Origin of the sequence: Nonomuraea polychroma (assembly GCF_004011505.1) — a bacterium.
GTDB lineage: Bacteria > Actinomycetota > Actinomycetes > Streptosporangiales > Streptosporangiaceae > Nonomuraea > Nonomuraea polychroma.
The window spans coordinates 6950456-7008126 of the sequence record NZ_SAUN01000001.1 but is presented as its reverse complement, the minus strand read 5'-3'; the positions used below and the strand labels follow the sequence as shown (position 1 = coordinate 7008126).

Annotated in this window: 52 protein-coding genes and 1 pseudogene (2 of these 53 running past the window's edge); 35 read left to right on the top strand and 18 right to left on the bottom strand. The window is 69.1% G+C overall.

Features of this window, described 5'->3' with window-relative positions; genetic code table 11:
• Window positions 1-396 carry the final stretch of a cellulase family glycosylhydrolase gene (locus EDD27_RS31940; RefSeq protein ID WP_206641749.1) on the top strand. 1665 nt of this gene lie to the left of the window's left edge, so only the last 396 of its 2061 coding nucleotides appear in the window; the start codon falls outside the window, past its left edge; the stop codon is at window positions 394-396.
• 158 nt (window positions 397-554) lie between these two features.
• Here the strand turns inward: EDD27_RS31940 and EDD27_RS31935 are convergent, their stop codons facing one another.
• The gene (locus tag EDD27_RS31935; RefSeq protein ID WP_127935684.1) at window positions 555-1511 is read right to left on the bottom strand and encodes an ankyrin repeat domain-containing protein; all 957 of its coding nucleotides are present in this window, start codon (window positions 1509-1511) and stop codon (window positions 555-557) included.
• Window positions 1512-1743: 232 nt separating this feature from the next.
• Between EDD27_RS31935 and EDD27_RS54670 the strand changes: the two genes are divergently transcribed.
• The 16 genes from EDD27_RS54670 to EDD27_RS31855 all read left to right on the top strand — a co-directional run bounded on the left by EDD27_RS54670 (window position 1744) and on the right by EDD27_RS31855 (window position 18450).
• A complete protein-coding gene (locus EDD27_RS54670; RefSeq protein ID WP_164903869.1) occupies window positions 1744-1902 on the top strand; it encodes a hypothetical protein in 159 nt (52 codons plus the stop codon).
• A 195-nt stretch (window positions 1903-2097) separates the two neighbouring features.
• Window positions 2098-2616, top strand: a complete 519-nt coding sequence (locus EDD27_RS31930) for a (2Fe-2S)-binding protein (RefSeq protein WP_127935683.1) — start codon at window positions 2098-2100, stop codon at window positions 2614-2616.
• A gap of 3 nt (window positions 2617-2619) precedes the next feature.
• The gene (locus EDD27_RS31925; protein ID WP_127935682.1) at window positions 2620-3609 is read left to right on the top strand and encodes an FAD binding domain-containing protein; all 990 of its coding nucleotides are present in this window, start codon (window positions 2620-2622) and stop codon (window positions 3607-3609) included.
• The gene (locus tag EDD27_RS31920) at window positions 3606-5813 is read left to right on the top strand and encodes a xanthine dehydrogenase family protein molybdopterin-binding subunit (RefSeq protein WP_127935681.1); all 2208 of its coding nucleotides are present in this window, start codon (window positions 3606-3608) and stop codon (window positions 5811-5813) included. Before EDD27_RS31925 ends, EDD27_RS31920 begins: the two co-directional genes overlap by 4 nt.
• 382 nt (window positions 5814-6195) lie before the next feature.
• A complete protein-coding gene (locus EDD27_RS31910) occupies window positions 6196-6975 on the top strand; it encodes an SDR family NAD(P)-dependent oxidoreductase (RefSeq protein WP_241564367.1) in 780 nt (259 codons plus the stop codon).
• A gap of 135 nt (window positions 6976-7110) precedes the next feature.
• Entirely contained in the window at window positions 7111-8100 is a 990-nt protein-coding gene (locus tag EDD27_RS31905) for a LacI family DNA-binding transcriptional regulator (RefSeq protein WP_206641748.1), read from the top strand.
• Window positions 8097-9116 carry a LacI family DNA-binding transcriptional regulator gene (locus EDD27_RS31900; RefSeq protein ID WP_127935679.1) on the top strand — a complete coding sequence of 340 codons (1020 nt, stop codon included), beginning with the start codon at window positions 8097-8099 and terminating at the stop codon, window positions 9114-9116. Before EDD27_RS31905 ends, EDD27_RS31900 begins: the two co-directional genes overlap by 4 nt.
• Before the next feature lie 141 nt (window positions 9117-9257).
• Window positions 9258-10856: a type 2 periplasmic-binding domain-containing protein gene (locus tag EDD27_RS31895; protein WP_127935678.1), complete on the top strand. Its 1599-nt coding sequence runs from the start codon at window positions 9258-9260 to the stop codon at window positions 10854-10856.
• On the top strand, window positions 10856-11833 hold the full coding sequence (locus tag EDD27_RS31890) for an ABC transporter permease (RefSeq protein WP_127935677.1): 978 nt from the start codon (window positions 10856-10858) through the stop codon (window positions 11831-11833). The genes EDD27_RS31895 and EDD27_RS31890 overlap by 1 nt, the downstream gene beginning before the upstream one ends.
• A complete protein-coding gene (locus EDD27_RS31885; RefSeq protein WP_206641747.1) occupies window positions 11830-12753 on the top strand; it encodes a carbohydrate ABC transporter permease in 924 nt (307 codons plus the stop codon). The genes EDD27_RS31890 and EDD27_RS31885 overlap by 4 nt, the downstream gene beginning before the upstream one ends.
• Window positions 12753-13361, top strand: a complete 609-nt coding sequence (locus EDD27_RS31880; protein ID WP_127935676.1) for a YesL family protein — start codon at window positions 12753-12755, stop codon at window positions 13359-13361. Before EDD27_RS31885 ends, EDD27_RS31880 begins: the two co-directional genes overlap by 1 nt.
• A 52-nt stretch (window positions 13362-13413) precedes the next feature.
• A complete protein-coding gene (locus tag EDD27_RS31875) occupies window positions 13414-15396 on the top strand; it encodes a glycoside hydrolase family 127 protein (RefSeq protein WP_127935675.1) in 1983 nt (660 codons plus the stop codon).
• Window positions 15397-15444: 48 nt separating this feature from the next.
• A complete protein-coding gene (locus EDD27_RS31870; RefSeq protein WP_338324765.1) occupies window positions 15445-15843 on the top strand; it encodes a DUF2975 domain-containing protein in 399 nt (132 codons plus the stop codon).
• A complete protein-coding gene (locus EDD27_RS31865; RefSeq protein ID WP_127935673.1) occupies window positions 15843-16067 on the top strand; it encodes a helix-turn-helix domain-containing protein in 225 nt (74 codons plus the stop codon). The genes EDD27_RS31870 and EDD27_RS31865 overlap by 1 nt, the downstream gene beginning before the upstream one ends.
• Before the next feature lie 201 nt (window positions 16068-16268).
• Window positions 16269-16952, top strand: a complete 684-nt coding sequence (locus tag EDD27_RS31860) for a DUF899 domain-containing protein (RefSeq protein ID WP_164903868.1) — start codon at window positions 16269-16271, stop codon at window positions 16950-16952.
• Window positions 16953-17076: 124 nt separating this feature from the next.
• Complete coding sequence (locus EDD27_RS31855) at window positions 17077-18450, top strand: hypothetical protein (RefSeq protein WP_127935672.1); 1374 nt, start codon at window positions 17077-17079, stop codon at window positions 18448-18450.
• Window positions 18451-18460: 10 nt separating this feature from the next.
• Here the strand turns inward: EDD27_RS31855 and EDD27_RS31850 are convergent, their stop codons facing one another.
• A complete protein-coding gene (locus tag EDD27_RS31850; protein ID WP_127935671.1) occupies window positions 18461-19468 on the bottom strand; it encodes an aldo/keto reductase in 1008 nt (335 codons plus the stop codon).
• Window positions 19469-19665: 197 nt separating this feature from the next.
• Between EDD27_RS31850 and EDD27_RS31845 the strand changes: the two genes are divergently transcribed.
• The gene (locus tag EDD27_RS31845) at window positions 19666-21906 is read left to right on the top strand and encodes a glycoside hydrolase domain-containing protein (RefSeq protein WP_127935670.1); all 2241 of its coding nucleotides are present in this window, start codon (window positions 19666-19668) and stop codon (window positions 21904-21906) included.
• Entirely contained in the window at window positions 21903-23177 is a 1275-nt protein-coding gene (locus tag EDD27_RS31840) for a glycosyltransferase (protein ID WP_127935669.1), read from the top strand. Before EDD27_RS31845 ends, EDD27_RS31840 begins: the two co-directional genes overlap by 4 nt.
• Window positions 23178-23216: 39 nt before the next feature.
• On the opposite strand, the gene EDD27_RS31835 is transcribed toward EDD27_RS31840, so the two are convergent.
• The 5 genes and pseudogenes from EDD27_RS31835 to EDD27_RS31815 form a co-directional block, all read right to left on the bottom strand.
• Window positions 23217-25436: an LLM class flavin-dependent oxidoreductase gene (locus EDD27_RS31835; RefSeq protein ID WP_127935668.1), complete on the bottom strand. Its 2220-nt coding sequence runs from the start codon at window positions 25434-25436 to the stop codon at window positions 23217-23219.
• A gap of 23 nt (window positions 25437-25459) precedes the next feature.
• Window positions 25460-26347: pseudogene (locus EDD27_RS31830) on the bottom strand (LLM class flavin-dependent oxidoreductase); the annotation flags it as partial.
• Window positions 26348-26525: 178 nt separating this feature from the next.
• Entirely contained in the window at window positions 26526-27053 is a 528-nt protein-coding gene (locus tag EDD27_RS31825) for a MarR family winged helix-turn-helix transcriptional regulator (RefSeq protein ID WP_127935666.1), read from the bottom strand.
• A 44-nt stretch (window positions 27054-27097) separates the two neighbouring features.
• Window positions 27098-28363 (bottom strand): MFS transporter, encoded by a 1266-nt coding sequence (locus EDD27_RS31820; RefSeq protein ID WP_127935665.1) that lies wholly within the window; start codon window positions 28361-28363, stop codon window positions 27098-27100.
• A 383-nt stretch (window positions 28364-28746) separates the two neighbouring features.
• Complete coding sequence (locus EDD27_RS31815; RefSeq protein WP_164903867.1) at window positions 28747-30456, bottom strand: serine/threonine-protein kinase; 1710 nt, start codon at window positions 30454-30456, stop codon at window positions 28747-28749.
• Window positions 30457-30610: 154 nt separating this feature from the next.
• On the opposite strand from EDD27_RS31815, the gene EDD27_RS31810 reads away from it, so the two are divergent.
• Both EDD27_RS31810 and EDD27_RS54665 read left to right on the top strand, forming a co-directional pair.
• The gene (locus EDD27_RS31810; protein WP_164903866.1) at window positions 30611-31111 is read left to right on the top strand and encodes a MarR family winged helix-turn-helix transcriptional regulator; all 501 of its coding nucleotides are present in this window, start codon (window positions 30611-30613) and stop codon (window positions 31109-31111) included.
• Window positions 31112-31440: 329 nt separating this feature from the next.
• On the top strand, window positions 31441-31596 hold the full coding sequence (locus EDD27_RS54665) for a hypothetical protein (protein WP_164903865.1): 156 nt from the start codon (window positions 31441-31443) through the stop codon (window positions 31594-31596).
• 95 nt (window positions 31597-31691) lie between these two features.
• Here EDD27_RS54665 and rpsR read toward each other — a convergent pair whose 3' ends face one another.
• A complete protein-coding gene (rpsR, locus tag EDD27_RS31805; RefSeq protein WP_127935663.1) occupies window positions 31692-31919 on the bottom strand; it encodes a 30S ribosomal protein S18 in 228 nt (75 codons plus the stop codon).
• A complete protein-coding gene (locus EDD27_RS31800) occupies window positions 31916-33058 on the bottom strand; it encodes a CobW family GTP-binding protein (RefSeq protein ID WP_241564366.1) in 1143 nt (380 codons plus the stop codon). The genes rpsR and EDD27_RS31800 overlap by 4 nt, the downstream gene beginning before the upstream one ends.
• 73 nt (window positions 33059-33131) lie before the next feature.
• Here EDD27_RS31800 and rpmG point away from each other — a divergent pair, with 73 nt between their 5' ends.
• The 4 genes from rpmG (at window position 33132) to rpmF (ending at window position 34087) form a co-directional block, all read left to right on the top strand.
• Window positions 33132-33296, top strand: coding sequence for a 50S ribosomal protein L33 (gene rpmG, locus EDD27_RS31795; RefSeq protein ID WP_127935661.1), 165 nt, complete (start codon window positions 33132-33134; stop codon window positions 33294-33296).
• 85 nt (window positions 33297-33381) lie between these two features.
• Window positions 33382-33618 carry a 50S ribosomal protein L28 gene (gene rpmB / locus EDD27_RS31790; RefSeq protein ID WP_127935660.1) on the top strand — a complete coding sequence of 79 codons (237 nt, stop codon included), beginning with the start codon at window positions 33382-33384 and terminating at the stop codon, window positions 33616-33618.
• The gene (gene rpsN, locus EDD27_RS31785) at window positions 33618-33917 is read left to right on the top strand and encodes a 30S ribosomal protein S14 (protein WP_127935659.1); all 300 of its coding nucleotides are present in this window, start codon (window positions 33618-33620) and stop codon (window positions 33915-33917) included. The genes rpmB and rpsN overlap by 1 nt, the downstream gene beginning before the upstream one ends.
• Window positions 33918-33919: 2 nt before the next feature.
• Window positions 33920-34087, top strand: a complete 168-nt coding sequence (rpmF, locus tag EDD27_RS31780) for a 50S ribosomal protein L32 (protein ID WP_127935658.1) — start codon at window positions 33920-33922, stop codon at window positions 34085-34087.
• A gap of 136 nt (window positions 34088-34223) precedes the next feature.
• Here rpmF and EDD27_RS57960 read toward each other — a convergent pair whose 3' ends face one another.
• Entirely contained in the window at window positions 34224-37544 is a 3321-nt protein-coding gene (locus tag EDD27_RS57960; RefSeq protein ID WP_277750765.1) for a S8 family serine peptidase, read from the bottom strand.
• 291 nt (window positions 37545-37835) lie between these two features.
• Here EDD27_RS57960 and EDD27_RS31770 point away from each other — a divergent pair, with 291 nt between their 5' ends.
• A complete protein-coding gene (locus EDD27_RS31770) occupies window positions 37836-38501 on the top strand; it encodes an ATP-binding cassette domain-containing protein (protein ID WP_127935656.1) in 666 nt (221 codons plus the stop codon).
• On the top strand, window positions 38383-39252 hold the full coding sequence (locus tag EDD27_RS31765) for an ATP-binding cassette domain-containing protein (protein WP_164903864.1): 870 nt from the start codon (window positions 38383-38385) through the stop codon (window positions 39250-39252). The genes EDD27_RS31770 and EDD27_RS31765 overlap by 119 nt, the downstream gene beginning before the upstream one ends.
• 55 nt (window positions 39253-39307) lie before the next feature.
• Here EDD27_RS31765 and EDD27_RS55880 read toward each other — a convergent pair whose 3' ends face one another.
• From EDD27_RS55880 to EDD27_RS31750, 3 genes are all read right to left on the bottom strand, one after another.
• Complete coding sequence (locus EDD27_RS55880; RefSeq protein ID WP_206641745.1) at window positions 39308-41134, bottom strand: hypothetical protein; 1827 nt, start codon at window positions 41132-41134, stop codon at window positions 39308-39310.
• Window positions 41135-41224: 90 nt separating this feature from the next.
• Window positions 41225-41509 carry a response regulator transcription factor gene (locus EDD27_RS31755; protein ID WP_206641744.1) on the bottom strand — a complete coding sequence of 95 codons (285 nt, stop codon included), beginning with the start codon at window positions 41507-41509 and terminating at the stop codon, window positions 41225-41227.
• Between the two features lie 34 nt (window positions 41510-41543).
• Window positions 41544-42014, bottom strand: a complete 471-nt coding sequence (locus EDD27_RS31750; RefSeq protein ID WP_127935654.1) for a hypothetical protein — start codon at window positions 42012-42014, stop codon at window positions 41544-41546.
• Window positions 42015-42275: 261 nt separating this feature from the next.
• On the opposite strand from EDD27_RS31750, the gene EDD27_RS31745 reads away from it, so the two are divergent.
• Window positions 42276-43667, top strand: a complete 1392-nt coding sequence (locus EDD27_RS31745) for a glycoside hydrolase family 43 protein (protein WP_241564365.1) — start codon at window positions 42276-42278, stop codon at window positions 43665-43667.
• 27 nt (window positions 43668-43694) lie between these two features.
• Window positions 43695-45149, top strand: coding sequence for an RICIN domain-containing protein (locus tag EDD27_RS31740; RefSeq protein ID WP_127935653.1), 1455 nt, complete (start codon window positions 43695-43697; stop codon window positions 45147-45149).
• A gap of 117 nt (window positions 45150-45266) precedes the next feature.
• On the opposite strand, the gene EDD27_RS31735 is transcribed toward EDD27_RS31740, so the two are convergent.
• The 4 genes from EDD27_RS31735 to EDD27_RS31720 form a co-directional block, all read right to left on the bottom strand.
• Window positions 45267-46913, bottom strand: a complete 1647-nt coding sequence (locus EDD27_RS31735) for an AMP-binding protein (RefSeq protein WP_127935652.1) — start codon at window positions 46911-46913, stop codon at window positions 45267-45269.
• Between the two features lie 51 nt (window positions 46914-46964).
• A complete protein-coding gene (locus EDD27_RS31730) occupies window positions 46965-47447 on the bottom strand; it encodes a cupin domain-containing protein (RefSeq protein WP_127935651.1) in 483 nt (160 codons plus the stop codon).
• Between the two features lie 93 nt (window positions 47448-47540).
• The gene (locus tag EDD27_RS31725) at window positions 47541-47990 is read right to left on the bottom strand and encodes an acyl-CoA thioesterase (RefSeq protein WP_206641743.1); all 450 of its coding nucleotides are present in this window, start codon (window positions 47988-47990) and stop codon (window positions 47541-47543) included.
• Entirely contained in the window at window positions 47980-48888 is a 909-nt protein-coding gene (locus EDD27_RS31720; RefSeq protein WP_127935650.1) for an acyl-CoA thioesterase, read from the bottom strand. Before EDD27_RS31720 ends, EDD27_RS31725 begins: the two co-directional genes overlap by 11 nt.
• A gap of 125 nt (window positions 48889-49013) precedes the next feature.
• Between EDD27_RS31720 and EDD27_RS31715 the strand changes: the two genes are divergently transcribed.
• The 4 genes from EDD27_RS31715 (at window position 49014) to EDD27_RS31700 (ending at window position 54470) form a co-directional block, all read left to right on the top strand.
• Window positions 49014-49433, top strand: coding sequence for a RidA family protein (locus tag EDD27_RS31715; protein WP_206641742.1), 420 nt, complete (start codon window positions 49014-49016; stop codon window positions 49431-49433).
• 118 nt (window positions 49434-49551) lie between these two features.
• Complete coding sequence (locus EDD27_RS31710; protein ID WP_127935648.1) at window positions 49552-51915, top strand: bifunctional salicylyl-CoA 5-hydroxylase/oxidoreductase; 2364 nt, start codon at window positions 49552-49554, stop codon at window positions 51913-51915.
• Between the two features lie 136 nt (window positions 51916-52051).
• A complete protein-coding gene (locus EDD27_RS31705) occupies window positions 52052-52897 on the top strand; it encodes a PaaX family transcriptional regulator (RefSeq protein WP_127935647.1) in 846 nt (281 codons plus the stop codon).
• 241 nt (window positions 52898-53138) lie between these two features.
• On the top strand, window positions 53139-54470 hold the full coding sequence (locus EDD27_RS31700; protein ID WP_127935646.1) for an MFS transporter: 1332 nt from the start codon (window positions 53139-53141) through the stop codon (window positions 54468-54470).
• Window positions 54471-54561: 91 nt separating this feature from the next.
• Here the strand turns inward: EDD27_RS31700 and EDD27_RS31695 are convergent, their stop codons facing one another.
• Entirely contained in the window at window positions 54562-55578 is a 1017-nt protein-coding gene (locus EDD27_RS31695; protein ID WP_127935645.1) for a LacI family DNA-binding transcriptional regulator, read from the bottom strand.
• 333 nt (window positions 55579-55911) lie between these two features.
• Here EDD27_RS31695 and EDD27_RS31690 point away from each other — a divergent pair, with 333 nt between their 5' ends.
• Both EDD27_RS31690 and EDD27_RS31685 read left to right on the top strand, forming a co-directional pair.
• The gene (locus tag EDD27_RS31690; protein WP_127935644.1) at window positions 55912-57138 is read left to right on the top strand and encodes a sugar ABC transporter substrate-binding protein; all 1227 of its coding nucleotides are present in this window, start codon (window positions 55912-55914) and stop codon (window positions 57136-57138) included.
• 69 nt (window positions 57139-57207) lie between these two features.
• Window positions 57208-57671, top strand: the beginning of a protein-coding gene (locus EDD27_RS31685; protein WP_127935643.1) for a carbohydrate ABC transporter permease. It continues 487 nt past the right edge of the window; 464 of the gene's 951 nt are visible here — the first part of the coding sequence; its start codon is at window positions 57208-57210; its stop codon lies off the right edge, out of view.

Below are 57671 nucleotides of genomic sequence, written 5' to 3'. Positions count from 1 at the left end.
TATGGCGTCAACGCGACGCTGTCGGCTCGGTTCTCCCAGGGCGTCCCGTGGCGGATCGACATCATCACCTACGACACGCCGACAGTGCAGAACGCGAGCGGAACGACGAGCTCCTTCGCCATCCCGACCACCTTCAAGGGTGACCAGCTCGCCACCATGGAGGCAAAGTACGCCGACGGCTCCAACGCCGGGCCCCACACCTGGACGTCCTTCAAGGAGTTCGACGTCACGTTCGCGCCCAACTACAGCGCCAACACCATCACGCTGAGACCGGCCTTCTTCGCCGAAGTCAATGACGGCTCACAGGTCACGCTCACCCTCCACTTCTGGAGCGGCGCGACCGTGACCTACTTCGTCACCAAGTCGGGAACCGCGGTCACCGGCACCACGAGCTGATCGAGCGGGCTTCCCGTCTCCGGCGGGCCACGGTTCAGGAGTCCGGATCGTGGCCCGCCCAGGCCACAGGGTGTAGCACCAGCGGCGGAGCGTCCGCGCTCGGCGACGGCCGCCTTGTCACGCCGCCATCCGGATTCCGAGAACGCGGCAGCCGCTGGTCAGTGCCGGTAGTCCCCGTCGGGCAGCCGCACGTGCGTGTCGGGATCGGTGATCGCCCGGGCGTCGGTCGGGCGCAGTCCCGCGCCGGCGAAGCAGTAGGCCTCGGCGTGGCCGACGTACAGGTATTTGAGCAGGATCTCCTCGGCCGAGTCGTCGGAGGACACGTCGCCGCCGCCCGGGTGGGTGTCCCAGGCCACGTCCTCGCCGTCGCGGTAGACGCAGCCCTGGTTGCCGCTCTTGGGGTTGGCGTACATGCCGTAGGCGACCGTGCCTGCCGACAGTGCCTTCATGACGCCGGGAGTCGAGGCCATGTAGCCCCATTGCTGGCTGACGACGCAGCCGCCGGGCACGTCGGTGAGGCCGATGAACTGCATGGCCTCATCGTCGAACGGGTCGATCTCTTCCAGCTCTTCCTCGTCGGCGGGTTCGCCGGCCAAACGCGCGGCCGCCTCGGCGGCGGTGATGCCGCGGACGCACGCCAGGCTGAAACCGTCCCCCTCGATGCCGCCCAGCGCGCCGCTCAGGCGGTCGGCCTCCGCCACGGCGGCGGTCTCGGCCTCGGTCAGGCCGGCATGACCCGGCGGGAACGGGAAGAACAGGCCGGGCGTGGGCCCCGCCAGGCTGAGCCGCCCGGGCGACCAGCCGCCCATCATGGGCCGCCACGGGTCGGCGCCGGCGGCGACGAGGGCACGGGCGTTCTCCGGCCGGTCGTTGAAGACCGCCTCCCAGAGCGCGGTGCGGCCCTCGCACTCCGCGTCGACGTCATCGACCCGGCCGGCCAGCTCGGCGACCACCTCCGCCGAGCCGTGCTCCGCCGCGGTGTGCAGCGGCCGCTCGAAGGCATATGGCCCATGGTTCGGATCGGCGCCCGCATCGAGCCTGGCGCGGACAAGAGCGAGGTCCTCCCAGGAATGCCACCCTAAATCGGACCATCCGGCGGTTTCATTGGCGGTCATGACAGCTCCTTCGAGATCACGTGCGCGGACATGAGCGGGGCCATCATGGCGGAGGGCACGGACAATTTCCGGACGTCAGTCGTTGCGCCGGCACAGACTCTTGACCGTCCATGCGACAGGACTTGACTGACTCTGGTGTTGATGCCGGGTAGCGTAAGGGCCTCTTAGTCCAGCTTCTGCATGGTTTCGCCGGAGATGACGCCTGTTTCGTCCTTGGCGGCTGGAGACTCAGATGTCCGATACCTGCCTGGCCCTGCATGTCAACGACCATCACGAAGCGCCCGTCCTTCAGCGGGACGGGGAGTTGGACCTGGCGACGGAGTGCGTCTTCATGGGTGCCTGCGCCGACCTGCCGGCACACGACGTGGTCCTGACTGGGGACTCGGACTAGGGAAACCACGGATGCCGGTGAGCGCGCGCCGCAGCAGACTCGCACTCTGACACGGTTCCGCTCACAGTCCGATCAAAACCGCCTATCGCGAGGCGACAGCCGGCCGCCGGCCACAGCGCACGACGGCGGCCGCAGTTCCATCGCACGTCAGAACGTCCAGCGGTCGAAGCGCTCTTAGTAGGGAATCGAGGCCCCATGAAGGCAGCGCAAAGCGCGACACATCCGTACGACGAGGAATCGCTCACGGTGCCACAGGCGGAGGTCACCCTCCATGTCAACGGCGCCTCTCACAGACTGCGGCTCGATGCCCGTGTCACCTTGCTGGACGCCCTGCGCGACCATCTGGGGCTGACGGGGGCGAAGAAGGGTTGCGATCAGGGTGCCTGTGGCGCTTGCACGGTGCTGGTCGATGGCAAGCGGGTGGTGTCGTGCCTGATGCTCGCGGCCCAGTGCGAGGACCGCGAGGTCACCACTGTCGAGGGACTCTCGGAGGGAGACACGCCCCATCCGATGCAGGCGGCCTTCGCCCGGCACGACGCGTTCCAGTGCGGCTACTGCACTCCGGGGCAGGTCATGTCGGCGGTGTCGCTGCTGGCCGAGGGCCGGGCCGGTTCCGAGGAGGACATCTGTGAGTTCATGAGCGGCAATCTGTGCCGCTGCGGGGCCTATCCGAATATTCGCGCGGCGATCCGTGACGTGGCGGCGGGGGGCTGAAGGATGCGTCCGTTCGAATACGTCAGGGCGGCCGACGTGGGTCAGGCCGTGACCATGGTCAGCGCCGACCCGGACACCTCCTACCTGGCGGGCGGCACCACGCAGGTCGACCTGATGAAGGACGGCGTGCTCGGTCCCGGCCGGCTGGTCGACATCACCCGGCTGCCGCTGGGCGGTATCACGCACACCGGCTCGGCCATCCGCGTCGGCGCGCTCGCCACGATGGAGGAACTGGCCGCCGATCCCGTTGTGATCGAGCGGCTGCCTTTCGTCAGGGAGGCGCTCCTGCTCGGTGCCTCCACCCAGTTGCGCAACCTGGCCACCATCGGCGGCAACCTGCTCCAGCGGGCCCGGTGCCGCTACTTCCGCGACCCTACGGTCGAGGCGTGCAACAAGCGGAATCCTGGGTCGGGATGCGCCGCGATCACCGGGTTCGCCCGCATGCACGCCATCTTGGGCACCAGCGACCACTGCATCGCCCTGCACGCCTCCGACGTCGCGGTCCCGCTGGCCGCGCTGGACGCCGTGGTCCATGTCCAGGGACTGGACGGCCCGCGCAGCGTCCCGCTGACCCAGTTCCACCTTCCGCCGGGCGACACCCCGCAGATCGAGAACGTGCTGCGCCACGGCGAGCTGATCACCGCGGTTGAGGTGCCTCTGCTGCCGGCGGGGGCCAGGTCTCACTACCTGAAGGTGCGCGACCGCGTCTCCTACGAGTTCGCGCTGACCTCGGCCGGCGCAGCGCTGGTGATGGAGGACGGTCTCATCAGGGAGGCTCGGGTGGCGCTGGGCGGCGTCGGCACCATCCCGTGGCGGGCCTGGGACGCCGAGGACGTCCTGCGCGAAGCACCGGCCGGCCGTGAGACGTTCCGCGCCGCCGCCGACGCCGCCCTGGAGGGCGCCAGAACGCTGCCCGGCACGGCGTTCAAGGTGGAGTTGGCCAAGCGGACCCTCGTCCGCACGCTGGAGACCATCGCAGGAGTACAAGCATGACCGCAGACAGCCTCCCGCTGATCGGTGCGGGCCTGGACCGGGTGGACGCCCCGCTGAAGGTGACGGGCAGCGCACACTACCCCAACGACTTCGGCTATCCCGGCATGGTGCACGCCGCTCTGGTGCGCGCCACCATCGCCGCCGGGCGGATCAGCGCCATCGACACCTCGCAGGCGCAGGCCGCGCCGGGCGTGCTGACCGTCATCACCCATCTGACCGCGCCGCGGCTGGAGCGCGGGCCGATGACGCTGCTGGGGCCGTCCCCGCCGGCTCCGCTCCAGGACGACCGCATCCTGCACTACGGGCAGCACGTGGCCATCGTGGTGGCCGACACCGCGGAGCAGGCCAGGCACGCCGCCTCGCTGGTGCGGGTGGAGTACGAGACGGCCAAGGCCCTGCTCGACCTCGACGACCCGCGAGCAGAGGTTCTCACCGATCCGTGGAGCCTGGACACCGATCGTGGTGATTTGGATGCCGGGTTCGCCGCGGCCGACGTCGTGGTGGAGGGCACCTACACCACGCCGGACAACACCAACAATCCGCTCGGGCTGATGTCCACGATCGCCCTCTGGCACGGTGACTCAGTCACGGTGCACGACTCCACCCAGTGGCCGCACAACGTGCGCACCTCGCTGGCGCAGATCTTCAAGGTGCCCGAGAGCGGCATCCGAGTGCTGGCCCCGTACGTGGGCGGTGGTTTCGGTGCTGGGCTGCGTATGTGGCCGCACGTCATCTTGACCGTGCTGGCGGCGCGTGAGCTGGGGCGGCCGGTGAAGCTGGTGCTCACCCGGCCGGAGATGTTCACCTCGGTGGGCCATCGCCCGAACAGCGTCATGCGCTTCAAGATCGGCGCCACGAGGGATGGCGAGTTGGTCGCGATCGACGCCGATGGCGTCTCGTCGGTGGCGATGGAGGACGATGACTACGAGCCGGTCTCGCTGTGCGCGGCCGTCTCCTACGCCTGCCCGAACGTGCGGACCCGAGACCGGCAGGTACGGCTGAACATCCCCTGCCCCGGATCCATGCGGGCCCCCGCGGAGGGGCAGGGCAACTTCGCCTTGGAGTCGGCCATCGACGAGCTCGCCCATAAGCTCGGCATGGACCCGCTGGAGTTGCGGCTTCGGAACTTCGCCGAGGTGGACCCGCTGTCCGGCCTGCCCTGGTCGAGCAACGCGCTGCGGGAGTGCTACCGGCAAGGCGCCGAGCGGTTCGGCTGGTCGCGGCGCTCGCCGGAGCCGGGCTCGATGCGCGAGGGGCGCCGGCTGGTCGGCTACGGCCTGGCCGCGGTCTCCTATCCCGCCTATCAGGTGCCCTGCCAGGCCCGCGCCTCGCTGCACCGCGACGGGTCGGCGTTCGTGCGCAGCGCGGCCACTGACATCGGGACCGGGACCTACACGGTGATGACGCAGCTGGTGGCCGAACTTCTGGGCCTTCCCACCTCGCGGGTGCGGTTCGACCTGGGCGATTCCGACATGCCGTACTCGCCGCAGGCCGGCGGGTCCGGTCTCACCGGCGCGCTCGGCAACGCCGTCCACGCCGCCTGCCGGCGCCTGCTGCGGGAGTTTCTCGATCTGGTCGGCGACGACGCCGACTCGCCGCTGCGCGGGGCCGGGCTCGGCGACGTCACGGTGAGCGAGGGCTGCATCCACCGTATCGGCGCGCCTGACCAGGGCGAGGCGTACACCGACATTCTGGCCCGCCATGGTCTGGAGGGGCTGAGCGCCGACGGCAGGAGCATCCCGCCGCAGTCCGAGGAGCTGGGGATGGCGATCGCGGGTGCGTTCGGGGCCAAGTTCGTCGAGGTGCGGATCGATCCCGACCTGGGGCTGTTGCGGGTGGCGCGGGTGGTCTCGGCGATCGACGGCGGCAGGATACTCAACGAGAAGACGGCCACCAGCCAGATCACCGGCGGCACGGTCGGCGGCATCAGCCAGGCCATGTTCGAGGACACGGCCACCGACCGGGAGACCGGCCGCATCGCCAACGCCACCTTCGGCGACTACCTCATCCCTGTGAACGCCGACGTCCCGGACATGGACGTGATCTTTGTGGGCGGCCCCGACCGGGCGACCCCGGTCGGCACCAAGGGAGTCGGTGAGGTCGGCCTGGTCGGCCTGGCGGCGGCCATCGCCAACGCCGTCCACCACGCCACGGGGCGGCGCATCCGCTCCTTGCCGATCACCATCGACCAGCTGCTGCTCTGACACCTCGTCCGAAGGGCTGATCGCCGGCTTTCTCGACCGCGCCTGGCGACCATGGCCCTTCACCAGATCCACCAGCACCACGACCCAGGGCCCGGCACTGCGCTGAACAGCCCGTGCCGCCTGCAAGGACGCAGATCCCGGCCTGTTCTTCCCGCTCACCTGGAACGACGGGCCGGGGTCACCCCGACGATCAGGCGCGGCGCATCTGCCAGGGATGCCCAAACGTGTTGTCCCACACCGACCGCGCCCACCTGGTGAGCAACGTCGTCGGCCACGCCTCGGCTCCCGAGGTCACCGCCGACATGAAGAAGAAGGTCGTGGATTACTGAAGCAACATCCACAAGGACCTGGCACGCTGTCTGGTGCGGAGGTGTCCGACGAGATGACATCCCGGAACGCTGACGAGACAGCGGTCGTGCTGACCGGCGCGACCAGTGGTATCGGTCAGGCCACCGCCAGGCTGCTGGCGTCGCGAACCTCCCGGTTGTTCGTGCACGGACCTCAGCGGCTGAGCGAGATCGCCGGGCTGCTGGCGGAGCTGCGAGCCGCCAGCAGGGGGGAGGTGCACTACGTGCAGGCCGACTTCGACGGACTGGCCGCCGTCGAAAAACTGGCCGCCGAGATCTCGAATCGAACCGATCGGGTCGATGTGCTGGTCAACAACGCCGGCCGACCGGGATCGCCGCGGCGATCGGTGGGCGGCGACGCTGAGGCCGGCTATCGTGAGGCGATCGACCGGTTCGCCGGCACGCGGCTCCGACCGGAGCTCGCCCGCTCCCACCTTCTCTACGGCGAGTGGTTGCGCCGCGAGCGACGCCTGAGCGAGGCGCGTGAGCGGCTGCGCACCGCGCACGAGCTGTTCACGACCATGGGCCTCGGGGCGTTCGCCGACCGCGCGGCGCGCGAGTTGGAGGCCGCCGGGATAAGCGTTCGGAAACGAGAGGCCGTGACCAGCGGCGGCCTCACTCCTCTGGAGGAGCAGGTGGCCCGGCTCGCCAGCGAGGGCCTTACGAACGCCGAGATCGGCAGCCGGCTCTTCGTGAGCTCGCGCACTGTCGAGTATCACCTGCACAAGGTCTTTGCCAAGACAGGAATCAGGTCTCGCAACGCGCTTGCCATGGTCCTGCGCCGGCGATCCGGAAGCCGTACGGGCGTCGCCTGACTCGGTGCCGCCACCGTCACTTCCGCCGTGACCGGTACGCCACGATGCCGGCCGCCGTCCCCCGGATCCAGCGGCAATGTGATGACGATGCGCCCGAACGGCAGTGGTCTTAACGGAATGCTGAGAGGTGCTCACGTGACCTACGCTGTACGCATGCGCGTGACGATGCGGGAGGTGGCGGATCGGGCCGGCGTCTCGATCAAGACCGTCTCCCGTGTGGTGAATGGCGAACCCCACATCCGTCCGGAGAAGGTGCGACGGGTGCATGCGGCGATCGACGAGCTCGGCTGGGTTCCCAACCGGACGGCCCGGGCGCTCAGGACCGGGTTGATCGGCGTGGTCGGCATCGCCGTCACCGAGTTGCGCCGCCCGTATCTCGCGGGTCTCGTCGAGGCGCTCGTCACCGAGGCCGATCGTTGCGGCATGCTTGCCGCGGTCGAGCCGACACACGGCGACCCGGTCCGGCTGGAGGCGGTCCTCGCCGCTCGGGGGAAGACGTTCGACGGCGTGGTGCTCATCGGCCCGGCGGCGCCGGCCGGCGACGGGTTGGACGATCGCCCGGTGGTCGTCGTGCAAGGCGGCGCGGCCGAGGTGGACAGCGTCGACGAGGACGTGGCGGAGGCGGCGGCGCTGGTGGCCCGCCACCTCGCCGTCATGGGGCGGTCGCGCCCGGCTCTGCTCGGCGCGGATCAGCCTCGGATGCGCGCGGCTTTCGCCGAATCGGGCATCGACGCGGCTGCCGTACCGGCTGTGGATCTCGGTGAGGTGGCCGACCGGCGCGCCGGCGCGCGAGCCGCCGTACACGTCCTGGAGCAGCATCCGGACGTTGACGCGCTGGTGTGTGTCAACGACGAGGTGGCGCTCGGGGCACTCGCGGCGCTCGTCAAACAGGGAGTGGATGTTCCGGGACAGGTGGCGGCCGTCGGGTACGGCAACCTGGAGGACGGACGGTTCTCGACACCGTCGCTCACCACCATCGACCCCGGACCGGCCCGGTTGGCGCGCAGCGCGCTGGAATTGCTCACCGATCGCCTCGCCGGTACGGCACCGCGACAGCCCCGTGCGGTCGTGTCACCGGTCGAGCTGGTGCGCCGTGAGTCCACGCTCGGCCGGGATCCCCGATGAAGCGCCCAACGCTCGCCGATGTCGCCGCGCGGGCCGGGGTCTCGGCGAAGACGGTGTCCAATGTCCTCCTCGGACGCCCGCATGTCTCGGCCGCCACCCGGGCCAAGGTTCAGGCCGTGATCGAGGAGATCGGCTACGAGGCGGGACATGCCACGAGCCAGGCCGGACGAGGGCTCGCCTCCGGCCGGACCGGCCGGATCGCCGTCGTCGTGCCGAACCTCCACCAGCCGTACTTCGCGGAGAACGCCGAGCGTCTCATCCTCGCGCTGGCCCAGCGCGGGTTCACCAGCACGCTGCGGATCGCCCATGACAGGACCGGTGAACGCGACGCGGTCCTCGGCGTGACGACAACCGACGTCGACGGTGTCATCGTCTGCCCGCACCACCTGTCCGACGAGTTGCTCGCCGGCGCCGCCCCGCGGCGCCCGGCCGTGGCCCTCGGCGGTTATCCGATCAAGACGCTTGATTGTGTGTTGATGGGGGAGTACGCGGGATTCGTGGCGATCACTCGACATCTGCTGGCCGACGGTCGAAGGCGGCTGGCGTTCGTGTGGAACGGTCCGGTGGGCGCCGCCCCGATCTCAGACCGGTACGCCGGCTTCCTTGCCGCGCTGGAGGAGCACGGCGTCGAGCACGACCCGTCGCTCGTCGCCAACAGCTCGGACGTGGACCGCAGAGCCTCGGGCTACGAGGCGATGGTCGGGCTGCTGCGGCGCTCCGGCCCCCGGTTCGACGCCGCGGTGTGCGGCAACGACACGATCGCCGTGGGGGTGCTGAAAGCCCTGCACATGCACGGGATCCGCGTCCCCGAGGACGTCGCGGTCACCGGCTTCGACGACACGGACGAAGGTGAGTTCACCATTCCGTCGCTGTCGTCGGTGAGCCCCGACCAGGGCGCGATGGTCGCCGCCGCCCTCGACCTGCTCATCGAGCGCCTCGACGGTTACGACGGCGAGGCCCGGCAGGTGCACACCGGAATGCATTTGGTGATCCGCGACTCGTCCGCGTCGACCTGATCCACCCTCCCTGGTTTGACTCACAGGTCGGCCGTCGCCTTGTTTGTCTTGTCATTGACAACGCTGAATGGCCACACCTAACATCGCTGAAACATTTCAGCGAGATCCGGGTCACACCCTCCGTCCCCCTGGGAGGACCGCATGACCACTCCACCCGTTCTGTCCCGCCGCGCCTTCGTCGTAGCGGCCGGCCTCACCGCGATCGCCGGCTGCTCCGGCAAGAGCTCCACGAGCGATCCGAACACCCTGCGGATCTTGGTCAACAAACATCCGTTGACCAAGCCGATGAACACGATGGAGTGGACGAAACAGCTGGAGAAGATCGCTGGTGTGAAGATCCAGTGGCAGGAGATCTCGGCCGACTGGGACCAGAAGAAGTCCACCATGCTGGCGGCCGGCGACGTGCCGGACCTGATCGTGGGCACCAACGCGATCACGAATTCCGACATGGGCACGTACCGGACGCTGTTCGAGAACCTCGCCGACGACCTCGACGCGTTGCCGAACGTGAAGGCGTTGTTCGCGGCGAAGCCGGAGCTCAAGTCGATGGCCACGTTGACCACCGGCGAGGTCTACGCGATCCCGGGCTACAAGCGGTTCTGGCCGAAGACCGTCACCCACCAGTACATCAACAAGCAGTGGCTCGACCGTCTCGGCTTGGACGTGCCGACCACCTGGGACGAGTTGTACACCGTGCTCGTCGCGTTCAAGGAAGAGGACGCGAACGGCAACGGTGACAAGAACGACGAGATCCCGATGGACTGGTCACCGGTCGGCACAAGCGGCTTCGGCTACTTCCAGCCCAGCGTCTTGCTCGGCAGCCTCGGTCTGCCGATCGCGGGCGGCGGTGGCCAGGGCTATTTCCTCGAGGACGGCAAGGTCGGCAATTTCCTCGTCGACGAGCGCTACAAGCGGGTGATCGAGTTCCTGCACCGTTGCTACGCCGCGGGCCTGGTCAGCAAGAACGTCATGACGCAGGACTACTCGGCGTACCAGGCGGTCGGCCGTGGCTCCGGCGACGTGGCCAAAGTCGGCTTCAGCTGGGGCTGGACGGCCAGCGACCGGTTCGGCTCCCAGCTGGCCGACCAGTACGTCGCGATGGCGCCGCTGCTCGCGGACGCCGGCCAGACGACGCCGGTGGCCTGGTCATACGACTCCAACAGTGAGAACTTCCCGTCGAACCAGATCGTCATGTCCGCGAAGGCGAGCAACAAGCAGGCCGCGCTCAAGGTCATCAACGCCTTCTACGACAAGGAGATGTCGCTGCAGGTGTTGTGGGGCGATCTCGGCCGGTACGTCAAGAAGGTCAGCGACAACGAGTACGAGGTGCTCCCACCCGGAGACTCCAAGACCGACCCATCGACCTGGAAGTGGACCGTCACCATCGCGGACGCCGGCCCGACCTGGATCCGGGACGACATCGAGGTGAAGCTGCCGACCGACCTGGACGAGGCCGTCGAGCAGACGAAGCCGCTGCAGAAGGCGCTGGCGAACATGGACCCGGCCAAGGACGTCTATCCGTTCCAGTTCATTCAGATGACGCCTGAGGACACGAACCAGCTGGCGCTGAACAACACCACGATCGCCAACACCACGATGACGAAGTTCGCCGAGTGGATCACCAAGGGCGGCATCAAGGATCAGTGGGACAAGTACGTTCAGCAGGTCCAGAACGGCGGCCTGCAGAAGAACATCGACGTCTACCAGCGCTACTACGACGAGTACATGAAGACGCGCTGATGACGGAATCTCTTGTCGCGGCTCGCAAGAAGCCGGCGGCCGTGGCCCAGAGGCGACCCCGCAGGGACCCCCGTCTGGGCCTCGGCCGGCATGTCAGCAGGTACTGGCAACTGTGGCTGATGGTCCTGCCGGCCGTCGGGTTCGTCGGCCTGTTCATGTACGTGCCGATGTACGGCATCCAGCTGGCCTTCCGGGAGTTCGACTTCACCGCGGGTCTCACCGGTGGCGAATGGGCCGGCCTGAAGTACTTCCGGCAGTTCTTCGACAGCCCGATGTTCTGGCCGTTGCTGCAGAACACGTTCGTCATCAGCATCACCACGCTCGTGGTGGGGTTCGTCGCGCCGATCCTGCTGGCGCTGATGATCAACCAGATCGCCGGCGGCCGCCGCAAAAAGCTCATGCAGACGGCGACGTACCTGCCGCACTTCATCTCGATCGTCGTCATCGTCGGCATGCTGCAGGCGTTCCTCAACCCGTCCACCGGACTGCTCACGCAGGTCCTCGCCTTCTTCGGCCTCGACGGGGTGAACCTCCTCGGCGACACGTCGGCCTTCGTGCCGGTGTACGTGATCTCCGACGTGTGGCAGCACTGCGGGTGGAACAGCATCATCTACCTTGCCGCGCTGTCGCGGGTCGACCCTCAGCTGTACGAGGCCGCCAAGGTGGACGGCGCGAACCGGCTGCAGCTGATCCGGCACGTCGACGTCCCCAGCATCGTGCCGACCATGGTGATCCTGCTCATCCTCACCATGGGCGGCGTGCTGAACACCGGGTTCGAGAAGGTGTGGCTGATGCAGAACACCCTGAACCTGCCGGTGTCCGAGGTCATCGCGACGTATGTCTACAAGATCGGCATCCTCAGCACGCAGTTCAGCTACGCCACCGCGATCGGCCTCTTCAACACGGCCATCAACTTCGTGTTCCTGATCGCCGCGAACGCGATCGCCCGCCGCGTATCGAACTGGAGCCTGTGGTGAGCGCGACCCCCCTGCAGAGCAAGGGATTCTTCCGCAACAGGACACCGGGCGACGTCGCCTTCATGCTCGTGTTCGGCACGATGTGTGTGGCGATCCTCTTCGCCGTCGTCTACCCGGTCTACTTCGTGGTGATCGCTTCGCTGAGCAACCCGTCTCTGATCGCCACCGGCGAGGTGTGGCTGTGGCCCAAAGGCGTGAACCTCTTCGGGTATGAGCAGATCTTCAACGACGCTCGCATCTGGACCGGCTACGGCAACACGTTGCTCTACAGCGCGGTCGGCACCGCGTTGAACCTCGTCGTGACCCTCCCCGCGGCGTACGCGCTGTCGCGGCCGGAGTTTCGCCCGCGGCGGGTTCTCATGCTGTTCTTCGTGTTCACGTTGTTCTTCAACGGCGGTCTGATCCCGACGTATCTGCTCTATCGCGATCTCGGCCTGCTGGACAACTGGCTCGTGTTCATCCTGCCGCCCGCGGTGAACGTGTACAACCTCATCATCGCCCGCGCGTTCTTCGAGCACTCGCTGCCGAAAGAGCTGTTCGAGGCGGCGATGATCGACGGCGTCTCCTATCTGCAGTATTTCGCCAAGGTCGCGCTGCCGCTGTCCAAGGCGATCATCTCGGTCATCGGCCTGTACTACCTGGTCCAGCACTGGAACGACTTCTTCACCGGCCTGGTGTTCGTCCGCGACAACAGCCTGCAGCCGCTGCAGATCGTGCTGCGTGACATCCTCCTGTCCAACCAGGCGTTCGCCGGTGGCGCCGGAACGGGGGGAGGCAGTGGTGTCGGCTACGACCAGCAGTATGCCGACCAGATCAAGTACGGCGTGATCGTCGTGTCGAGTCTGCCGGTCCTGGTGCTCTACCCGTTCCTCCAGCGCTACTTCGAGAAGGGCGTTCTCATCGGGTCGGTGAAAGGCTGATGAAACGCGTCCTCACCTGGCACACGAGGGCGGGCGAGGTGGGCTTGCTGCTGCTCAGACTGCACCTGCTGTGGGTGGTCTGGAGCCTGGCCGGTGGCATCGTCCTCGGCGTCTTCCCCGCGACCGCCGCGGTGTACGGCGTCATCCGCGGCGAGTTCCGGCATTCCGCCTCGCCTGGTGAGTTCCGCCGGCTCTGGCGGCAGGAGTTCCGCACCGCCAACGTGGTGGGTTACGTCTTCGCGGCGGCCTGGGCGGTGCTCCTGGTGGACCGGCGCCTGCTGGAAACCGTCGACCTCGGTGTCGTCGAACCATTGCTCGGCGCGGTGCTCTGGCTGGTCACCCTGTTCGTGTCGTGCATGAGCGTGAACGTCTGGATCCTCGCCGCCCACTTCGCCGAAGGACCGTTGGCGCTGGTCCGCCGCAGCGCGATCCTCGTCCTCGCCCGCCCGGTCCAGGCGATCGTCACACTGCTCGCGGTCGGCGTGATCCTGTGCGCGTACTACCTCGTCCCGGGGTTGGTCCCCGTCTTCGGCATCGCCCTGCCCGCGTTCGTCTCCTTCGCCTACGTCTGGGGCACCGCGGTCCTCCCTACCGCTCCGGCCTCGTGACAGGCTGCGGAGATCGGCCATTTGGACAACCTCGTTTGGAGCCTCCGTGACTATGACCCCTGACGCTGCCATGCGCACGCGCGAACCGCTGCCGCTGACCGCGGTCACCATCGATGACCGGTTCTGGACGCCGCGCCGTGAGCTGATCCGCACCCGTACGCTGCGGCAGCAAGAACGCCAGATGCGCCGGCCCGGTCAGCAGTTCGACGCCCTGACCTTGACCTGGCGGCCGGGGGACCCGCACGAGCCGCACATCTTCTGGGAGAGCGACGTCGCCAAGTGGATCGAGGCCGCCAGCCACTGCCTGGCCACCGCCGATGACCCAGACCTGGACCGGGCCGTCGACGAGGCGATCGAGCTGCTGGCCGGCGCGCAGCAGGACGACGGCTACCTCAACGTGTACTTCACGGTCGTCAAGCCAGGACAACGGTTCACCGACCTCCGCGACGCCCACGAGCTCTACTGCGCCGGCCATCTCATCGAAGCCGGCGTCGCCCACTTCGAGGCGACCGGGAAGACCCGGCTGCTCGACATCGTGCGACGCTACGCCGACCTGATCGACACCGTCTTCAGCCCCGACGGCCCCTGCGCCGGTGGTTATGACGGGCACCAGGAGATCGAGCTCGCGCTGGTCAAGCTCTACCGCGCCACCGGCGAGCGCCGCTACCTCGACCTCAGCCGGCGGCTCATCGAGTGGCGCGGACAGCAGCCCTACTACTTCGAGCTCGAGTTTCAGCGCCGCGGCACCCCCGGCTACTTCGGGACCACCCTGCCCCGGCGGCCCGAGGCGACGCGGCGGTTCCGCGAGTACAACCAGAGCCACCAGCCCGTGGCCGACCAGGCCGAGGTCGTCGGCCACTCGGTCCGTGCCATGTACATGTACAGCGCGATGACCGACCTGGCCGACGAGTACGGCGACGACCGGCTGCTCCAAGCCGTACAGCGGCTGTGGGCCAACCTCACCACCAAGAAGCTGTACATCACCGGCGGGATGGGTTCCGACCCCAGCATCGAAGGCTTCGGACCCGCCTACGACCTGCCCGACGCCCACGGTTACGCCGAGACCTGCGCCTCCATCGGCCTGGTCCAGTGGGCGCAGCGGATGAGCAACCTCACCGGCCACGGCCACTACATCGACACTCTCGAACGTGCCCTGTACAACGGCGTCCTCAGCGGTGCCTCCGCCGACGGCACCCACTACTTCTACGGCAATCCCCTCGCGAGCGGCGGCACCGTCGCCCGTCAGGAATGGTTCGACTGCGCCTGCTGCCCGCCCAACCTCGCCCGGCTGATCAGCGAACTCGGCCGCTACGTCTACGCCCAAGGACCCAACGAAGCCGTCATCAACCTCTACGTGGCCGGCACCGGCCGCTTCACCCTCACCGGCGGTGAGGTCACCCTCCGCCAGGACACCCGCTATCCCCGAGAGGGCCACCTCGCCGTCACCGTCACCCCCGCAGGCGACGAGGCGGAGTTCACCCTGGCCATCCGCATCCCCGGCTGGAGCCGGCAACCGGCCATCACCGTCAACGGCGAACCCGTTCACCAGCCCATCCTGCGCGACGGCTACCTCACGCTGTCCCGCCGCTGGCGGGCCGGCGACCTGGTCGAGATCGACCTCGGCCTGGAGGTCCGGCGTACCTGGGCACACCCCGCCGTCGCCTCCGCCGCCGGCAAAGTCGCCCTCGAGCGCGGGCCGGTCGTGTTCTGCCTGGAGGGTGTCGACCATGACGGCGCCGTTCACAACCTCGCCCTCCCCCGCGACGTCCCCATCCGCGCGGTCCCCGACGAGCGGACCGGCGTCGTCACCCTGCACGCCGACGCCACCGCCGACACCACCGCCGGCGACCAGCTGTACGTCAGCCACTCACCCGGCCGACGGAGCACCGCACTGACCGCCGTGCCCTACTTCTCCTGGGCCAACCGCGGCCTTTCCGACATGACCGTCTGGATCCGCGACGGCGGCCCCAGCGCGGCGCCCGCACCAACCGCGCCGGCCTCCGAGCACGGGGAGAGCCCGGACGGCCGTAGCTGACCCGCGCCGACCGCCACTTCGGCCAAGAACGACTGTGGCGGTCGGTGAATCCTTCCGTCCTGTGGCTACGCCGCAGCAGGTCGGCAGCGCAGTCCGAGGCTCGCCGTTTCCCGCGTCGCTTGCCCTATCTATCGAATATCGATAGATCTCCATCGTGAGTCGATCGAGGGAGAGCGCATCCCGCTCCTCGTGATCTCCGTCCTGTTCGTCGTGACGGTCGAGGTCGTCCTGGTCTGCGTGTGGCGGCTGGTCACGATGGTGCGACGCGGAACGGTGTTCTCCCACGCCGCCTTCCGGTACGTGGACATCGTGATCGGCGCGATCGTGGCGGCCGCACTCCCGGTGTTCGCGCTCATCGTGCTGGTGCTGCGCATGCTGCTCGCCCAGGCCGTCGCGCGTGACATCGAGGCGGCGCAGATGCAGGCCGAGCTGGATGAGGTGATCTGATGCCGATCGTCGTCGACATCGACGTGATGCTGGCCAAGCGGAAGATGTCCGTGGGCGAGCTCGCCGACCGCGTCGGGATCACGCCCGCCAACCTGGCGGTGCTGAAGAACGGCCGGGCGAAGGCGGTGCGCTTCACGACGCTCGACGCGCTCTGCGAGGCGCTCGAGTGCCAGCCGGGAGACCTGCTGCGCTGGGAGGCCGACGAAGATCGAGAGAGGTCCTGATCGCATCGAGCGGACCGTGGAGCTCGCTCACCTGCCGGACAAGGTGTGGGCGGCGCTCACCACGCCCGAAGGGATGGGCGCGCGAGCTCGGCGAACTGGCCGGCTACCTCGATGGAGCCTGACATTGAGTCGATCGCCGAGACGTGCGGACGAGACCGTCAGCGCATGAGAGCTGACCTGAACGGGAAGGTGGACATCACTATGAAGACACCACCGATCGTCACACCGCAAGAGTGGCAGGCAGCGCGCGAGCAGTTGCTCGTCAAGGAGAAGGAACTGACACACGCCCGGGACGCGCTGGCCGCGGAGCGCCGGCGCATGCCGTGGATGGAGGTGGAGAAAGACTACGAGTTCGACGGACCTGAGGGTAAGGCGAGCCTGCTGGACCTGTTCGAGGGCCGTCGTCAGCTGATCGTCTACCGCGCCTTCTTCGAACCCGGCGTGGAGGGCTGGCCCGACCACGCGTGCGTCGGCTGCTCCATGGTGGCCGATCATGTCGGCCACCTCGCCCATCTGAACGCCCGCGGCACCACTCTCGTCTTCGTCTCTCGCGCGCCCCAGCAGGACATCGCGCGCGTGAAGGCGCGGATGGGCTGGACCATGCCCTGGTACACCATGACCGACGAGTTCGACGCCGACTTCGGCGTGGACGAATGGCACGGCACGAACGCGTTCATCCGCGATGGCGACAGGGTGTTCCGTACGTACTTCATCAACAGCCGCGGCGACGAGGCACTGGGGAGCACCTGGAGTTACCTCGACATGACCGCGCTCGGACGGCAGGAGGAGTGGGAGGACTCGCCCGAGGGTTATCCCCAGACCCCGCCGTACGAGTGGTGGAACTGGCACGACGAGTACGGCGAAGCCGAGCGGGCGAAGGGCTAGCCCGGCCGCCCGGCGGACCCTTCCTCTGCGAGGGCTCTCGGAGTATGAACGAATCATCAGCCGCTTGAGCAGGTCCCCTCGGAGGTGACGGCAGATGCGCCGTCGGAGCCTGATCCTGTCTGCCATGGCGTTATCCACCGCGCTGCTCACCTCCACCGCCGCAGACGCGGCGCCCGGTGGCCACGTGCGGGACGACCAGCCGTTGCCGGGCTACACGATAGACAACCCGCCGCTGGAGCCGCTGATCGTGGCCGGGCGGCCGAGCCGGGTCCTCCAGGGGGTGCACAGGCACGCGGCCTTCGACATCGAGGTACCGCCGCAGTGGAATGGCGGTCTGCTGATGTGGGCCCACGGGTTCCGTGGCGACACCCGGGTGCTCACCGTGGACCCGCCCGGGTACGGATTGCGGCGGCGGCTGCTGGACCAGGGCTATGCGTGGGCCGCGTCCTCCTATTACGCCAACGACTATGACGTGCGGGCCGGCGTGCTGAGCACCCGCGACCTCGCCGATCACTTCAGGCGCGTGGTCGGCAAGCCACGGCGGACGTTCCTGGCCGGGGTGTCCATGGGCGGTCATGTCACGGTCCGCTCGCTGGAGCAGTACCCGGGCTACTACGATGCGGCCCTGCCGTTGTGCGGGGTGCTCGGCGACCACGAGCTGTTCGACTTCTTCCTCGACTTCCACCTCGTCGCGCAGGATCTGGCGGACGTGCCGGCCTACCCGTTCCCGGCTGACTACACGAGCGCTGCCGTGCCGAAGATCCAGGAACGGCTGGGGCTGGGCGGCTCGGGTCCGGGGAACGAGCTCGGTGGGCAGTTCCGCGCCATCGTCGTCAACCTCAGCGGCGGCGAGCGTCCCGGGGCGCATGCCGCCTTCGCCTACTGGAAGGACTTCTTGTTCGGGCTCGCGGGGCCGCCCGGGGACGGCACACTGGCGCAGGAGCCCGGCAGGGTGGCCACGAACCTCGACACGAGCTACCACCCGGACTCCCCGGTGAACGTCGACGCGACCGTGCAGCGGGTGCCACCCGAGGACCCGGTGGCCCGCAGGACGTCCCGGTTGACCGCCGTGCCCGCCGTCTCCGGCAGGATCGACGTGCCCGTTCTCTCGTTGCACAACCTGGGCGACAACTTCGTGCCGTTCTCCATGGAGCAGCACTACCGGGCCGACGTGTCCCGTCACGGGCGCGCCGGGTTACTGGTGCAGCGGGCGATCCGGGCGGTGGGGCACTGCGAGTTCAGCGACGCCGAGGTCGGGGCCGCCTGGGACGACCTGGTCCGATGGGAACGCGGCGGTCCCCGGCCCGCCGGGGACGACGTGACCGACGCGGCCACGGTGTCGAACCCCGACTACGGGTGCCGATTCACCGACCCGGACGCCTGGCCGACCGGCACCCGCCCACTGTTCGCCGCCTGCCCGGCGCAGGGGGAAACGGGCATCCGTGCCGACCCTGACCCGGCACGGCCACCGACCTCTGGGGCCGCTGTGCGTCCGTGAGCAGCGTGAGTCAGGCCCCGGCCGTGTCGAGCCGGGTGAGCTGCTCGTCGGTGAGCTTGACCTCGAGTGCCGGCAGGGCCGCCTCGTACTGCTGGAGCGTGCGCGGCCCGATCAGCGGCGCGATCGTCGGCGAGTTCTGGTGCAGCAGCCAGGCGAGGACCAGCGCGTTCGGGCTCACGCCGACCTCTGCGGCCACCTCGGCGGCCGCGGCGAGCCGGGCGTCGGCGTCCGGGCCCTGGTACGGCTCCATCGCCCCGTGGCCCTTGCGCTTGTCCGGGTCGTCGTAGATGCCTTTGAGTATCGGGGAGTACGCCACCAGGGTCAGGTCGTCGTGGGCCTGCAGGTAGTCCAGCTGCTCGTCGTCCACGATGGACACGTGCCGGAGCCCGGCGCGGCGCCGCAGGTAGGAGTGCTGCTGCTGGAGGGCGACCGGCGCCGGCCTGCCGTGCTGGGCGCACAACTGGCGGATCCGCTCCAGCCGCCAGGTCCGTACGTTGGACCAGCCGATGTAGCGGGCCTTTCCTGCCTGGACGATGCCGGCGAGCGCCTCAAGCGTCTCCGCCAGGGGCGTGGTCCGGTCGTCGACGTGCACGTAGTAGAGGTCGACATGGTCGGTGCCGAGCCGGCGCAGGCTGCCGTCGATCGCCTCCCGCAAGGTCTTCGCCCCGGCCCCGACGAACGTCCGGTAGGCGACATCCCAGTTCGGCCGGCCACCGGCCCAGACAGCGTCCAGGTCACGTACGACGGCGCTGCCCTTGGTGGCCAGGAACACGTCATCACGCCGACCGGTGCGGGCCAGCCAGCGGCCGATCAGCTCCTCGCTCTCGCCGCCGTAACTGCCCCGGCGCTCCCACCAGCAGTAGCAGTCGGCGGTGTCCAGGAAGTTGCCGCCGGCCTCGACGTACCGGTCCAGCATCGTGACGGCCTCGTCCTCCGGCGTGACGGTACCCATGATCATGCAACCCAGGGCGAGCCGGCTGATCTGTTCGCCGGTACGGCCGAGCTCCACGGTCTTCACGTGATGTGCTCCCTTCCTCGGCTCAGCGTGCAGCGCTCGACAGCACGCGATCCATCGACGCTAGAAGCTCGAGTGGACTCCAGGTCAAGACTCGAAACACTGCGGAGATCCTTCTGTAGGACTTCTTGATGCTGGTCGGCATAGGAATTCATCTGGCCGAAACCTACGGAGGGGATCGCGCTGGGTAGAGTCCCGCCATCCTTGACTACGTTGACCCCTTCATCGGCACAGCGGCGACCGACCTGCCCAGAGCACGCGGTCTGGCCGCTACTTGGTGGTGGCCGAAACCGCAGGTAGGCAACACCCACCCAGGCGCCACGTCGCCACTGGGCATGGTGTCGGCGTGTGCCTACTCCGGCGCGTACCCGACGGGGTACGGGCGGTACGCGAAGAACACCGAGGGTGTGCCCGAGGAGATGTTCGAGCGGCTGCAGGCGTCCGGGTTCACCCATTTCCAGCAGTCCGGCACCGGCGCGATCCGCAAGTACTACAACTACGTCCGGGTCACCCCGATGGTGCAGCCGCTGGACGCGCTGGGGGAGGCGTGGCCGCTGCGCGACGAGGTGGCGGAGGCGGGCTACTACGCGGCCACCCTGGGCACCGGGGTGCGGTGCGAGCTCACCGTGGGCACCAAGGTCGCCGTGCATCGGTACACATTCCCCGAGCACAGCAGCGCCCGCGTCGTGGTCGACCTCTCCTGCGGTGGTTTGGGCATCGAGCTCGGGCAAACGGTGCCGTTGCGGGCACAGGTGGAGAACATGGGCCATGGCCGGGCCCAGGGCACGGTGGTGATGGAGGGCGTACCGCTGTCGGTCTACCTGGACGTCGACAGCCCGGGCTGGCGGCAGATGCTCTGGTACGACCGGCGGCTCATCGACGGCGGCACGCGCCTGGACTTCGACAGCATCCGGCACACCACGCTGCGGCCTTTCGGCATGCTCTTCATGGGTCCGGCCGCCCCGGGGCAGACCATCGAGGTGCGGCTCGGGTTCTCGCTGCGCGGGTGCGACCAGGCGCGGCAGAACCTGGAGCAGGAGTGCGGGCAGGGGCAGCAGGCGTTCGACCTGGTACGTTCCCGTACCCAGGCCCGCTGGGCTGAGCACCTCGACCATGTCCAGGTCGAGGGCGGCACGAAGGCCCGCCGCACCGTGCTCGCGACGGCGCTCTACCACGCGCTGATCAAGCCGTGCTTCGCCGACGACGAAAGCCCATTCTGGCCGAGCCCCGGACCGTTCGCGTTCGACGTGTGCACCATGTGGGACATCTACAAGACACAGTTGCCGCTGCTCGCGGCCATCGTCCCGCACCGGGCCGTGGACCTGCTGGAGTCGCTGATCCGGGTCTGCGAGGAGGAGGGCAACTTCCCCATCGGCTACCGGATGGCGCGCGGCGCCGACCGGTTCTTCCGCCAGGCCAGCGCGCTCGTGCACACCGCGCTGGCGGACGCCCATGCCCTCGGCCGGGACAGCCTGGACTGGAACTGGGCGCTCGTGCACATGGTCGGTGACCTACGCCGGCTCTATGGCGAGGACTTCTTCGAGAACGGAGTGGTGCACCCGATCACCCACACCCTCGACCTCGCCTACGCCCACCACTGCACGGCACGGGTCGCCCGGGCGCTGAACGATGTGCGCCTGGCCGACGATCTCGAGCGGCGCAGCCACCAGTGGTCCAACGCCTTCGACCCGGACACGGGACTGCTGCGCGACTCGGAGTTCTACGAGGGCGGCAAGTGGAACTACTCCTTCCGGTTGCTGCATGACATGGCGGCGAGGATCGCCCTGGCCGGCGGCGACGAGGCGTTCATCGACAAGCTGGATCGGTTCTTCGGCTTCGGCGCCGCACCGGTGAAGCAGCCCGGCCGGTGCCCGCAGGCGGCGGAGATGGCGGCCGGATACGCCCTGAACCGGTTCGAGGGGTTGAACAACGAGCCCGACATGGAGGCGCCGTGGGCCTACCACTACGCGGGCCGGCCCGACCGCACGGCCCAGGTGGTGCACTCCGCGCTGACCTGGCAGTTCGGCACCGGACCCGGCGGGCTGCCCGGCAACGACGACTCCGGCGGCCTGAGCTCGTGGTACGTCTGGGCGTCCCTGGGGCTGTTCCCGATCGCCGGTCAGAACCTGTTCCTGATCAACGCGCCGGCGTTCGAACGGGCCGTGCTCGGGGCGGGCGGCAACGAGTTCGTCATCGAGACCAGCGGGCACCGCGAGACACCGATCGGCGTCGACGGCATCGATCGTGACCCGCCGGCTCAATACGTCCAGTCGGCGACACTCAACGGCAAACCCCTGCACGCAACGCACCTGAGCGCCGCCACCGTGCACCGCGGCGGCCGGTTGCACCTGCGGCTGGGCCCGGAGCCGTCGGCGTGGGGGCGGGGGATCCGCCCGCCGTCCCTTTCCGATCCCTCAGCACTACCGGAGGAAGCGCGATGACCCATCCCCGTCGCCGTCTCGTCATCGTGGTCAGAGCCGACCCGGTCATCTGCGGTCACTCCGGCGAAGCCCGTAACCTCGCCGAGGTGGCGCTGACCCGCGGGTTCGACGACGTACGGCTGTTGACCTGGACGATCCCGACACTGCAGGCGGCCGGGCTGCCGCTCAAGCCGCTGGACCGGCTGCTGCCGTACAGCGCCGGCATCACCGTGGAGCGGCCGGAGGCGGTCGGCGACTACCGGGTGCCGGACGGGCGCCACCAGGCCGGTCTCACCGGCCGCCTCGTCGAGCTGCTCGCCGAACCGGTGCCCACGACCTGCCTGTCCATGTACCTCTCCCCGCACACCGAGGTGGTCATGGACGCGGTCGCGGCCGCGCGCGCGGCCGGCTTCGCGCCCGACGTTCGCACCGTCGCGAAAGCGGTCGGCTCGGACGTGACCAACGTGATCAAGTCGTGCCTGCGGGACGGCCGGTTCGGCGCGGCGACCGTGCTGTTCACCACGTTCCTGGCCAACGACGAGGTCGTCGCGGTCTCCGAATACACCCGGCAGGAGATCGTCGCCTCGGCCGAGCAGGTGGACGCCCGCTGCGGCACCAGGTTCGCCGAGCAGTGCCGGCGCCGCGTGATCGTCAGCTACCCGCCGATCGACTCGGCCTCCTTCCTCGACCTGGACCCGGCGCACGTGGACGCCGCACTCGCACAACGCGGTCTGGAACGTGACGGGTACATCCTGTTCCTGTCCCGGGTGACTCCCGCCAAGGGGATCTACGAGCTGCTGGCCGCCTTCGGGCAGATGCGCTGCCGGTCCCGCGTGAAACTGGTCGTCGCCGGCACCGGGCCGGTGCTGGAGCACGTACGGGCGACGGCCGAGGGGGACGACCGGGTGGTCTTCCTCACCGATGTCGACGACCACGAGAAGCCGTTGCTCATGCGCGGGTGCGCGGCCTACGCCCTGCCCACCAAGCCCGAGCCCGACTTCGTCGAGACGTTCGGCATCGCCCTGGCCGAGAAGATGCTGGCCGGTGGGGGACCGATCATCACCACGACGACGGGTGGGACCCTGGAGGCGGTCGGCGACACCGCCGTCATCGTCGAGGCCGGGGACGTTCCCGGTCTGGTCGCGGCCGTGGACCGGGTGATCCTGGACATGTCCGCCGCCGAGCGGCAGGACCTGGAGCATCGCGCCCGCGCCCACGCGATGTCCTTCGACCGGGTCGCGGTGTTCGACGGCCTGTTCCCGCAGGAGGCGGCCGCCGTCGGGATTCGCTGACCTGGAAACGCCCGGTGATTCACGCGTCGGCGCTGGTTGTCACTCGGCCGGGGTGATGTTGAAGTTGTCGCGGAAGAGGTTGTCGGGGTCGTAGCGGCGTTTGAGCGCGCGCAGCCGCCGCAACGTCTCGCCCGGGAAGGCGTCGTGGACGCGCTCGGGCCGCAGGTCGGTCTCGAAGTTGAGGTAGATCCCGGAGAAGTGCGGCCGCATCTCATCCCAGAGGCGGTCGAGCCGGGCGCGGCTGGAGCCGAAGGCCACCAGCTGGAAGTTCGCCGACCGGCCCGCGTACGCGGTGGCGTCCGCGGGGACGTCGGAGGCCGCCCCGCCCACGGCGCGGATCTGGAAGAAGTACGGCTCACCGCTGTCGATCAGGCGGGCGGCGGCGTCCGCCAGCTCCGGCGTGAGGTGGTCGGCGAGGGCGGAGCGGGTCACCGGCTCCCCCTGGCCGGCGTGCGTGCCGGGCGGCACGTTCATGATCGCCGCATACGGCAGGATCTGGATGCTGTAGTCGAGCAGCGGGGCCACGGCGGCGATGGGCCGCAGCCGGTCGAGCACGGTGCCGGCGTCGCCGGCGTCCACCACGGCCATGACCTGGGCGATCGTCGGCCTGCCCGGGCGGGGCCGGCCGATGATGAGTGAGCTGGTGACGTCCCTGGGCGCGGCCTCGACGGCGGCGCCCCAGCTCCGCAGGAAGCCCGCCGTGTCGGAGGCGTCCATCACGAACTGCGCGAAGCCGACGTCGCCGACCTCGTCCACCTCGAACTCGAAGGCGGTGGCGATGCCGAAGTTCGCCCCCGCTCCGCGCGCGCCCCAGAACAGTTCGGGATGCTCGGTGTCGTCCGCCCTGACCAGAGTGCCGTCGGCCAGCACCATCTCCACGGCACGCAGGTGGTCGAGGGTGAGGCCGTGCTCGCGTACCAGCCAGCCGATGCCGCCGGCGGTGGTGAGCCCGCCGACGCCGACGCCGCCGTAGTCGCCGGAGCTGAGCGCCCACCCGTACGGGGCCAGCGCCGCCGCAACGTCGCTCCAGCGGGCGCCGGGGCCGACGCGGATGCGGCGGGTTCGCTCGTCGAGGATCTCGATGGCGTTCAGCCGGGAGACGTCGATGACGATGCCGCCGCGGTTGGTGGAGCGGCCGCTGATGCCGTGTCCACCGCTGCGGACGGCCAGCTTCACCGGCTGGGTGCGGGCGAAGGCCAGCGCGTCGGCGACCTCGTCCGGTGTGCCCGGCCGCAGGACCAGGCCGGGAGAGCCGCCGCGCAGGTAGGTGGAGCGCACCCGGGCGTAGCCGGCGTCACCGGGCTCGACCCGGGCCAGGTGCGTGGGCACGGCGTCGTAGTCGATGTCCCGATGGCGGCGCCGGCGGACCCGCAGGCTGGGGATCACGGCCTCGGCCTGGCCGCGTGCGGCGCGGTCGGCGGCGACGGCCGCCTTGACCGCGGGCACGATCTGCTCGGCGAACCGGCGCAGGTCGTCGCGGCCCGCGCCGGCCAGCAGGAACGTGCTGATGCCGTGCTCGGTCGCCAGCAGCGCCAGGTCGTCGGCGCAGGGCCGCCCGGAGACCGGGATGACGGCCAGCCGGCGGATCTCCCGCGGGTCCCGTCCGGCGCGGATCGCCGCCTCGTCGATGGTCTTCTGCCGGACGGGCAACTGCGCCAGGTCGCCGAGGACGGTCAGCCAGCCGTCGGCCTGGGCACCGGCCACCTCCAGCAGCTCCGGCTGCGTGCCATCGAGCCATATGGGGATGGTGTGGGCCGGTGCCGGCCCCCGCTCGGCGCCGTCGAGGTGGTAGTGCTCGCCCGCCAGGCGCAAAGGCGCCTGCTCATCGGCGGCCCAGATGCCGCGTACGACCTCGATCGCCTCGTCCAGCGCCGCGGCGGCCTGCGCGGGAGGCAACTGCACGGACCCTTCCGCCTGGCGTGCCTCCCAGCGGCCCGACCCGCTCAGCGCCAGGGCGAACCGGCCGGAGGCCAGCAGGTCCAAACCGGCGGCCGAGCGGCCCAGCACCGCGGGGGGCCGTGCTCCGGCATCGAGCAGGCCGGTGATGCCGATCGTGCGCGTACGCGCGGCGACCCAGCTCATCACCGTCCACACGTCGAGCGCGGCTTCGTCGTGGCGGCCGTCGAAGGCGACCAGGTCCAGGCCGAGTTCCTCGCTCAGCGTGGCGTGGGCGACGGCCTCCTGCGGCGAGGAGGCCCGGCGAGGGAGTGCCGTCGTGTCGATCAGGGCGCCGAACCGCAGGGGTTGGCTGTAGTCCATGCTCAGACCTCTGCCTTCGCCTGGCGGGCCGCCGCCACCAGTTCGCGGGTGGCCGGCGCGACCTGCCGGCCGAAGATCTCCAGGGTCGCCGGGTCGTCGCCCATGAGGATGTAGCCGGAGAATCCGAACTGCCGGGTCAGCAGGGCGAGTTGCTCGGCCCACTGCTCGGGCGGGCCCGACAGCAGCCGGTCGCTGGGCGGGCCGAACTGCCCGCCGATGTTGAGCAGCCGGCGGATGGCGGCGGGATCGCGGCCGGCCTCGACGGCGGCGGCGTCGATGGTCGCGTTCGCCTCGGCGAGCTGGTCCAGGCTCTGCATGTACGGCAGCGACGGCAGCCAGCCGTCGGCCTTGCGGCCGATCAGCCGCAACATCCGCGGCTTGTAGGCGCCCAGCCAGATCCCGATGTCGTGCGCCGGGGCGGGGCCGCGCTTGGCGCCCGCGACCTGGTAGTACGTGCCGTCCACGCGCAGGCGTGTCTTGTTGCCGGCGTCCCAGACACCGCGGATGATGTCGATCGCCTCATCGAGCGCCTGAACGGACTCGCCGGGGCTCAGCCGGCGCCCGCCCATGGCCTCGATGGCGTCCCAGAACCCCCCGGCGCCCAGGCCGAGCTCGAAGCGGCCGCCGCTGAGCAGGTCCAGGCTGGCCGCCGCGCGGGCCAGCACAGCCGGCGGCCGTAGCGGAAGGTTGATCACATTGCCCGTGACGCGGATCCGCTCGGTGCGGGCCGCGACGTAGCTCAGCAGCGTCCAGGTGTCCAAGAAGCCCGATTGGTAGGGATGGTCCTGGAAGGTCGCCAGGTCCAGTCCCGCCTCCTCGGAGGCCTGCGCCAAGTCCAGCACCTGCTCGGGAGCGGTGTTGACAGGGGTGATGAACGACCCGAACAACAGGTCGTGGCCGTAGTCAGCCATGAGTCCCCTGACCCCTTTCATCGATCTGCCGCACAGATGTGTGGCGGAACAAACTGTATGTGGAGAATACGTGTTGCCAAACCGCAGATTTGCCTCGGCTATTCCAAGCCGGGGCAGCACGACAGCGGCCTCCGACGCCGAAGCGCCAGAGGCCGCGATGAGGGATGAAGGCGGGCTGCTACGTGCGAGGGGAACCGGGTCCGGTGCCGAGCACCTCTTCGACCACGACGCAGGGATCGGTGTCCGGCTCGACGGTGCGCGCGCCGCAGGCCGCCCGCCGGAGCAGCTTCCTGAACATCTCGCGCTCGTCCGGGTCCAGCGCCTCCAGAACGCCGTCTTCGACCATCCGCACGCGCCGCTCGAGCTCGCGCAGGGTGGCGGTCCCCTGGTCGGTGGCGACGATCTTGCGCTGCCGCCGGTCGGCCGGGTTGAGCCGGCGCTCCACCAGGCCCGCCTCGACCAGATCGTCGATGAGGTAGGTCAGCACGGTCCGGTCGATGCCCAGATGCGCCGCCAGCGCCAGCTGGCTCGGCTGATCACCGTGGACCACGGTGGACAACGTCTGATAACCACGCGGACCGTGCGGCAGATCGCCCAGCACCGACTCCAGCGAGCCGTGGAGCGCCCGCAACAGCACGCCAAGGGACCAGCCGAAATCTCCCTCGGCATGCTCGGCCGCCGGCGAGTGCGTCCCGTTGGTGCTCATGAATTCGACTATACGGCGGGAGTGCCGCCCCACTGTCCCGGCGATCACCTGGGCGTTCGCTGGAGGACCATCCTCGCCGGGTCGACCAGGAGGAGGCCCGCGATGCCGAGCACGGGAAGGAGGGTGAGCTGCCAGAGGCCGGCGCCGCCCCAGCCCACGGCGCCTACCAGGCGGGCGAACAGCAGCCCGGAGAAGGCGGCGGCGACGTAGTAGGTGAGGATGAACAGGCCGGCGCCGCGGCCGACGTGGTGCGGGCGGACGGCGCGCTGCATCGCGGTGGAGCAGTTGGTGAACAGGAAGCCGCTGGCGAACGTGCCCATCAGGAAGGACAGCAGGTACTGCGCCGGGACCGAGGTGGTGACCTGGTACATCAGGTACGCGGTGACCGAGGTGGCGGCCATGGCGAACATCAGGAGGCGGGGCTGGTTGAGCCGGTCGCCCAGCCAGCCGGCCGGCAGGGCCATCATGGCGCCCAGGCCGCCCATGGACACGGCGAAGGCCGCCTGGTCGGGGGCGAAACCGAGCCCCTCGCGCAGGAAGGTCGGATAGAGGCCGAGGTAGCCGTAGAAGACCAGGCCGGACACGGCGCAGGCGATGCCCACGCCGAGGGTGTTGCGGTTGTAAGGGGATGCCGGCACGTGGTCGTAGGACGCGGCGCCGGGCTCGGTGCCGGCGCCCGTGACCGCCTCAGTCATCGTGCGCGACACCGTGGCGGCGATGATCAAGCTCATGACGAGACCGGCGGCGGCGAACAGGAAGAACGGCGCACGCCAGGTTCCCCAGCTCTCGGCGATGCCGGTGCCGATCAGCGGGCCGAGGAAGACGCCCAGGCCGAAGGCAACCCCCACGACCCCGGCGGCCAGCGCGCGGCGGTGGAAGAAGAACGCCCCGATCACCGCGTACAGCGCGGTGGCCTGGACGCCCTCGCCGACACCGGACAGCAGACGGTAGGCGCTCATGTCGGCGAAGCCCACGGACAGCGGGATGGCGAGCGTGCCGAGGGAGTAGACGAGCACGCTGACGAGGATGATGGCCTTGCGTGAAAGCCGGTCGGCCAGATAGCCGGCCGGAGGCCCGGCGAGCGCGAGTCCCAGGGTGAAGCCGGTGGCCAGCAGCCCACCTTGGTCAAGGGAGAAGCCGAGCTCGGCCCTGATCTCCGGCAAGAGGGGATAGAAGATCTGCCGGTCCATCGCATTGAGCATGTACGAGGCGCAGAGGACCGCGAAGCCGATCGCGACGGAGGCTTTCGTCAACTGCTGGGAACTCGCGGGGGAGGTGCCGCCTTGGGGACGCTCGGCGGTGCTGCTCATCTGGTGCTCCTATGTGCGGAGACAGCTTCAACGGACAATCGTCCGTACAACGGTCGCGTAAGTGGACTCAGAATGAATGCGCGACGCGATCGCTGTCAAGAGCCTCGTGGTGCGGGGCATCCATCGAAGGCGGACAGTCGTCCGTAACATGGCGGCTCCCGGCCATGGCCGCCTCTTAGCGCTGGAGGTCTGGCGATGGCAAGGCGACGGTTGTTAGGCCTCCTGTGCGCCTTGGGGATGCTGGTCGGCTTGGTCGCGGCGGTGCAGGCGCCGCTCCACCAGCGGTGGGCGGTTCGGTCCGCGATCACAGGGGAAGGGGCGAGCACTCCCACGGCCGTCGCGTCGGTGAGCGCGACGGCCGCTCCCATGGTCTCGGCCCGCGGCTACCAGAGAACCCAGGGGCTCTCCACGCCGCCGCCGAAATTGGCCGTGCCCGTTTTCCTCCAGCGCTGGCGCACGTCGATCTTGGCTCCGACACGCGGAGTGGTGGCCTTGAAGGGGCCGCACGTGACAACCTCACCCGCGGTCGACGGGGAGACGTTCGCGCAGATGAAGGGCTGGGAGAGGTTCTTTTCCGCGTCGCTGTTGTACAACTGGACGTGGATGTCCGACCGTACCGAGCTCGATCCCCTGATCTTCCCCAGCAGGTAGAAGGTGTCGCCGACCAGGGCCATGCAGGGCGCCATCTCCGTGCCGCTGCCGGTGCCCGCGGAGGCCCACTCACGGCATCGCCAGTTCGGCGCCGGGTCCCGCTCCGGGGGCTCGGCCGGGCGGTCGTCGTCCGTAGGATCGGCCGTGCCGGGCGTCGATTGATTCGGCTGGGGAGTCCGGACGCGCCGCGTCTCAGGTTCGGTCGAGCTGGGTGGGGTGGCCGGTTCAGAAACGGTCGTCTCGGGGGCGCGCTTCCGCTCCGTCCGCACTCTCGGTGAACGTACCGGGGAGCTTGCCACTTCGGTCGATGGGGTTTCGGCTGTGGCGGCCGGCTCCTCGGTCGATTGCGTTGAGGCGCCGGCCGCGACGGGTGCGACCCCCGCGTCCGTGGCCCGCCACGGTGCCACGACGGCCACGGCCGCCGCGCTGAGCACCAGCGCCGTGCAGGTGGTCGCGACGATGACCAGGCGCTGCCGGGCTCGCCCGCGCCGGGTCGAGGTCACGGTGCCGTGGCCGGCGGCGGAAGCCGGGGGTGCGGTGGTGAGGCCGTCCGTTCCAGCAACCTGAGGATCGCCAGGGGCAGGCGGGACCGTCGAAGGGAGGGCCTCGGAGGTTACGGACGGAGCTTCTTCTCTGGGGACTCGAGGCAGGGCGGGCCATCCGGCCAGAGACGCCGCCGCCCCGCTCAGCGCCGCCGCCACCTCCCGGGCACCGGGGCGTCCGGCCGGATCCTTCGCCGCGCAGGCCGAGATGACCGACCACAAGGCGTCAGGCATTCCCGGCAGCCGCCGGGGCATGGCCGTCGCATGCTGCCGGAGCAGGGCCATCGGGTGGTCGCCGACGAAGGGCGGGCGTCCGGCGAGCAGCTCGTACACGATCAGGCCGAGGGCGTACACGTCCACCGCCGGGGTGGGGGCACTGCCTTCGGCCACCTCGGGAGACAGGTACGCGGGCGTGCCGATGATCGAGGTGGTCTGGGTGAGACCCGGACCGTGGACGATGCGGGCCACGCCGAAATCCGTCAGGCGTACCTGCCCCGTGGCCCCGTCGATGAGGACGTTCCCCGGCTTGATGTCACGGTGCACGATGCCCACTTCATGCGCGAACGCCAGCGCGTCGGCGACCTGGGCCATCAGCCGGGCCATCTCCGCCGGGGGCAGTGTGCCGCGCTGCTGGAGCAGGGTACGGAGATCTCCGCCCTCAACCAGATCCATCACGAGAGCGAGGCGCTCTCCCTCGATGACGAAGTCGCGCACCGTGACGATGTTGGGATGCCGGAGGGTCCGCATCATGTTGCGTTCCTGCACGAACCGCAGCACCAGGTCCTGGTCGCCGGCGAAGCTCTCACGCAGCAGCTTCACCGCCACGGTGTCCCCGGTGTCGCGCTGCCGTGCCCGCCAGACGGTCCCCATCGCGCCGGCGCCGATCTCGTCCAAGAGCACGTACCGGCTCCCCAGAGACGCCTCGGACCCGCCGCCCGTAGCCATCAACTGTGTCCCCCTCCGACAGATGGAGATCACAATAGTCAGGTAGATCAGAAGCGGGGAAAACGTCTCATCGTAACAGCACTTATATTAGTGCTGTTACAATGGGCTCATGGTCGATCCCCATGCACCTGATCCCACCCATGAGAGCCTCTGGCGGCCTCTGCGGCTGCTTCAGGCGTCGATGGACGCGGACATCGCCCGCGTCTACTCCGACAAGCGCATCAAGGGACTCAAGCCGAGCTTCGTGATGGAGCTGCTCCGGCTCCACGCCCACGGGCCGATGACCATCTCCGAGCTGGCCGAGTCGGTCGGCCGGACGCATTCGGCACTCAGCCAGAAGGTGGCGGCGATGCGGGCGGGCGGCTGGGTCCGGACCGTGCCGGGCGACGACGCGCGCAGCAAGAAGGTGACGCTCACGGACAAGGCCCGCGGCGTCGTCGGCCGTCTGGCGGCGGAATGGCGGGCCACCGAGGCCGCCATTGCCGAGATCGAGGGCGAGATCCCCTACCCGCTCAGCCGGGTGGTCGCCGACATCGAGCACGTCCTCGCACGCAAGAGCTTCCACGACCGGATCGCCGAGAAGCTGGCAGAGGACCCCGCGTGGGAGTGAGGCGCGCGGCCGGCCGCGTCGAAAGTCGGGCAGAAGGCCTTGGGATTTGTCCTCCGCTGAGCATTGTGCGGTGGACCACGATCCTGTAAGACGATCTCGGCCCAGCATGTCCATGCCGAGCCGCACGAGCAGGGGAGGGAATCGGGCTCACCACCGTCAACCGGGCGCTCACGTCGATGGCGACGGCCGTCCTTGGCGTGGCGCTCCCGCCGACCGGCGTGCAGACACCCTGAACGCCGGCAGCCGGCGCGAGTTTCGGCATAGCGTTAATTATGTCAGCAACAGACCGATAACTGACCTTCAGTGAAGAATCGGTAAGGAGCCTGGACATGACAGTCGCCGCCGAACACGGCCAGCACACCGAGCACGCCCACGAGCACGGGCCCGGCTGTGGGCATGTGGCCGTTCCGCATGCCGATCACGTCGACTATGTCCACGACGGGCACCGCCACGCCTCCCACGAAGGGCACTGGGACGACCACTGAACGCCCCGTTGATCGTCGGCCAGGCCTGCCGAACGCCTGCGGGCATCCGGCAGGCCCAGGCCGCCCGTGCCGAGAGACCCGGGCAGTGCGGTCGTTCAGGCGCCGGGACGGGAGGCGTAGGGGAGCAGGGCCATCTCACGGGCGTTCTTGATGGCCTGGGCGATCTGGCGTTGCTGCTGCACGGTGACGCCGGTGACGCGGCGGCTGCGGATCTTGCCCCGGTCGGAGACGAACTTCCGCAGCAGGTTGGTGTCCTTGTAGTCGATGCGGTCGACGTGCAGGAGCGGATTGGGCTTCTTGCGCGGGGTGCGGCGGTTTTTCATGCGTTCTCCCTGAGGGTGAGGATGGCGGCGAACGGGTCGTCGTAGTGGGTCCAGGCGTCGGGGCCGGCGCTTTCCTCCGCCTCGGTGAGCAGGCAGGAGTCGAGCAGCGCGTGGAAGCGGCCGACGTCGAGGTCGGGGCCGGTGAAGACGAGGTGCTGGACGCGGTCGCCGCGCTCGGGGTGCCAGTCGAGGGTGGCGGCCAGGCGGCGGGCGGGAGAGATCAGGTCCCAGGCGGCCTCGGGCAGCGCGGCGAGCCAGGGGCCGGCGTCCTCGACCGAGACGATCCCGGCCACGGCGTCCCAGGCCAGCAGCTGCTCCGGCCGGGTGGCCAGCCAGAAGCGGCCGCGTGAGCGTACCGACTCGACGACCAGCTCGTCCACGGCCTCGAAGAAGCGGCCGGGATGCAGCGGGCGGCGGCTGCGCCACACCGTGGTGACGATCTCGTCGGTCTGGGCGTCGCAGGGCAGCTGCGCGGTGGCGGGATCCACTCGTTCGGCCAGTTCGGCGGTGCACACGGCCGCGCCGCTGACCGGCGGCAGAGTGGGGACCGCGTGGACAGGGCTGATGGGCGCGAGGTGGGCGAGCACCCGGCGCGACAGGTCCTGGTCGTCCTCGTCGCCGCCGTACAACACCAGGCCGGTGGCGTACTCGAGCTGCCTGGCCAGGACCTCGGCCAGGTAGCGCTGGTCGGCGGCGGCCGCGGGCTTGCCGACGTCTCTGAGCTGTTCGCCGCGGGTGATGTCGTCGGGCAGGGCCTCGGCGTCCAGCGCGGTGAGAACGGCGGTGAGCCGCAGCACGTCGCGGGCTTCGTCGCAGTCGACGGCCTCGGCCACCGAGCGCGGCTCCACTGAGTCCCACAGGTCCACGATCAGCAGTGCCGCGCGGGGCGCCAGCGCGACGAGCTGGGGGAGCAGGTCTTCACGCACGGTGCAGGTGACGCAGCCGTGGGCGAGGCACACCTCGGCGGTGTCCAGCACGCCTGTGGTGTCGCGGACGCTGCGGTGGACGCGGTCCTGAGTGACCTCGCGCAGGTCGTGGTGGATGGCGATGGATCCCGGATGGTCGGCCAGCAGCCGCTCGACGGCGGCGGTACGGGCCGCGCCGTGCAGTCCCGCGACCAGGACAACGGGGGTGGGCACTGAGCCTCCAGTTGCGGTGATGAAAATCGTTGTCGTTATCATGTCACAACGCCGCAAGCAGAAAGGAACCGCTGTGGCCAGAAACGAGCTCCGCCCCGTGATCAAACTCCGATCCACGGCAGGCACCGGCTACACCTACGTGACCAGAAAGAACCGCAGAAACAACCCCGACAGGCTCACCCTTCGCAAGTACGACCCGACCATCCGCCGGCACGTGCTCTTCCGGGAGGAGCGATGACGAAGGGCTGCTCCACCGGCCGCAGCCGCGTCCTGGACACCGCCGGGCGGGTCGAGCGGATCAACCAGAGTTACGGAAGGACCTGATGTCCGCGTACTGCCAGCTGACCGGCGTCAAGCCGGTCTTCGGCAACAACGTCTCCCACTCCCACCGGCGCACCCGGCGACGCTGGAACCCCAACATTCAGCGCCGCCGCTACTGGCTGCCCAGCGAGGGCCGCTTCGTCCAGCTCACGGTGAGCGCCCGTGCGATCAAGACCATCGACAAGATCGGCATCGAGCAGGCCGTCGCCCGGATCCGGGCCCGAGGAGAGAAGGTGTGATGGCGAAGAAGAGCAAGATCGCCGCCAACGAGCGGCGCAAGGCCGTGGTGCTGCGGTACGCGGAACGGCGGGCCGCGCTGAAGGAGATCATCCGCACCGGCGCCCCGCAGGAACGCGACCAGGCCATGCGCGAGCTCGCCCGCCAGCCGCGCGACGCCAGTGCCACTCGCGTGCGCAACCGCGACTCCGTCGACGGCCGCCCCCGCGGGCACCTCACCAAGTTCGGCCTCTCCCGCGTGCGCTTCCGCGAGATGGCCCATCGCGGGGAACTGCCCGGCATCACGAAGGCGAGCTGGTAACCGTGGCCGTACCCAAGCGCAAGACCTCGCGCAGCAACACCCGCCACCGTCGCAGCCAGTGGAAGGCCGCCGCGCCGGACCTGGTGCCGATCACCGTGAACGGCCGCCAGGTGCTCGTGCCCCGGCCGCTGATCCGCGCCTACCAGCGGGGGTTGATCACCATCGACTGAGGTGGCCCCGGCACCCGATCGTCCACAGGCAAGCCGGCGCCTCAGAGCCGGTGGACGCCCCGGTGGCCGATCGCTGACGGCCTACTGCCCTGCGCGGCAGCCGCGGGCGGTTGTGCCGCCCGCGGCTGCGGTCAGATCATTGGACGGTTATCTTGTCCACTTCGACGGTGATCCCGCGGACCTGCGGTGTCGAGGTGGCCGTCGTCACCTTGCCGACACCCGGGCTGACCCCCTTGACCTTCATCGAGTACGTCAGGGAGCCGCCGGGAACCGCGGGTGTGCTCTTGACGACGAGATCTCCGGTGGGCAGCCCGGTGATCTGGTCGCCCGCGGTGCCCTCCCGGTTCTCGGCGCCCACGGTCAGGCCGTAGCTCGCCGGAGGCGCGCCGGGCAGGTTGGCCGGGTCGTAGGCGTAGCTGATGTCCTCCGCGCCGTTGAGCCCGATCCACTGCTGGAACACCTTGGTGTCGGTGGTGCCGAAGAGGTTCAGCCGCCACTCCACCACCAGCCAGCTGCTGGCCCCGTCGGACAGGATCGTGGCGAGGACGCCCGGGGCGCCGGTGCCGTCGAGGTCGGTCCAGTAAGGGGCGAGCACGCCGTTCGGGCGCGCCGGGTCGGGCAGCGTTTGCGGGGTGAACGTGATGTCGCCGGAGGTGGCGCCGCCCGCGACGCTGTAGCCGTTGGAGGTCACGCCGAGCCTGGTGTAGCTCTCGCCGGCGAAGGTGAACGCGGGAAGGGTGAAGTTCACCGCCTGCTCGTCACCGATCGGGATCGGAGTGACGCCGAAGGAGTCCAGCGGGACGTACCCGGCCGGTCCCGCACCCGGTGCGATCGTCGGCCTGGCGGGCTGCCTGGCGGCCAGTGTCGCCTTCGTGGTCGCGACCTGGGTGCCGATCTTGGTGGCTCCCGTGACGCTGTTCAGGCGCAGGCGGGCGTCGAGCGTGCTGAGAGCGGTCACCTCCGCGTTCTCGAGCGTGTTGTTCTGGACGGTGACCGTGCAGGTGGACTCGCCGGTGTTCCTGGCGACGGTGTCCGGCGCGCAGGTCTGGTCGACCGGCACCGCGCCCTCCTTGCGGAAGAACGCCACCGGCAGGTGCAGCGCGCGGGAGCCGCCGACCTGCTTGAGGTCCACCTGGCCGAAGTACTGCCCGTCGGGCAGGTCGGGCGCGGTGATGACCACGCTCAGCTTGGCGCTCTTGCCCGGTGCGACGGAGAAGCGCGGCGGCAGCACCGTGATGTCGGCGCCGCTGACCGTCTTGCCCGAGGTGGTGAACGTGAGCGTCTTGTTTGTCACGTTCGTGACCGTGCGCTTGGCGGTGATGACGCCCGGCATGGTCGGGGCGTTCACCGAGGGCAGGTTGAGGTCGATCCGGTTGAGCGGATCGGCGGCCGAGGCGACGAAGCCGGCCGCGCTCTCGTCCAGCGTCAGACCGGGATCGCCGGCCTTGGTCAGGTCGATGCGCCCGCCTCCCATGTCGAACGGGTCCGCCGGGGTGGTCCGGTCCTGCTTGGTGACCGCGGTCTTGGCCGTGGTCTCCAGTGCGGACTTCACCTGTCCGGGGGTCCAGCCGGGATGCAGGGCGAACAGCAGCGCGGCCGCCCCCGCCACGTGCGGCGCCGACATGGACGTGCCCGAGATCACCTGGTAGAGGTTGCCCGGAGGTCCTCCGAGAGGCGACTCGGGAGTGGGGGTCATGCCCGCCATGATGTGCAGGCCGGGCGCGGTGACGTCCGGTTTGAGGAAGTCCCCGCCGGGGCCGCGCGAGGAGAAGTGCGTGATCGCGTCGCCCTGCCAGGTGCTCTTGGCGCCCTGGGTGAAGGAGGCGGCCGCGTCCGGGTGCGCGGACAGGAAGCTCAGCAGAGTGTCGGCCTCCGGCTTGTCGACGTGCACCGACGGGATCCAGTGGGCGTCGGTGAAGACGTCGAACGGGAAGCTGTTGTAGAGGATCATCCCGGCCGCGCCGCCCTGCATGACGTTGTAGCCCTTCAGCACCCGGTTCGGGCCGCGTTCGCAGGCGACGATCTTGCCGGTGAACAGCCCGGCGGGCGCCGGCGCGTCACACAGCGGCCGCGAGTACGGCGGCGCCGAGGCGAGCACCACGGGCAGCGGCGAGCCGATCCCTGGCGTGATCGAGGCGCCCTTGATCGTCGCCGTGGCGCCGCCGCCGGTCAGCGTGATCGTGGACTGGAACGTCCTGGTCTGCGTGGAGGCCGCCACCGTGGTCGTCCAGGGGCCGAGGTGGTCGGTGGTGTCCGGGCCGGGCCCGGAGTTGCCCGCCGACGCCGAGACCAGCACGCCCGCCGCGTACGCGTCGAGGAACGCCAGCTCCACCGGGTCGCTGTACGGGTCGCTGCCGCCGGAGATCGAGAAGTTGATGACCCGGACACCGTCCAGGATGGCCCGCGCCACCGCCTGCGCCGAGTCCGACTGGAAGCAGCCCTCCGCGCCGCACACCTTGTAGACCGAGACCGCGGCGCCGGGCGCGATGCCGTGGATCGGGCCGCGGCTGATGCCCAGCGGGTTCGCGTCGGCCACCGGCCCGCCGGCCGACGTGCTGGCGGTGTGGGTGCCGTGGCCGTTGGAGTCACGGGCGCTGTCGGGATAGACCTCGCCGCCGAAGACCGCGTTGTACGTCTCCAGGAAGGGCTGCCCGCCGATGAGCTTGTTGTTGCAGGTGAACGGGTCGCTGGCCGGAGTCGTCGGGTTGTCGCCGAAGTCGCACACCCGCGGCGAGCCGTCCTTGGTCGGCCCGGGATCGGGCAGGCCGGATCGGGCGGCGAAGGACGGGTGCTCGGGCCAGGCGCCGGTGTCCAGCACGCCCACGATCACGCCCTTGCCGGCCGAGTCGCTGCCGCCGAGCTGCTTGTAGACGGTGCCGGCGCCGATGAAGGCCGGGCTGGAGTCGGTGAGGAGTTGCTGGGGCTTGTCCTCCTGCACGGCGACCGCGCCGGGCAGCTTCAGCACCTCGGCCGCCTTGTCGCCGGGGATGCGCAGCGCGATGCCGCCGTACACCGTCCTGATCCGCTGGCCGACCACGGCCCCTGGGACCTTCCTGGTCAGCTCGGCGAGGAAGGCGTTCTCAACCTCCTCGATGTGCTGGCCGTACCTCCTGGCCTCGGAGCTCCTGGTGTCGAGAGCCCTGCCGGTGACGGAGGGGCTCGTACCCGGCAGGCCGGGCAGGCCGCCCTGGTAGGCGGCCAGCGAGTCGTAGTCCAGCTTGACCACGATGTTGACCGGTTTGGATGACGTGTTACGCAGCAGGGCCTGGTCGCTCTTGGCGAGCTTGCCCGTCGGGGACTTGGCGCCGTCGACGACCTCGGCGGGGGTGAGGGGAGTGGCCGTCCACTTCTTCGCCGTCGGGGACGGCGTCGGCGGCGTGGGGGTTGCGAGGGCCGCCGCGGGCCCCATGGCGACGACGACGCTCAGGCCCACAGCGACCGGGACAAGCCGCCGCACGCGGGATAAGAGGGTGCTGGATGACACGAAGTACCTCCGCTTCGAAGGGCTGCGTGGACCCGCCAGGCCGCCCGGGAGGCGTCATGTCACCCCGTTCGAAGGCACACCGGAGAGATCACTGACCCTCCCCGGTGGGTGACGAGCGGAACTTCTGCCCGGTAGGGCGTCGGTTCCGAACCGGAGTGTAAGCAGCGATCTCCTGACCGGGAACCCTACTGACTTGCCAGAATCCTGTCGGCAATCCGGCACATTTGGTCATAGGGCCGCGTCGAGCAGGCAGCGTGGAGTCCCGTGCAACTCGTCGGTGACCACGCGACCGGCCACGCCGAACACGTCTGCCAGCAATTCCGGCGTGATCACGTCCTTCGGCTTGCCGTCGTCCCACACCCACCGTCCGGCGCGGGCAAGAGCACGCTGGCGGCCCTCCTGCAGCGTCACTACGACCCGGACGAGGGGACGATCAGCATCGGTGGGGTCGACGTAGGCGAGCTCATCCTCGACGCGCTGCGCGGTGGCATCGCCGTCGTGGCGCAGGACACCTATCTCTTCCATGGCGCGGTGGCCGAGAACCTGCGCCTGGCCCGCCCGGACGCCACCGACGAGGACCTCGTCGCCGCCGCCCGGCTGGCCGCCGCCCACGACTTCATCACCGAGCTGTCCGACGGCTACGACACGCGGCTGGGCGAGCGCGGGGCGACGCTGTCGGGCGGGCAGCGGCAGCGCCTGGCCATCGCGCGGGCGCTGCTGGCCGACGCCCCCGTCCTGGTGCTCGACGAGGCCACTCACCGATCTGCTCATCGCCGTCGCGGCGGCCGGGACGCTGCTGCTGGTCGCCACGGTGATCCGGGCTCCGGCGGACGCGCCGGTGGCCATGGTGCTGGCGGCCAGCTCGCTCGGTCCGGCGGCGCAGGTGGCGCTGCTGCTGAAGGAGTACGGCACGTTGCGCGCGGCGGCTGATCGGGTGCACACGCTGGTCACCGCGCCGGCCAACGTGCCCGCGCCACGAGAGGTCCTGGAGGTGGCCGACCGGCCGGAGGTGGTCTTCGAGGACGTGCGCTTCCGGTACACGCCCGACGGGCCCGAAGTGCTGCGCGGGGTGTCCTTCCGCGTGCCGTACGGCAAGACCGTCGCCCTGGTCGGCGCCTCCGGTGCGGGCAAGTCCACGTGTGTGTCGCTGCTGCTGCGCTACTGGGACCCGGACGGCGGGCGCATCCTGGTGGGCGGTGTGCCGCTGCCCCGCATCGCGGACCTGCACCGGCACGTCACGGTGGTGCCGCAGGACGTGCACCTGTTCGCCGGCACGATCGAGCAGAACGTACGGTTAGGCGCCCCCGGCGCGGACGTGGCGAGCGCTCTGCGCGTCGCCCAGCTCGCCATCGACCCGGAGCTCGTGGTCGGCGAGCGGGGGGTGACGCTCTCCGGCGGCCAGCGGGCCAGGGTGGCCGTGGCCCGGGCGCTCGCCACAGGGGCGCCGGTGCTCGTGCTGGACGAGGCCGTGGCCAACCTCGACACCGACAACGAGGCCCGGCTCGTCGAGGCGCTCCAGGAAGCGGCCGCCGGCCGGGCCACGCTCGTCATCGCGCACCGCCTGTCCACCATCCGCCGAGCCGACCACATCGTGCTCCTGGAGGAAGGCCGCGTGGCCGCAGAGGGCTCCTACGCCGAGCTCAGCGAGCGGCTGTCCCACCTGTTCGTGGGACAGCCGTGAGGTCGCAGCGACGATGTGTACGCCGGTGGGGCGGATCACCGGCGTACACCTCACGTCACCTCTGGCAGTGCACCGGGTAGGCGGCTTCCATGGCGGGCTTGTTGTGGTTCAGCACCTCGAGCCGGACGACGCCGTCCGTCTTCGGGTTCCGGGTCCAGTGGTAGGCCTGCGCCTGCAGGAACCCGGCCTCCCCGGTCTTGCTCGTGACCGTGTCCTGCGGCTTGCCGTCGATGACCCACCGGTACGAGATCTCCGTTCCCGCGGCGGCGAGCAGCGTGGCGTGCGCGGTGGGGTACGGCGCGTCGGCGCAGTCGCCGTAGTAGGCCATCGGGCGGAAGCTGCCGAACCGCACCGTGCCCGGCTCGGGAGTCTGCGTCCAGCATGTGCGGCTGTAAGGCGCTTCCTTGGCCACCTTGTTGTGGTTGAGCAGTTCGATGCGGACGGTGCCGGTCTTGGTCGTCTTCGTCCAGTCGTACCAGAAGTCGTAGAGGGACAGGAGACGCCCCGCCAGGAGCTTTTGAGTCCTGGTCACACCGGGCTTGCCGTCGACCACGACACGGTAGCTGACCTCGGTGTCCCGGTCGGACACGACCCTCGCACTGGCGCTGAGCGCGTAGTAGGAGGTGCAGTCGCCCTGGTAGACCGGGGTGAGCACGTCGTGCATGACCACCTTGGCGGGCTCGGGCTCGGCCTCGCACGTGACGGTGAACCGCCGCTCGGCGGGCTCGGACGGACCGCCCTGGGCGAGCAGACCCACGCTGTGGCCGCCATCGGCGGTGATCTGCCAGATGGCGGAGGTGTACTGGGAACGGGGCTGGTCGCTCGCCGGGAAGTCCACGGTGTGCTCCCGCCACTTCACGCCGTCCAGCAGCCACCAGAAGGTGACCTTCTGCGCCGCTCCGGCGGGGAGGTTGATGGTGCCCGTGGCCTCGTACGCGATGGGCTCCGCGCAGCTGCCCTCGTAGTCGCCGGGCAGGAGGCTGACGATCTGCGGCGTCGGCTTCTGACCGGGCTGGCCCGTAGGCGTCGTCGTCGGCGTGCCTGTGGGGGTGGGGGTGCCGGTCGGCGTGGGGGTGCCCGTCGGGGTGGCGGTGCCGGTCGGGGTGGGTGTGCCGGTCGGCGTCGGTGTCGGGCCCGGCTTGCAGGTCACCTTGTACGTGGCCCGCCCGGAGTCGTGGCCGCCCGCGCTGAGGATGTGGATGGCCTTCCAGCCGCTCATGGAGCTCCCCACGCTGAGCGGCAGCGTGACCTGGCGGACGCGCGGGCCGCCGGCGGCGAAGTACAGAGACTCGGGACGTCCCTCCCCGGTGGTGCTGTCGATCCACTGGTAGTCGACCTTGGCCGGGGTCCGCGACACCTGGATGGTCCCGGTGAACGTCACCGTCGTCGGGCAGGCGCCGTTGTGGGTCGCCGGGCTGACGTCGACATCGGCGGCGGACACCAGCGGCCGGCCTGTGGCGGCGGCGGGCAGCGTGTGGGAAGAGTCCCACACCCGGGAGGGTCCCTCACACGCGACCGTGAACCGGGCCTTGCTCGACAACCCCCGCTTACCGAGGACCTCGACCGCCTGCCAGCCGGACGTCGTGCGGTCGAACGTCTGCCGATCCCGTACCACCACCTTGCGCGCGCCGTTGACGCGGAAGCTCTTGATCGCGCCCTTGCTGCCGTCACCGCGCACCCACCGGTAGCGAACGGTGCCCTTGCCCTTGGCCGCGACCACGGCGGAGAAGCCGACCGTGGTGGGGCAGGCGCCGGAACGCTTGGCGGGGCTTGCCTTGACCTGCGCCACCGCCGTCTTCATCGCGGGCGCGGCGAGAGCTGGAGGAGCGGCCAGCAGGCCACTGAGCATCGCAATGCCCAGCAGCAACGCTGTCCTCTTCATGGGGTCCCTTTCTCTGTCTGGAAAGAGACCATGATCGCGAGCAGGACTTGGAAGTCACTGCAATCCCACTTGTAACAGTGGGCTCACGGCTCAGTTCAGTCCGCCCTGGCGGGCCTTGACGATCGCCTCGGCCCGGTTGGCCACGTCGAGCTTGGTGAAGATGGTGCTGACCCGATTGCGGACGGTCTTCTCCGACAAATGCAGCCGCTGGGCGATGGCCTGGTTGCCCAGCCCGGCCGCGACAAGCCTCAGCACCTCGCGCTCCCCGTCGGACAGCTCGGGGAACGGCTTGGCCGCCATGCCCGCGCCGGCGGTGAAGAACGCCTTCAGCCGTCGCGCGACGTGCGGTCCGTAGACGGCCTCGCCTGCCGCCACCGCCGCGAGGGCACGAAGCCCAGCTTTCGGGGTATCACCGCGGACACGCGCTCTGGCTCAGCGGCACTTGCGCCAGGGACAGCACGTGCCTGCCGAAGAAGCCGAACATGCCGGTGAGCAGCAACGTGACGGCGACGCGGCCGGTGCGCGGCGCGCGTTGCGCCAGCAGGTGGGTCAGGGCCAGAAAGCCGATGATCATGAACGGAATCGCGAGCGTGCCGAGTGTGACGAGCACCGCATACGTCATGCCGGTGTCGGCGATCGCCTGCAGCTTCGCCGCTCCTGTCGCAGGCTGCGCGGGCAGCAACAGTCGCATCCCGATGGACTCGGCGCCGTTGAGGAGCGCGCCCCCGACGAGGCCCACGACTGCGAGCCGCCGCGAGACGGGGACCGTCCGGGGGGTGGGTTGGTCGTGGACGGGCAGAGCCGATGCGGGGAGCGTGGTGTGGGACATCAGATTCTCTTCCTTCTCGCCGGAGCAGGTCGCACCGGGTGTCGGCAACAAGAGTCCACCGTGGGTGGTCCCCGCGGTGAGGGTCCGGTGTCCCGTGTCGGGAGGGACATTCGTCAGCTCAGAGCGGTCGTCATGGCGTTTCGGAGCCACGAGGGCGCGGTCGTACATCTCTTGACCAGGTATTGACAGCCGTGCTGTCAGCCATGAACATTCAGCGGAAACACGTCAGAAACGTCAGATAAATGCGGCATCTGATGTTAGCGCAAACATTGATCTTTCGCCCCCGTTTTCCCTCGTAGAAAGGTCCCCGCTGTGTCCCTGCGCCGAATGCTCGTGGTGGGTGTCGCCTTACTGATGCCCGTGTTGAGCTCCATCGTGACCATCGCCACCGAGCGGTCCGCGTCGGCGGCGACGTACTCGGCCTACGTGATGGGGTACTTCAAGGAGTCGCCGAACCAGTCAGGCGACAGCTATGCGCTGCATTTGGCTGTCAGCTCCGACGGTCTCAACTGGATGCCGCTGAACCAGAACAATCCGGTCGCCACACCGACCGCCGGCATGCAAGGTCTGCGAGACCCGTACATCCTGCGCAAACAAGATGGCACGTTCGTCGTGCTCGCGACGGATCTGAAGGGGCGGGTGTTCAATCTCAACAATCAGTACATCCACGTGTGGGACTCGGTGAACTTGACGAGTTTCACTAACTACCGCCGGGTGCGCCTGCACGACATGAACACGCATTCGTGGGCGCCGCAGGCCTTCTGGGTTCCGTCCCGCAACCAGTACGCGGTCATCTACTCGGCGAACAACGGCACTCGCGACGTGTTCATGGTCAACTACACGACAGACTTCATCACCATGGGCACGCCCCAGGTGTTCTTCGACCCGGGCTTCAATGTGCTCGACGGTGATGTGCTCGTGGACGGCTCCACCTTCTACCTGAGCTACAAGAACCTCAGCGACGGCAACCTCTACGTCGCGCGCTCGACCACGGGGGCGCCGAACAGCTTCACCACGCTGACCAGCGGGCTGCGGCAGGGCAACGCGATCGAGGCGCCGATCCTGGTCAAGTCGAACACCAGCAACACGTTCTGGTTGTGGGGTGACTCGTTCTCGCCGGCCAACGCGGTCTTCTACGCCTGGCAGTCGAGCAACGTCAACGGCAACGCCTGGTCGGCTCTCAACCAGCGGGCCTACACCCCGCCGATCAACGCCAAGCACGCCACCATCACCCCGATCACCGCGGCCGAGCAGACCGCACTGATCAACCGCTGGGGAACACCGCAGTGGAATCGGCTCAAGTCGAGCAACTTCCCTGGCCGGTACGTGCGGCACGCTGACTACGTGGCGCGGATCGACCCCTTCCCGATGGATCCGACGGCCGACCAGCAATGGCGCCTGGTGCCCGGCCTGGCCGACCCGGCGGGGGTGTCGTTCGAGTCGGTGAACTTCCCCGGCCGGTATCTGCGGCATTCGAGCTACGCGCTCAGGCTCGATCCGAACGACAACACCTCGACGTTCCGGGCTGATGCGACCTTCTACCGCACCGCGGGCCTGGCGGACGGCGCGTGGGCGTCGTTCCGCTCGTACAACCACCCGGACCGCTACATCCGGCACTCCGGCTACCTGCTCCGCATCGACCCGCTCAGCGCCGGCTCCGACCTGACAGCCCGGCAGGACGCCACCTTCCAGGTCACGTACTAGGGCGAGCTCTTCCAAGGGAGGATCAGCATGACCACAGGGTTACGGGTGAAGGCCATGAGCCTGTTCCGGGCGATCGCGGCCGCAGTGCTGCTCGCGGCAACCGTCGCCGTCCATGCCGGGTCACCGGCACACGCCGCTCCGGTGACCATCACCAACGGCACCCAGTTCCGGGATACGAGCGGGAATGTGCTGCACGCCCATGGCGGCGGCGTACTGAAGGCAGGCGATTACTACTACTGGTTCGGTGAGCACCGCAACCCCGACAACACCTTCCGCGCGGTGTCGGTCTACCGGTCCACGGACCTGCTGAACTGGGAATTCCGCAACAACGTCCTCACCCAGTCGTCGCACGCAGAGCTCAACGTCGCCAACATCGAACGGCCGAAGGTCATCTACAACAGCTCCACCGGCAGATTCGTCATGTGGATGCACAAGGAGAACGGATCCAATTACAGCGAGGCGCGCGCCGCCGTCGCCTCGTCCTCGACCGTGGACGGCAACTACACCTACCACGGCAGCTTCCGTCCGCTGGGCCACATGTCGAGGGACATCACGCTCTACAACGACAACGGCACGGCCTACATGATCTCGGCGGCGGACGAGAACTACGACCTGCACATCTACCGGCTCACGCCGGACTACCTGAACGTCAGCACGCTCGTGGGCAACTTCTGGAACGACGCCCACCGCGAAGCCCCGGCGATGTTCAAACGGGGCAACGTCTACTTCCTGCTGACGTCAGGGGCGACGGGGTGGAACCCGAACCAGGCACGGTACGCGACCGCGTCGAGCATCTCCGGCCCGTGGACCGGGTGGACCAACGTCGGCGACGGTACGACGTTCAGCTCCCAGCCCGCGTACGTGCTGCCGATCCAGGGCTCCTCGACCACGGGTTACCTCTACATGGGGGACCGCTGGGCCGGCGCCTGGGGCGGACCGGTGAACGATTCCCAGTACGTCTGGCTACCCATCACGTTCCCCTCCGCCACCAGCATGAGCCTCACCTGGTATCCCCAGATCACCATCGACACCTCCACCGGCGTCATCACCGGCAGCGGCTCCGCCCCCAACTACCGGATCACCGCCCGGCACAGCGGCAAGGTGATGGACGTCGTCAGTGCTTCGACGGCGAACAACGCCGAGGTGAAGCAATATCCGTGGAACGGCGGCGCCAACCAGAAGTGGCAGTTCCAGGACGTCGGCGGCGGCTACTACCGGCTCATCAGCCAGAACAGCGGTAAGTGCCTCGACGTGGCCGGCGGCTCCACGGCGGACGGGGCGAACGTCATCCAGTACACCTGCGGTGGTGGCGCCAACCAGCAGTGGCAGTGGGCGGCCACGGGCAGCTACTTCCAGCTCAGGGCCCGTCACAGCGGCAAGTGCCTGGACGTGGCCAACGCCTCCACGGCCGACGGCGCCGACATCCAGCAGTGGGCCTGCGGCAGCGGCACCCACCAGCAGTGGTCCCGCACCCAGTCGTAGGACCGGGCCGGTGGTGAGGCGGGCCTCCGGCTCGCCCGCTACCGAGAATCGTTTGGGCGCCTGGGCGCCTGGGCGGCACGCTGGGCTGACCGGCACGCCGAGGTCGACGGGCGCCTGTCACACCGGGGCCGCCTGCTCGTTCTGGACGATCTCCCGCAGCCTGTAGTGCTGCAGCTTGCCGTTCGCGTTGCGCGGCAGGGAGTCGCAGAACCGCACGTCGCGCGGGTACTTGAACGGGGCCAGCACCTGCTTGACGTGGTCCTGGATCTCCTTGGCCTTGGCGGCGTCGCCGGTCGCGCCCTCGCGCAGCACGACGAAGGCGCACACCACCGAGCCGCGCTCCGCGTCGGGCCGGCCGACGACGGCCGACTCGATCACATCGGGGTGGGTGTCGATCGCCGCTTCGACCTCCGGCCCGCCGATGTTGTAGCCCGAAGAGACGATCATGTTGTCGCTACGCGCCTGATAGTAGAAGTAACCGGCCTCGTCCTTGGTGAAGATGTCGCCGGTGACGTTCCAGCCGTTGAGCACATAGTTCTTCTGACGTACGTCGTCGAGGTAGCGGCAGCCGACGGGGCCGATCACGCCCAGCAGTCCCGGCTCGCCGGGACCGAGCTCCGAGCCGTCGGGGCCGAGGACGGCGGCGCGGTAACCCGGCACGGGCTTCCCCGTGGCGCCGGGGCGGACGTCGTCGCCTGCGGCCGAGATGAAGATGTGCAACATCTCGGTGGCGCCGATGCCGTCGACGACCCTGAGTCCGAGCCGGTCTCGTAGTTGCTCCCACGTGTCCCGGGGGATGTGCTCGCCTGCCGAGACCGCGGTCCGCAGCCCGGCGAGCAGCCGTTCCCGCCCTTCTCGAAGGATCGCCTTGTAGGCCGTGGGCGCCGTCGCGAGAACGGTGACGCCCTCCCGCTGGACGATCTCCGCCAGCTGCGGCGGGGTGGCGGCCTCGGTCAGCAGGGCGCAGGCGCCCGCCCGCAGCGGGAAGACGACGAGCATGCCGAGGCCGAAGGTGAAGGCCAAGGGGGCGGAGCAGGCGACGACGTCGTCCGGGACCAGCTTCAGCACATGGCGGCCGAAGGTGTTGTCGATGGACAGGAGGTCGCGGTGGAAGTGCATGGTGATCTTCGGGGTGCCGGTGGTGCCGGACGTCGGTCCGAGGAGCGCCACGTCATCGGCGGCGGTGTCCACAGCGGTGAACTCGCCCGGCTTGGCGGCGGCGCGGGTGATGAGATCCTCCCGGCCCGTGCCGCCGTACTCGATGACCGTCAGCGACGGCAGGACGGTGTCGCGAACGGTGTGGACGTCTTCGGCGTACCGGTGGTCCACCAGCGCGATCGAGGGCCGGGTCCGTTCCGCGATGGGGGCGATCTCGCGAGCACGCAGCGCGGCCATCGTGGTCACGACGACGCCGCCGGCTTTGAGCACGCCGAGCCAGGCGGCGACGGTCCACGGGGTGTTGGGCGAGCGCAGCATGACGCGCTGGCCCGGAACCAGGCCGAGGTCCTCGGCGAGCACGTGGGCGATTTGATTGGCCCGGGTGCGCAGCTCGCCGTAGGACCAGGTCTCCCCATCCGGTGTCCGCAGCGCCGGCCGCTCGGCCCCGTACGTCGAGGCGGGGACGTCGATGAGCTCGGCGGCGGCGTTGAGGCGGGCCGGATACCGCAGCTCCGGCGTGGTGAACTCGATCGTCGGCCACAGGTGGGCGGGGGGCAGGTGGTCGCGAGCGAAGGTGTCGAGGTGTGCTGAGGCCGAAGGATGCAACGGGGGAGTCCTTCCAGAGGGACCGCCGAGCGGGTCAGGCGGTGCGGGGGATCACCGGTCCAACCAGTCGCGCAGGTCGGCGTCCGCGACATCGGGCAGGTTGACCACGATGTTCTCCGGCGTCCTGGTGGTCATCCACACCAGCGGCTTGGTGCGCGAGAGGTTGCACTCGACGTGCGGCATGTACGGCGGCACGAAGACCCAGTCGCCCTCTTCCATGTCGACGTAGTCCTCGAACTTCTCGCCGAAGTAGATGCGCGCCCGGCCCGACAGGACGTAGCCGCCGGTCTCGGCCTCGCCGTGATGGTGGGACACCGAGCGGTAGCCGGGCTCGTTGCTGACCTTGCCGAACCAGAGCCGCGTGGCGGGAGTGTGCTGGATGCTGACGCCGGAGACACGGACGGCGCCGCCTGAATCGGCGGTGTTGACGTCCTCGCGACCGCCGCGAGTCACCACCGGGGCGACGAGACCGCTGGGCAGCCGGTACATCGAGTTGTCGCCGTCGAGGCGGTACTTGCTGAGGTCGGGCTCCATGTGGCCGGCTCCCCTTCGGTCGCTGTGGTCGGCTGGTACTTATCTCGTATTTTTCACTGTCGTCATGAATTGTCAATGAAGTGCGGTTTTGGTTCAGCACAAAGATGCGAGCCAGGAGGCCGGCCAAGGGCGGCTCCGGTCCTCGCCTCGGGGAGCGTGCACGACCACGTAGCGCCCTGCCGCGGCCCGCCGTCGGGGGCGTCCGTCGAACTCCTCACCCCAGACCTCGAAGCGGAAGGTCATGGAGGACGTGCCGACGGCTTCGACGTTCAGCATGACGGTGACCTGCTGGCCGAAGAACAGGCGCTGTTCGAAGTCGACCTCGTAGCGCACCCGAGGCGCGTTGCCGAAGTAACCGGTGATCCCGCGCTCGCGCATCAACGCGGCCTCGGCCGCCTCCACGAACCTGGTCACGGCCGTGTTGTGGTGGTGTCCTGAGGCGTCGGTGTCGCTCCATTCGACCCGCGCCACATGTTCGACGGCGGCCTTGCCGTTCACGCCCGATCGCCGATCGGCGAGGGAGAGGCCGCGGTCAGGACACACGGATGACCCCTTCCTGCGCGACCGTGGCGAGGTGGCGTCCTGCGCGGTCGAAGAAGCGGCCGAGTCCCAGGCCGCGGCCGTTCTGGGCCGCCTCGGCCTCCTGGGCGTAGAGCAGCCAGTCGTCCATCGTGGCGGGGCGGTGGAACCACATGGCGTGGTCGAGACTGGCGGTGGTGAGCCCAGGGCGGGCCCACGGCAGGTCGAGGACGCGCAGGATCGGCTCCAGGATGGTGTAGTCGCAGACGTAGGCGAGGGCGGCCAGGTCGCGTGCGCGTGAGGTGAGCCCTTCGACGGGACGGAGCGGGTCGAAGGGCCGGACCCAGATCGCCTGGTGCGGGACGGGGTCGCCGTCCACCTCGAGATAGACCGGGCCGGGCACGTGCCGCATGTCGAAGCCACGGCCCGACGACCAGTACTCCTTCGACTCCTTGGTCATGGTGCCGCCCGCCTCCGTGCCCGGATCGGTCGCGTCCAGGTAGGCGGCGCTGGTCGGCAGCGCGTCGGGATCGGGGAGGCCTTCCGGCGCTGTCGCGGCGTACTCGCCCCCCTGCTCCACGGCCTGGAAGGAGGCCATCGCGATGTATGCCGGCTTGCCGCCGGAATACCCGCGGACGTGCCGCGTGGAGTAGCTCCGCCCGTCCCTGAGGCGTTCGATCTCGTAGCGGATCTCGGCGCCGACCTCGACGGGGCGCATGAAGTAGCTGTGCAGCGAATGCAGCGTCCTGTCGTCGCCGACCGAACGCATCACCGCGGCTGCGGCCTGCGCGACGAGGTCGCCTCCGTACGCCTTGGGCCAGGGGCAGTCCTGCGACCTGGCGACATACGCCTCGTCGAAGTGCTCCGGAGCCGTCGGGGTGAGGCTGAGTGCCGCCGTCACGATCTCCGAGGTGGGGCTCATGGATGTGGCTGTCCCTTCAGATCGATGGTCCGCGGACGCGGAACGGGCGAACCGACGCGAATATATCGTATTCTTCGCGATCGTCAGATAATGTCAATATGTACACCGAGTCGAGGAGGACCGCCGTGAAGCCCATCGCCGTCAATCCCGCTGCCCTTCCGGCGCCGAGCGGCTACTCGCACGGCACGCTGCACGGGAACACGCTCTACCTGGGCGGGCAGACCGCGCTGGACAAGGACATGCGCATCGTGGACGGGGGTATCGTGGCCCAGTTCCGGCAGGCGTTCGGCAATCTGCTGACCACGTTGCGCGAGGCGGGTGGAGAGCCCGAGGACCTGGTCAGCATCACGATCTACCTCACCGACATCGCCGACTACCAGGCGCACGGCAAGGAGATCGGCAAGGTCTGGCGGGAGCTGGCCGGGCCCGTCTACCCGGCCATGGCCGGCATCGGATGCACCGAGCTGTGGCAACCGGAGGCCATGATCGAAATCCTCGGCACCGCGGTCATTCCTGACGAGAGGCTGAAGGTTCCGCAGGAGTGAGGTGCCGATCAGGTGTGGGACATGGAGCAGTCGGTCCATGGAAATTACGCTTTCTTGACGATCGTTCGAAAAACGCGATAACTTGAGGCTCGGCTCGTCGTCACAAGAGGAGGACATCGTGCGGATTGCGGTCATCGGGGGAGGTCCTGGCGGCCTGTACTTCTCCGTGCTGGCCAAGCAACTGGGGCCGGGACACGAGATCACCGTCTGGGAGCGCAACGCCCAGGACGACACCTTCGGATTCGGTGTGGTGTTCTCCGACGAGACCCTCGGCGGGATCGAGCACGCCGATCCCGGCATCTACCGCCGGATGGAGGCGGAGTTCGCCCGCTGGGACGACATCGACGTCCACTACCGGGGACAGGTGCTCACCAGCGGCGGTCACGCCTTCGCGGCGCTGAGCCGCAAGCGCCTGCTGGAGATCATGCAGCAACGGTGCCGGGAGCTGGGCGTCACGATCCACTTCCTCACCGACGCGCCGGACGTGTCCCAGCTCGCGGCGACCCACGACCTGGTGGTCGCCGCCGACGGGGTGAACTCGGCCGTCCGCTCGAAGTACGCCGACTCCTTCCACCCCGACCTGGAGCAGCGGGCCTGCAAATACATGTGGCTCGGCACCGACAAGGTGTTCGACGCCTTCAAGTTCTACGTCGTCGAAACGCCGTACGGCGTGATGCAGGGGCACGGCTACCCCTTCGACGCCCACGGCAGCACCTTCATCGTCGAGATGCACGAGGACGTCTGGCGCCGGGCCGGATTCGACGCCCTCGCCGCCCGCCCGTTCGCTCCCGGGGAGTCCGACGAGAGGTCCATCGAGCGGGTCAAGGAGATCTTCGCCGAGGAGCTGGGCGGCTGCTCGCTGCTCGCCAACAACAGCAAGTGGATCAACTTCACCACTGTCCGGAACGACAGCTGGCGCCACGAGAACATCGTGCTCCTCGGCGACGCCGCGCACACCGCCCACTTCTCCATCGGCTCGGGAACCAAACTGGCCATGGAGGACGCCCTCAGCCTGGCGGCATGCCTGCACGAGCAGCCCACCCTCGACGAGGCGCTCACCGCGTACGAGAGCGAGCGCAAGTCCGTCGTCCGCTCGACCCAGCGGGCGGCGCAGGCGAGCCTGGAATGGTTCGAGAACCTCGGGCAGTACGTCGGCCAGGAGCCCGAGCAGTTCGCGTTCAACATCATGACCCGCAGCCGCCGGGTCACCTACGACAACCTGCGGCTGCGCGACCCCGAGTTCGTGGCCCGCGTCGACGCCTGGTTCGCCTCCCGGGAGCCGCACCGCGCGGGGGACGGGCCGGGGACGCCGCCGATGTTCCACCCGTTCCGGCTCGGCGACCTGGAGCTGCCCAACAGGGTCGTGGTGTCGCCGATGGACATGTACCGGGCGGCCGACGGCATGCCGAACGACTTCCACCTGGTCCACCTGGGAGGAAAGGCGCTCGGCGGCGCCGGGCTGGTCATGACCGAGATGGTCTGCGTGTCGGAGACCGGCCGCATCACGCCCGGCTGCACGGGCATCTGGAACGACGATCAGGTGGCCGCGTGGCGCCGGCTCACCGACTTCGTGCACCGCGAGAGCGCGGCGAAGGTCGGCATCCAGGTGGGCCATTCCGGGCGCAAGGGCTCCACCCGCCTCATGTGGGAGGGGATGGACCAGCCGCTGCCCGAGGGCAACTGGGAGGTCGTCGCGCCGTCCGCGCTCGCGTACAAGGAAGGGGTGAACCAGGTGCCCCGCGAGCTCACCCACGCCGACATGGAGGAGATCAAGCGGCAGTTCACCGACGCGGCGCGGCACGCCGACGACGCCGGTTTCGACCTGCTGGAGCTGCACTGCGCGCACGGCTACCTGCTGTCGTCCTTCATCTCCCCGCTGACCAACCGCCGCGCCGACGAGTACGGCGGCGACCTCGCCGGCCGGCTCCGCTACCCGCTCGAGGTCTTCCGCGCGATGCGTCAGGTCTGGCCGCGGCACAAGCCGATGACCGTGCGCATCTCGGCCACCGACTGGGTCGAGGACGGCATCACCGGCGACGACGCCGTGGAGATCGCGCGCGCGTTCGCCGACGCCGGCGCCGCGGCCATCGACGTGTCCACGGGGCAGGTCACACCGGAGGAGAAGCCGGCCTTCGGCCGGTCGTATCAGACGCCGTACGCCGACAAGATCCGCAATGAGGCCGGCATCCCGACCATCGCGGTCGGCGTGATCTCCTCCTACGACGACGTCAACTCGATCATCCTGGCGGGCCGGGCCGATCTGTGCGCCCTGGGCCGGGTCCACCTCTACGATCCCAGCTGGACGCTGCACGCGGCGGTGGAGCAGGACTACGCCGGGCCGGGTGCCGCGTGGCCCGACTCATGGCGGGCGGGCCGCCGCAAGCCGCAGACGGGCCGGACCGACGGGCCCAAGCCGCGGTTGCAGCTCATCCGCGAGGGCGCGTCCACCAACCGGCACGCCCGATGGAGGCCCGAGCGCTGAACGGCGGCCCACGGATGTCAGGGCGTCGGGGGACGGCACGTCGTTGCGGCGAGTCGGTACGATGAAGACCGTTTGATGCCGGGTAGGGAGCACGCCATCCGCCGGAGTGCGTCCGTGAGCGCGCAAGAGGTGCACCATGGTGGCCAACGAAGACGACGAAGCCAATGGAAAGGGCCAGAAGCCCCGTGCTCTGATCGTCACCGTCTATGGCCTCTACGCACGCGAAGTCGGCGGCTGGATGAGCGTCGCCTCGGTCATCAAGCTGCTCGCCCGATGCGGCGTGGACGCGCCGTCCGTGCGTTCGGCGATCTTCCGTCTCAAGCGGCGCGGTCTCCTGGCCGCCGCCAAGGTCGACGGGACGGCCGGATACGCGCTCACCGATGAGGCCTACCAGATCCTGCGCGAGGGCGACCGGCGCATCTTCGAGCGGCGACGGGCGACCTCCAGTGAAGGGTGGCTGCTGGCCATCTTCAGCGTGCCCGAGACCGAACGCGACAAGCGGCACCAGTTGCGCTCCCGGCTGTCCTGGCTCGGATTCGGCACGGTTGCCGCCGGAGTCTGGATCGCGCCCGCCCATCTGCTCGAGGAGACGCGAGACGCCCTCGAGCGCTACGGGCTGAGTGCTTACGTCAATCTCTTCCAGGCCCACCATCTGGCGTTCACCGACATCAGGGAGCAGATCCCGGGCTGGTGGGACCTGTCTCGCCTGCAGCGCCTCTATGACGAGTTCCTCGATCAGTACGGCCCCGTGCTGGACCGTTATCGCGATCGTAAGGCGCTGGATCCGGCCCAGGCGTTCGCGGACCACGTCAGCGCCCTCACCGACTGGCGCCGGCTGCCGTACTCCGACCCGGGGCTTCCCGCCGAGGTGCTGCCCCCGGACTGGAACGGCGTCAAAGCCGCCGAGACCTTCTTCGAACTGCACGATCGGCTGGCCAAGCCGGCCCACCGGTTCATCGAAACCGTCCTGAAGGACGCGTAAGCCGCTTCCGTCGTGCTGGGCGCATGCCATGTGACCAGCGCGAGCTTCGCCATGCCTGCGGTCACTCCAATGGAATGTAACAGGTTCTTAATAGCGAAACCGTGACGGTCGATAGCAAAACGCTATAGCCTCGTCGAACTCAAGCGACTCGCTGACCTGTGTCCACCCCCTGAGGAGACCTCATGTCCGAGGAGATCCCACTGTCCGCCACTGTGCCGCTCCGAGCCGCAGGGGAGGAATCGTGAGCACCAACGCGGCGCCTCCCGGCTCGCGGTCGAGGCTCGTCGTCGTCGCGCTCTGCAGCGCGGCGATCATCATCGATGGCTACGACCTGATCGTTTACGGCACCGTCGTGCCGACCCTGGCCGACGGGTCCGCCGAGTGGACCCTGGGTGCGGCCGAGATCGGCCGGATCGGTTCGTACGCGTTGATCGGAATGTTGATCGGCGCGATGCTGATCGGCACGATCACCGACCTGGTCGGGCGCAGGCGCGTCATGCTCGGGTGCATCGCGTGGTTCTCGATCGCGATGGCCCTGGCGGCCGCCGCGCCGACCGTGGAGTTGTTTGGATTCGCCCGCTTCGTGGCCGGTATCGGTCTGGGCGGCGTCGTGCCGACGGCCATCGCGCTCACCATGGAGTACGCCCATCCGCGGCACCGCAGCACCACGAACGCGTTCATGTTCTCCGGCTACTCGATCGGCGGGATCGTGGCGTCGCTGACGGCGATCGGCGTGATCCCCGCGCTGGGCTGGCGGGCGATGTTCTGGATCGGCGCCGTTCTCGGCGGGCTGCTGCTGCCGGTGGCCTGGCGGATGTTGCCCGAGTCGGCCAACTACCTGCTCCTCCGCGGCCGGGACGCGGAGGCCGCCGAGCTCGCCGCGCGATACGGCGTGACCCTGGAGGAAACCCCGGCACGCGCCAAGCAGGGGCCGGCCGCAGCGATCAAGTCGCTCTTCGAACGGCGGTTCCTCGCCGGGACGCTCCTGTTCTGGCTCGGCACCGGCGTCGGGTTGCTGCTCGTGTACGGGTTGAACACCTGGCTCGCGCAGATCATGCGTCAGGCCGGCTACCCGCTGGGCTCGGCGCTGGCCTTCCTGCTGGTGCTGAACCTCGGCGCCATCGTGGGCACGCCGCTGCTCGGCATGGCCGCGGACCGGATCGGCTCCAAGCCGGTGACGGCCGGCATGTTCGTCGTCGCCGCCCTGAGCATCTTCCTGCTGAGCATGCGTCTGCCCAGCGTGCTGCTGTTCGCGCTCGTCGCGATCGCCGGGGCGTGCACGATCGGCACCACGATCCTGGTCAACGCGTACACCGCGAACTTCTACCCGGCCCACATGCGGGCGACCGGGCTGGGCTGGGCGCTGGGCGTCGGCCGGCTCGGCGCCATCTGCGGGCCGATCTACGGCGGCGCCATCCTCGCCTCCGGCTGGGGCATCGAGGCCAACTTCTACGCGTTCGCGATTCCCGCCGTGGTGGGGGCCCTGGCCATGTTCCTCATCCCGGCACGGCGAGGCGTGACGAGCGAGGATGGCATCGGCGCGGCCGCGCAGGAGGTCGATCAGGTGAGGTGAGGTGACCGGCTCTCCTGGGTGAGTCGCCGTACGTCGGCATGCCCGCCGGCTGGTAGACGTCGAGCACGCAGCGGCCGCCACCCAGGATCCGTCAGGGGCGGACCGGTGCGGGGCCGACTGACTGGCCCGGCACCAGGGTGCAGGGGATGAGGATGTGCGGCGGTGCGTCCTGGACGCCTTCGAGCTGATCGATCAGGGCGTCGGCGGCGAGGCGGCCGAGCTCGGCAGCCGGCGCCGCCATGACCGTCAACGACGGCTCCATCATCTCGCCGAGCTCGCGGGTGGTCCATGCCGAGATGATGGAGAGATCGTCCGGCACGCCGCGGCCCAGTGCGCGCGTGCCCTTGACTAGCCCCGCCGAGGCGCCTTCGTTCACGAGGATCACGGCCGTCGTGTCCGGGTGGTCGTCGTGCAGCGTGCGCGCGGCCTCCCTGCCGCCGGCCGAGGTGCCCTCCACGCTGATGACGACGGGCGGGCGGCCGAGCGCCGCCATGGCGTCGAGGTAGGCGGCCTCCGCCCGCATGATCCGGCCGGGCTCCTTTTCCGGCGCCGCCTTCGTCCGCTGGGTGATCAGTGCGATGCGCTGGTGGCCGTACGAGCGGAGATGATCGACCGCCTGGTCGATCGTGGTGGCGAAGTCGATGTCGACGAATGGCAGGTCGTCGTTCCCGGTCCGGCCGATCAGCGCGAACGGGACGCGCGAGGCGATGAGCCGGTCGACGCGGGAGTCGTGGATCTGGACCTCCATGAGCAGCGCCCCGTCGACGAGGCCGCCGGCGAGCAGGTGCGACATCTGCTCGTCGTCGTTCACGGGCCACAGCACGAGGTCGTAGCCGCGCTCGCGGGCGCCATGGGCGGCGCTCATGACGAACTGGATCACCGTCGCGTTCGGCCGGGCTTCGAAGTCGGGATGCAGCAGCGCGAGGATGCGGGTGCGCGAGCTGGCCAGTGCGCGGGCGACCACGTTTCGCCGGTAGTCGAGCTCCTCGATGGCCGCTTCGATGCGGGCCCTGGTCTCCGGCGCGACGGGCTTGGTGCCGTTGATGACGAAGGAGACCGTGGCGATGGAGACGTTCGCGCGCTGGGCGACGTCGCGCATGGTGACCATGGATGCCGCCTCCCGGCTATTCAGGGCGCGCGAAGTGCGAGGAAACTCGCGAAGCACTGTGACTATATCCCAAGCGCCTTTGGTAAAACCGCTTAACTTCTTGTTGACATCGCCCGGCGATCGGCGCAACATACTTCACAAGCGACCGCCGGTTAAGCGCTTTGATCGATCAGTGTCCATAGCCCCGAAACGATGAGGCCCTCGTCCGCTCGTGACGGTTCCCGCTGGACGAGCGCGACTCGACGAAAAGCCCCCACACGCCGTGCACCGTCGAAGCGGTCATGCACGGATATGCCGGATGCATTCCGGTTCCGTAGAAGGAGTAGCTCACTCATGGAGACAGCACGGAAGCGCCGCGGGAAGGCGCCCAAAGTGGCTGTCGCGGCAGCGGCCCTCCTCCCCCTCACCGCCCTGACGGGATGCAGTGGAGCGGATCCTGCCGACGCTGAAGCGAAGAACACCTTGACGATCCAGGACTACTACGACGAGGCGCACGATCCGATCTACCAGGCGTGCGCGAAGAGCATCGGCGTGACCATCGAGATCAACCACGTCCCGGGGCCCGGGCTGATCCCCAAAGTGCTTCAGCAGAGCTCCTCACGCACCCTTCCTGACGTGCTGATGCTCGACAATCCCGACGGTCAGCAGATCGCCGCCTCCGGCGCGCTCTCACCGCTGAGCGACTACGGCATCAGCGGCGAGGGCCTGGTGCCGTCCGTCGTGAAGGCGGGCACGTACGACGGCAAGCTGTACGGCCTCGCCCCCGCCGTGAACACCCTCGTCATCTTCTACAACAAGGACCTGTTCCAGGCCGCCGGCATCACCTCGCCCCCGAGGACGTGGGACGAGTTGCGGGCGACCGCGAAGAAACTGACCTCGCGGGACCGCTACGGCTTCGCCATGAGCAACATCAACACCTACGAGGGCACGTGGCAGTTCCTGCCGTTCATGTGGAGCAACGGCGGCTCGGAGCAGGACATCACGACCCCGGAGACCGCGCAGGCGCTGCAGTTCCTCGTCGACCTGCAGAACGACGGGTCCATGTCCAAGAGCTCCGTCATCTGGAGCCAGGACGATGTGATCGACCAGTTCATAGCGGGCAAGGCCGCGATGGTGGTCAACGGCCCGTGGCAGATCCCCACGCTCACAGAGCAGAAGGACGTGAACTGGGGGACGTTCACGATCCCCACGCGGGTGGCGTCGCAAGCCCCGGTGGCCCCGCTCGGCGGTGAGATGTTCACGGTTCCGCGTACCGGCGACAAGGCCAAGATGGCCAAGAGCGGGCAGTTCGTGAAATGTCTCGTCTCATCGGCGAGCCAGCTCCAGTCGGCCGAGGTCAGGCAGAACATCCCGGCGGACCCGGCCGTCGCGCAGAAGTTCGGGGAGTCCAGCCAGACGGTCATGCCGTTCGTCGGCGCCGTGCGGAACGCGCGCTCGCGTACCGGGATCCTCGGGCCGGGCTGGCCGAAGGCGGCCACGAAGATCTACAACGCCGTGCAGATCGCGCTGACGGGTCTCGCCCCACCGGCCGAAGCGCTGCGGCAGGCACAGGGCGAGTAGCCACTCGACAACGAGGCGGCCCGTCCCGAGGCACGCGGGCTCCTCGTTCTTCATCGAAAGGAGTGGCTCATGACGTCAGCCAACCTCAGTCTCACCGCCGCGGGGGACTCCCTCGGCAGGCTCGGCCGCAAGGCGGCGTGGATGCGCCTGTTCCGGCGCCATGCGCAGTGGCTGTTCTGCCTGCCCGCCATCGTGTTCGTGGCGATGTTCTTCGGATACCCGATCGTCCAGAACGTCGTCATGGGTTTCCAGGAGTACGGGGTCTCGACCTTCTACAGCGGCGAGGCGCCCTGGGTCGGCCTGGCCAACTACGTGACGACGTTCTCCAGCCACCTGTTCACCACGACCCTGGTGAACACGGCCCTGTTCACGATCGGGTCGATCTCCTTCCAGTTCGTGATCGGGCTGGCCCTGGCGCTGTTCTTCAAGCGTGCCTTCCCACTGAGCGGTTTCCTGCGGTCGTTGTTGCTGCTGCCGTGGCTGCTGCCCTTGATCGCCTCCAGCGCGGTGTGGAAATGGATGCTGGACCAGGA

Bases quoted from the DNA above. Each gene is read 5' to 3' on its own strand.
- EDD27_RS31935 (WP_127935684.1), bottom strand. From the start codon at position 1,511: ATGACCGCCAATGAAACCGCCGGATGGTCCGATTTAGGGTGGCATTCC.
- EDD27_RS54670 (WP_164903869.1), top strand. From the start codon at position 1,744: ATGTCCGATACCTGCCTGGCCCTGCATGTCAACGACCATCACGAAGCG.
- EDD27_RS31930 (WP_127935683.1), top strand. From the start codon at position 2,098: ATGAAGGCAGCGCAAAGCGCGACACATCCGTACGACGAGGAATCGCTC.
- EDD27_RS31925 (WP_127935682.1), top strand. From the start codon at position 2,620: ATGCGTCCGTTCGAATACGTCAGGGCGGCCGACGTGGGTCAGGCCGTG.
- EDD27_RS31920 (WP_127935681.1), top strand. From the start codon at position 3,606: ATGACCGCAGACAGCCTCCCGCTGATCGGTGCGGGCCTGGACCGGGTG.
- EDD27_RS31910 (WP_241564367.1), top strand. From the start codon at position 6,196: ATGACATCCCGGAACGCTGACGAGACAGCGGTCGTGCTGACCGGCGCG.
- EDD27_RS31900 (WP_127935679.1), top strand. From the start codon at position 8,097: ATGAAGCGCCCAACGCTCGCCGATGTCGCCGCGCGGGCCGGGGTCTCG.
- EDD27_RS31895 (WP_127935678.1), top strand. From the start codon at position 9,258: ATGACCACTCCACCCGTTCTGTCCCGCCGCGCCTTCGTCGTAGCGGCC.
- EDD27_RS31890 (WP_127935677.1), top strand. From the start codon at position 10,856: ATGACGGAATCTCTTGTCGCGGCTCGCAAGAAGCCGGCGGCCGTGGCC.
- EDD27_RS31880 (WP_127935676.1), top strand. From the start codon at position 12,753: ATGAAACGCGTCCTCACCTGGCACACGAGGGCGGGCGAGGTGGGCTTG.
- EDD27_RS31875 (WP_127935675.1), top strand. From the start codon at position 13,414: ATGACCCCTGACGCTGCCATGCGCACGCGCGAACCGCTGCCGCTGACC.
- EDD27_RS31865 (WP_127935673.1), top strand. From the start codon at position 15,843: ATGCCGATCGTCGTCGACATCGACGTGATGCTGGCCAAGCGGAAGATG.
- EDD27_RS31860 (WP_164903868.1), top strand. From the start codon at position 16,269: ATGAAGACACCACCGATCGTCACACCGCAAGAGTGGCAGGCAGCGCGC.
- EDD27_RS31855 (WP_127935672.1), top strand. From the start codon at position 17,077: ATGGCGTTATCCACCGCGCTGCTCACCTCCACCGCCGCAGACGCGGCG.
- EDD27_RS31840 (WP_127935669.1), top strand. From the start codon at position 21,903: ATGACCCATCCCCGTCGCCGTCTCGTCATCGTGGTCAGAGCCGACCCG.
- EDD27_RS31835 (WP_127935668.1), bottom strand. From the start codon at position 25,436: ATGGACTACAGCCAACCCCTGCGGTTCGGCGCCCTGATCGACACGACG.
- EDD27_RS31825 (WP_127935666.1), bottom strand. From the start codon at position 27,053: ATGAGCACCAACGGGACGCACTCGCCGGCGGCCGAGCATGCCGAGGGA.
- EDD27_RS31820 (WP_127935665.1), bottom strand. From the start codon at position 28,363: ATGAGCAGCACCGCCGAGCGTCCCCAAGGCGGCACCTCCCCCGCGAGT.
- EDD27_RS31810 (WP_164903866.1), top strand. From the start codon at position 30,611: ATGGTCGATCCCCATGCACCTGATCCCACCCATGAGAGCCTCTGGCGG.
- EDD27_RS54665 (WP_164903865.1), top strand. From the start codon at position 31,441: ATGACAGTCGCCGCCGAACACGGCCAGCACACCGAGCACGCCCACGAG.
- rpsR (WP_127935663.1), bottom strand. From the start codon at position 31,919: ATGAAAAACCGCCGCACCCCGCGCAAGAAGCCCAATCCGCTCCTGCAC.
- rpmB (WP_127935660.1), top strand. From the start codon at position 33,382: ATGTCCGCGTACTGCCAGCTGACCGGCGTCAAGCCGGTCTTCGGCAAC.
- rpsN (WP_127935659.1), top strand. From the start codon at position 33,618: ATGGCGAAGAAGAGCAAGATCGCCGCCAACGAGCGGCGCAAGGCCGTG.
- EDD27_RS55880 (WP_206641745.1), bottom strand. From the start codon at position 41,134: ATGAAGAGGACAGCGTTGCTGCTGGGCATTGCGATGCTCAGTGGCCTG.
- EDD27_RS31740 (WP_127935653.1), top strand. From the start codon at position 43,695: ATGACCACAGGGTTACGGGTGAAGGCCATGAGCCTGTTCCGGGCGATC.
- EDD27_RS31730 (WP_127935651.1), bottom strand. From the start codon at position 47,447: ATGGAGCCCGACCTCAGCAAGTACCGCCTCGACGGCGACAACTCGATG.
- EDD27_RS31720 (WP_127935650.1), bottom strand. From the start codon at position 48,888: ATGAGCCCCACCTCGGAGATCGTGACGGCGGCACTCAGCCTCACCCCG.
- EDD27_RS31705 (WP_127935647.1), top strand. From the start codon at position 52,052: ATGGTGGCCAACGAAGACGACGAAGCCAATGGAAAGGGCCAGAAGCCC.
- EDD27_RS31695 (WP_127935645.1), bottom strand. From the start codon at position 55,578: ATGGTCACCATGCGCGACGTCGCCCAGCGCGCGAACGTCTCCATCGCC.
- EDD27_RS31690 (WP_127935644.1), top strand. From the start codon at position 55,912: ATGGAGACAGCACGGAAGCGCCGCGGGAAGGCGCCCAAAGTGGCTGTC.